At 74.8% G+C, this 56,777-nt stretch carries 54 protein-coding genes (2 of these 54 cut by a window edge); 35 read left to right on the top strand and 19 right to left on the bottom strand.

Annotated features, from left to right (window positions below; all coding sequences use genetic code 11):
* The 5 genes from ACIGNX_RS12105 to ACIGNX_RS12085 all read right to left on the bottom strand — a co-directional run.
* Positions 1-1,338, bottom strand: partial view of a TOMM precursor leader peptide-binding protein gene (locus tag ACIGNX_RS12105; protein WP_396539084.1) — the 5' portion only. The gene continues 327 nt to the left of window position 1, outside the view; 1,338 of the gene's 1,665 nt are visible here — the first part of the coding sequence; it begins with the start codon at positions 1,336-1,338; its stop codon lies off the left edge, out of view.
* Positions 1,335-2,948: a hypothetical protein gene (locus tag ACIGNX_RS12100; protein ID WP_396539082.1), complete on the bottom strand. Its 1,614-nt coding sequence runs from the start codon at positions 2,946-2,948 to the stop codon at positions 1,335-1,337. Before ACIGNX_RS12100 ends, ACIGNX_RS12105 begins: the two co-directional genes overlap by 4 nt.
* 146 nt (positions 2,949-3,094) lie before the next feature.
* Complete coding sequence (locus ACIGNX_RS12095) at positions 3,095-4,171, bottom strand: hypothetical protein (protein ID WP_396539080.1); 1,077 nt, start codon at positions 4,169-4,171, stop codon at positions 3,095-3,097.
* Positions 4,168-6,579, bottom strand: a complete 2,412-nt coding sequence (locus tag ACIGNX_RS12090; protein ID WP_396539078.1) for a lantibiotic dehydratase — start codon at positions 6,577-6,579, stop codon at positions 4,168-4,170. Before ACIGNX_RS12090 ends, ACIGNX_RS12095 begins: the two co-directional genes overlap by 4 nt.
* Before the next feature lie 70 nt (positions 6,580-6,649).
* Positions 6,650-6,817 (bottom strand): thiazolylpeptide-type bacteriocin, encoded by a 168-nt coding sequence (locus ACIGNX_RS12085; RefSeq protein WP_396539076.1) that lies wholly within the window; start codon positions 6,815-6,817, stop codon positions 6,650-6,652.
* Positions 6,818-7,150: 333 nt separating this feature from the next.
* Here ACIGNX_RS12085 and ACIGNX_RS12080 point away from each other — a divergent pair, with 333 nt between their 5' ends.
* A complete protein-coding gene (locus ACIGNX_RS12080) occupies positions 7,151-7,936 on the top strand; it encodes a BTAD domain-containing putative transcriptional regulator (RefSeq protein WP_396539074.1) in 786 nt (261 codons plus the stop codon).
* Here the strand turns inward: ACIGNX_RS12080 and ACIGNX_RS12075 are convergent.
* Positions 7,933-9,123: an ROK family protein gene (locus tag ACIGNX_RS12075; protein WP_396539072.1), complete on the bottom strand. Its 1,191-nt coding sequence runs from the start codon at positions 9,121-9,123 to the stop codon at positions 7,933-7,935. The two genes, ACIGNX_RS12080 and ACIGNX_RS12075, sit on opposite strands and share 4 nt — an antisense overlap.
* Before the next feature lie 240 nt (positions 9,124-9,363).
* Between ACIGNX_RS12075 and ACIGNX_RS12070 the strand changes: the two genes are divergently transcribed.
* A complete protein-coding gene (locus tag ACIGNX_RS12070) occupies positions 9,364-10,707 on the top strand; it encodes a cellulase family glycosylhydrolase (protein WP_396539070.1) in 1,344 nt (447 codons plus the stop codon).
* A 37-nt stretch (positions 10,708-10,744) separates the two neighbouring features.
* On the opposite strand, the gene ACIGNX_RS12065 is transcribed toward ACIGNX_RS12070, so the two are convergent.
* Complete coding sequence (locus ACIGNX_RS12065; protein ID WP_396539068.1) at positions 10,745-11,575, bottom strand: NYN domain-containing protein; 831 nt, start codon at positions 11,573-11,575, stop codon at positions 10,745-10,747.
* A gap of 105 nt (positions 11,576-11,680) precedes the next feature.
* Between ACIGNX_RS12065 and ACIGNX_RS12060 the strand changes: the two genes are divergently transcribed.
* Positions 11,681-11,857, top strand: coding sequence for a hypothetical protein (locus ACIGNX_RS12060; RefSeq protein ID WP_396539066.1), 177 nt, complete (start codon positions 11,681-11,683; stop codon positions 11,855-11,857).
* Between the two features lie 28 nt (positions 11,858-11,885).
* On the opposite strand, the gene ACIGNX_RS12055 is transcribed toward ACIGNX_RS12060, so the two are convergent.
* Both ACIGNX_RS12055 and ACIGNX_RS12050 read right to left on the bottom strand, forming a co-directional pair.
* Positions 11,886-12,932 carry a cellulose binding domain-containing protein gene (locus ACIGNX_RS12055; RefSeq protein ID WP_396539064.1) on the bottom strand — a complete coding sequence of 349 codons (1,047 nt, stop codon included), beginning with the start codon at positions 12,930-12,932 and terminating at the stop codon, positions 11,886-11,888.
* A 372-nt stretch (positions 12,933-13,304) separates the two neighbouring features.
* Positions 13,305-13,829 carry a flavin reductase family protein gene (locus ACIGNX_RS12050; protein ID WP_396539062.1) on the bottom strand — a complete coding sequence of 175 codons (525 nt, stop codon included), beginning with the start codon at positions 13,827-13,829 and terminating at the stop codon, positions 13,305-13,307.
* 630 nt (positions 13,830-14,459) lie between these two features.
* Here ACIGNX_RS12050 and ACIGNX_RS12045 point away from each other — a divergent pair.
* From ACIGNX_RS12045 to ACIGNX_RS11915, 27 genes are all read left to right on the top strand, one after another.
* Entirely contained in the window at positions 14,460-14,630 is a 171-nt protein-coding gene (locus ACIGNX_RS12045) for a hypothetical protein (RefSeq protein WP_396539060.1), read from the top strand.
* 182 nt (positions 14,631-14,812) lie between these two features.
* Positions 14,813-15,913, top strand: a complete 1,101-nt coding sequence (locus ACIGNX_RS12040; protein ID WP_396539058.1) for a thiopeptide maturation pyridine synthase — start codon at positions 14,813-14,815, stop codon at positions 15,911-15,913.
* Between the two features lie 192 nt (positions 15,914-16,105).
* Complete coding sequence (locus tag ACIGNX_RS12035) at positions 16,106-17,377, top strand: LuxR C-terminal-related transcriptional regulator (RefSeq protein ID WP_396539056.1); 1,272 nt, start codon at positions 16,106-16,108, stop codon at positions 17,375-17,377.
* 245 nt (positions 17,378-17,622) lie between these two features.
* Positions 17,623-18,117 (top strand): nuclear transport factor 2 family protein, encoded by a 495-nt coding sequence (locus ACIGNX_RS12030; protein WP_396539054.1) that lies wholly within the window; start codon positions 17,623-17,625, stop codon positions 18,115-18,117.
* A gap of 25 nt (positions 18,118-18,142) precedes the next feature.
* Positions 18,143-18,577 carry a hypothetical protein gene (locus tag ACIGNX_RS12025; protein WP_396539052.1) on the top strand — a complete coding sequence of 145 codons (435 nt, stop codon included), beginning with the start codon at positions 18,143-18,145 and terminating at the stop codon, positions 18,575-18,577.
* A 94-nt stretch (positions 18,578-18,671) separates the two neighbouring features.
* Positions 18,672-20,420, top strand: a complete 1,749-nt coding sequence (locus ACIGNX_RS12020; protein WP_396539050.1) for an acetyl/propionyl/methylcrotonyl-CoA carboxylase subunit alpha — start codon at positions 18,672-18,674, stop codon at positions 20,418-20,420.
* 26 nt (positions 20,421-20,446) lie between these two features.
* Positions 20,447-21,898: an FAD-dependent monooxygenase gene (locus tag ACIGNX_RS12015; RefSeq protein WP_396539048.1), complete on the top strand. Its 1,452-nt coding sequence runs from the start codon at positions 20,447-20,449 to the stop codon at positions 21,896-21,898.
* A 14-nt stretch (positions 21,899-21,912) separates the two neighbouring features.
* Positions 21,913-22,239 carry a TcmI family type II polyketide cyclase gene (locus ACIGNX_RS12010; protein ID WP_396539046.1) on the top strand — a complete coding sequence of 109 codons (327 nt, stop codon included), beginning with the start codon at positions 21,913-21,915 and terminating at the stop codon, positions 22,237-22,239.
* Complete coding sequence (locus ACIGNX_RS12005; protein WP_396539044.1) at positions 22,236-23,507, top strand: beta-ketoacyl-[acyl-carrier-protein] synthase family protein; 1,272 nt, start codon at positions 22,236-22,238, stop codon at positions 23,505-23,507. Before ACIGNX_RS12010 ends, ACIGNX_RS12005 begins: the two co-directional genes overlap by 4 nt.
* A complete protein-coding gene (locus tag ACIGNX_RS12000) occupies positions 23,504-24,718 on the top strand; it encodes a ketosynthase chain-length factor (protein WP_396539042.1) in 1,215 nt (404 codons plus the stop codon). Before ACIGNX_RS12005 ends, ACIGNX_RS12000 begins: the two co-directional genes overlap by 4 nt.
* A gap of 23 nt (positions 24,719-24,741) precedes the next feature.
* Complete coding sequence (locus ACIGNX_RS11995; protein WP_396539040.1) at positions 24,742-25,005, top strand: acyl carrier protein; 264 nt, start codon at positions 24,742-24,744, stop codon at positions 25,003-25,005.
* Between the two features lie 16 nt (positions 25,006-25,021).
* Positions 25,022-25,804, top strand: coding sequence for a 3-oxoacyl-ACP reductase FabG (gene fabG, locus ACIGNX_RS11990; RefSeq protein WP_396539038.1), 783 nt, complete (start codon positions 25,022-25,024; stop codon positions 25,802-25,804).
* A gap of 25 nt (positions 25,805-25,829) precedes the next feature.
* Positions 25,830-26,774: an aromatase/cyclase gene (locus ACIGNX_RS11985; protein ID WP_396539036.1), complete on the top strand. Its 945-nt coding sequence runs from the start codon at positions 25,830-25,832 to the stop codon at positions 26,772-26,774.
* Positions 26,775-26,778: 4 nt separating this feature from the next.
* The gene (locus tag ACIGNX_RS11980) at positions 26,779-28,701 is read left to right on the top strand and encodes an SDR family oxidoreductase (protein WP_396539034.1); all 1,923 of its coding nucleotides are present in this window, start codon (positions 26,779-26,781) and stop codon (positions 28,699-28,701) included.
* Positions 28,702-28,728: 27 nt separating this feature from the next.
* Positions 28,729-30,300: an acyl-CoA carboxylase subunit beta gene (locus ACIGNX_RS11975; RefSeq protein ID WP_396539032.1), complete on the top strand. Its 1,572-nt coding sequence runs from the start codon at positions 28,729-28,731 to the stop codon at positions 30,298-30,300.
* A complete protein-coding gene (locus tag ACIGNX_RS11970; RefSeq protein WP_396539031.1) occupies positions 30,297-30,878 on the top strand; it encodes an acyl-CoA carboxylase epsilon subunit in 582 nt (193 codons plus the stop codon). The genes ACIGNX_RS11975 and ACIGNX_RS11970 overlap by 4 nt, the downstream gene beginning before the upstream one ends.
* Before the next feature lie 15 nt (positions 30,879-30,893).
* Positions 30,894-31,877, top strand: coding sequence for an LLM class flavin-dependent oxidoreductase (locus tag ACIGNX_RS11965; RefSeq protein ID WP_396539029.1), 984 nt, complete (start codon positions 30,894-30,896; stop codon positions 31,875-31,877).
* Entirely contained in the window at positions 31,870-33,051 is a 1,182-nt protein-coding gene (locus ACIGNX_RS11960; RefSeq protein ID WP_396539027.1) for an MFS transporter, read from the top strand. Before ACIGNX_RS11965 ends, ACIGNX_RS11960 begins: the two co-directional genes overlap by 8 nt.
* Entirely contained in the window at positions 33,048-33,632 is a 585-nt protein-coding gene (locus tag ACIGNX_RS11955) for an NADPH-dependent FMN reductase (RefSeq protein WP_396539025.1), read from the top strand. The genes ACIGNX_RS11960 and ACIGNX_RS11955 overlap by 4 nt, the downstream gene beginning before the upstream one ends.
* A gap of 11 nt (positions 33,633-33,643) precedes the next feature.
* Positions 33,644-34,492, top strand: a complete 849-nt coding sequence (locus ACIGNX_RS11950; RefSeq protein ID WP_396539023.1) for a TIGR03621 family F420-dependent LLM class oxidoreductase — start codon at positions 33,644-33,646, stop codon at positions 34,490-34,492.
* 47 nt (positions 34,493-34,539) lie between these two features.
* Positions 34,540-35,367 (top strand): SDR family NAD(P)-dependent oxidoreductase, encoded by an 828-nt coding sequence (locus tag ACIGNX_RS11945; protein WP_396539021.1) that lies wholly within the window; start codon positions 34,540-34,542, stop codon positions 35,365-35,367.
* A gap of 78 nt (positions 35,368-35,445) precedes the next feature.
* Entirely contained in the window at positions 35,446-36,246 is an 801-nt protein-coding gene (locus ACIGNX_RS11940; RefSeq protein ID WP_396539020.1) for an SDR family NAD(P)-dependent oxidoreductase, read from the top strand.
* Between the two features lie 43 nt (positions 36,247-36,289).
* Complete coding sequence (locus tag ACIGNX_RS11935; protein ID WP_396539018.1) at positions 36,290-37,357, top strand: methyltransferase; 1,068 nt, start codon at positions 36,290-36,292, stop codon at positions 37,355-37,357.
* Positions 37,358-37,540: 183 nt separating this feature from the next.
* Entirely contained in the window at positions 37,541-38,998 is a 1,458-nt protein-coding gene (locus tag ACIGNX_RS11930; RefSeq protein ID WP_396539016.1) for a LuxR C-terminal-related transcriptional regulator, read from the top strand.
* 180 nt (positions 38,999-39,178) lie between these two features.
* Entirely contained in the window at positions 39,179-40,387 is a 1,209-nt protein-coding gene (locus ACIGNX_RS11925) for a vanadium-dependent haloperoxidase (RefSeq protein ID WP_396539014.1), read from the top strand.
* A 48-nt stretch (positions 40,388-40,435) separates the two neighbouring features.
* Positions 40,436-40,597, top strand: coding sequence for a hypothetical protein (locus ACIGNX_RS11920; protein ID WP_396539012.1), 162 nt, complete (start codon positions 40,436-40,438; stop codon positions 40,595-40,597).
* A gap of 102 nt (positions 40,598-40,699) precedes the next feature.
* Positions 40,700-42,046, top strand: coding sequence for an alpha/beta hydrolase (locus ACIGNX_RS11915; RefSeq protein ID WP_396539010.1), 1,347 nt, complete (start codon positions 40,700-40,702; stop codon positions 42,044-42,046).
* Between the two features lie 4 nt (positions 42,047-42,050).
* On the opposite strand, the gene ACIGNX_RS11910 is transcribed toward ACIGNX_RS11915, so the two are convergent.
* A complete protein-coding gene (locus tag ACIGNX_RS11910; RefSeq protein ID WP_396539008.1) occupies positions 42,051-42,329 on the bottom strand; it encodes a hypothetical protein in 279 nt (92 codons plus the stop codon).
* Positions 42,330-42,616: 287 nt separating this feature from the next.
* Here ACIGNX_RS11910 and ACIGNX_RS11905 point away from each other — a divergent pair, with 287 nt between their 5' ends.
* Positions 42,617-43,231, top strand: coding sequence for a peptidase inhibitor family I36 protein (locus tag ACIGNX_RS11905; RefSeq protein WP_396539006.1), 615 nt, complete (start codon positions 42,617-42,619; stop codon positions 43,229-43,231).
* 163 nt (positions 43,232-43,394) lie between these two features.
* Positions 43,395-44,660, top strand: a complete 1,266-nt coding sequence (locus ACIGNX_RS11900) for a hypothetical protein (RefSeq protein WP_396539004.1) — start codon at positions 43,395-43,397, stop codon at positions 44,658-44,660.
* Positions 44,661-44,670: 10 nt separating this feature from the next.
* Here the strand turns inward: ACIGNX_RS11900 and ACIGNX_RS11895 are convergent, their stop codons facing one another.
* From ACIGNX_RS11895 to ACIGNX_RS11885, 3 genes are all read right to left on the bottom strand, one after another.
* Entirely contained in the window at positions 44,671-45,270 is a 600-nt protein-coding gene (locus ACIGNX_RS11895; protein WP_396539002.1) for a dihydrofolate reductase family protein, read from the bottom strand.
* The gene (locus ACIGNX_RS11890; RefSeq protein ID WP_396539000.1) at positions 45,267-46,106 is read right to left on the bottom strand and encodes a metalloregulator ArsR/SmtB family transcription factor; all 840 of its coding nucleotides are present in this window, start codon (positions 46,104-46,106) and stop codon (positions 45,267-45,269) included. Before ACIGNX_RS11890 ends, ACIGNX_RS11895 begins: the two co-directional genes overlap by 4 nt.
* A gap of 176 nt (positions 46,107-46,282) precedes the next feature.
* Positions 46,283-47,104 (bottom strand): SDR family NAD(P)-dependent oxidoreductase, encoded by an 822-nt coding sequence (locus ACIGNX_RS11885; RefSeq protein WP_396538998.1) that lies wholly within the window; start codon positions 47,102-47,104, stop codon positions 46,283-46,285.
* 109 nt (positions 47,105-47,213) lie between these two features.
* Between ACIGNX_RS11885 and ACIGNX_RS11880 the strand changes: the two genes are divergently transcribed.
* Both ACIGNX_RS11880 and ACIGNX_RS11875 read left to right on the top strand, forming a co-directional pair.
* Entirely contained in the window at positions 47,214-47,813 is a 600-nt protein-coding gene (locus ACIGNX_RS11880; RefSeq protein ID WP_396538996.1) for a TetR/AcrR family transcriptional regulator, read from the top strand.
* A gap of 167 nt (positions 47,814-47,980) precedes the next feature.
* Positions 47,981-49,582, top strand: coding sequence for an ATP-binding cassette domain-containing protein (locus ACIGNX_RS11875; RefSeq protein ID WP_396538994.1), 1,602 nt, complete (start codon positions 47,981-47,983; stop codon positions 49,580-49,582).
* A 54-nt stretch (positions 49,583-49,636) separates the two neighbouring features.
* Here ACIGNX_RS11875 and ACIGNX_RS11870 read toward each other — a convergent pair whose 3' ends face one another.
* Genes ACIGNX_RS11870 through ACIGNX_RS11845 form a run of 6 tightly spaced genes read right to left on the bottom strand, consistent with a single transcriptional unit; the run spans position 49,637 to position 56,466 of the window.
* Complete coding sequence (locus ACIGNX_RS11870) at positions 49,637-51,400, bottom strand: hypothetical protein (protein ID WP_396538992.1); 1,764 nt, start codon at positions 51,398-51,400, stop codon at positions 49,637-49,639.
* A 6-nt stretch (positions 51,401-51,406) separates the two neighbouring features.
* Positions 51,407-52,309: a thioesterase domain-containing protein gene (locus ACIGNX_RS11865; RefSeq protein WP_396538990.1), complete on the bottom strand. Its 903-nt coding sequence runs from the start codon at positions 52,307-52,309 to the stop codon at positions 51,407-51,409.
* Positions 52,306-53,751 carry an AMP-binding protein gene (locus ACIGNX_RS11860; RefSeq protein WP_396538988.1) on the bottom strand — a complete coding sequence of 482 codons (1,446 nt, stop codon included), beginning with the start codon at positions 53,749-53,751 and terminating at the stop codon, positions 52,306-52,308. Before ACIGNX_RS11860 ends, ACIGNX_RS11865 begins: the two co-directional genes overlap by 4 nt.
* Before the next feature lie 2 nt (positions 53,752-53,753).
* Entirely contained in the window at positions 53,754-54,263 is a 510-nt protein-coding gene (locus ACIGNX_RS11855; RefSeq protein ID WP_396538986.1) for a phosphopantetheine-binding protein, read from the bottom strand.
* Complete coding sequence (locus ACIGNX_RS11850) at positions 54,257-55,027, bottom strand: hypothetical protein (protein WP_396538984.1); 771 nt, start codon at positions 55,025-55,027, stop codon at positions 54,257-54,259. Before ACIGNX_RS11850 ends, ACIGNX_RS11855 begins: the two co-directional genes overlap by 7 nt.
* Positions 55,018-56,466, bottom strand: coding sequence for an AMP-binding protein (locus ACIGNX_RS11845; protein WP_396538982.1), 1,449 nt, complete (start codon positions 56,464-56,466; stop codon positions 55,018-55,020). The genes ACIGNX_RS11850 and ACIGNX_RS11845 overlap by 10 nt, the downstream gene beginning before the upstream one ends.
* Before the next feature lie 127 nt (positions 56,467-56,593).
* Here ACIGNX_RS11845 and ACIGNX_RS11840 point away from each other — a divergent pair, with 127 nt between their 5' ends.
* On the top strand, positions 56,594-56,777 hold the 5' portion of the coding sequence (locus tag ACIGNX_RS11840) for an acyl carrier protein (RefSeq protein ID WP_396538980.1). The gene runs 77 nt beyond the window's last position; 184 of the gene's 261 nt are visible here — the first part of the coding sequence; the start codon lies at positions 56,594-56,596; the stop codon falls past the right edge of the window.

Genomic DNA, 56,777 nt, shown 5'->3' with positions numbered 1-56,777 from the left:
GTGGTCGTCCATGGTCCGGATCAGGCGCGGCTCGCGCAGCAGCCGGCGCAGCCGGTCCCGGTCGTAGTCGCCGGGTTCGGCGCGGTAGCGCTTCGCGCCGGCCTCCACGTCCATCGCGACCTCCGCTGCCGCGGACCGCATCGCCGCGCCCGGGTCGAGCCCGGCCCCCGCGGCGAAGAACGCGTGCGGCCACCGGGGTGAGCGCGCCAGCGAGAGCACCGACGGCACACCGAGGTCGTTGGTGGCGTCGTACAGCTCCAGGCGGTAGCCCAGCTGTTCCAACCGGTCGGCCAGGTGCGCGGTCACGTCGTCGCGGACCCGCAGGCTCGGCAGCGGCGTGCGCTGGTACCAGGCCATGAGGAACGCGTCCCGCTCGGCGACCTCGAACAGCCCGTACAGGACCGCTTCGGTGAGGCTGTTGCCGGTGCCGCACCCGTTCGACGTCTCGTCGAGGAACCGCGCGCCCTCGCCGCGGCCCCAGTAGGCGGCGTGCTCCGGCACGGCGATCGCCCTGCCGCGGGTGTAGGACCAGCCGTGCACCCACCGGATCGGCACGTCGGGGCGGTACGGGACGACGTGGGGCGAGTCGAAGTCGGGCAGGCCCAGGCGCCTCGGGTCGAGGGCGCGGTCGCCGAGTTCGGCGTGGGACGCCTCCAGGACCGTGGTGACGCGCCGGGGCCGCAGACCCGCGTGCCGCTCCACGGCCTCGTACAGCGCGACCCGCTCGGCTTCGGCGTAGTCGGCGGTGCGGCCGAAGCCCGCCTGCCCGCCGCCCAGCTCGGCGCTCACCGCCGCGACGGTCAGGTCGCCGATGCGGTGCATCCCGCCGACCGGGCCGTGCCTGAGGTCGAACAGCTCGCGGTGCAGGGCGTCGCCCGCCGTGCGCGGGTTCGGTCCCCGCAGGGTTCCCGGCACCACCGGGACGGGCGCGCGGACGACGGCCTCCGGCGCGTCGTCGGGCAGCGGCCCGCACGTCGGGCAGCCGCCGGGGCGGGTGCGGACCCGGTGCTCGCCGACCGCCCCGGAGTCGGTCCGGACCGCGATCACCCGGTCGCGGTAGGCGTCGGGGTCGGCCAGCACGCGGTCGACCAGCGCGGTGAGCAACGGCCGCAGCGCGGGCGAGGCCAGGCCGCCCAACCGCATCCCGGGATCCTCGCGCGGCACGGCCGGGCCGAACACGGCCAACCGCGCGTCCTCGGCGCACCCGACGCAGGCGCCACCCGGCGCGGGCCCGATCAGCACCAACCCGCCGTCGAACCGCACGGGCAGCGCGGCCCGGTCCACGCCGTCGAGGTCGCCGACGGTGTAGCGCGCCAACTCGGCCACCCGCACGGTCACCGCCCGCCCCCGACCGAGAACCCGACGAGCCCGGCCGCCTCCAGCACGGGACCGAGGGCGACGGGCTCGACCTCCGCCGCCAGCCCGCGCAGGTGCCGCTGGAACTCCTCCTCGCCGGCCCGCAGCCCGTACGGCCAGTGCCAGTCGCGGCCGGTCCACGGAGCCGCCGCGCCGTCGGGCTCGGCGACCGGCGCGGCGCCGCACAGCACGGCGGGTTCCGCGGCCACGACCGGGTGCCGACCGGCACCGGTCGCGGCCTGTGCTACCTCGGCCTGCGTTCTCCGGGCCTGTGCCCCCTCGGCCTGCGCCCGTCCGGCGGCGGCCAGCGCGGCGAAGGCGACCGCGTCCGCGGGCTCCGCCTCGACCGCCCAGGACAGCTCCTCCCCGGCCACCCGCACGACCGCGCGCACCACCCGCGGACCGAGCCGGGTCACCTCGACCTCGGCGGGCAGGGCGAAGCGCAGGACCACCGCCTTCCACCAGCGCCGCGCGGTCGGGTCGCCGGCCCAGGACTCCTCGGCGACCGGGGTCCCCGGCAGGTGCCGCACGGCCGTGCGCAGGGCCAACCCCAGCGCGTGCACGCGGTCCGCGCCGAGCACCGCACCACCCGGCGCGAGGGAACGGGCGGCGCGCAGCAGGGCGTCGAGCCGGGCGGCGTGCTCGGTGGTCCCGCAACCGACCACGTCACCCGAAGCGGCCAGCTTGACCGGCAGCTGCGGCAGCTCCCCCGGCAACGGGGTCGGCACCGGGCCCAGCTCCCGATCGCCCAGCACCTCCACCAGGGTGCCGTTCGGCTCCCGCGGCCGGACCGCGGACAGCCACGGGTGGTACTCGGCGCGCAGCGGGTCGACCCGCGCCACCAGCACGGCCTGGTGCGGCGGACCCGCGGCCGGCACGTCGCTCCACATGTCCACCACTTCCGTCGACGGGTCGGGCATCCCGCCCACCGCGCACACCAGCCGGTGCGCGGCGGCCGAGGCGACGAGCGCGGCCAGCACCTCCGGCGGCTCTCCCGGAGCCCCGGCCAACCGCGCCGCGACCGCCACCGCGTCGGCCGACACCTCCGCCACCCCGCCGGGCGCGACCACGAACCCGACGTCGGCCGCGCACCCGGCCGCCACCGCGTGCCCGCCGGCCTCGACCAGCAGGCCGGGACCGGGCCGGACGACGGCGTCCAGGCCGGAGGCGGCCAGCGCCCGGCGCGCGTGCCCGGCCAGGGCGCCCTCACCGGTGACGACGACCACCGCCGAACGCAGCCGCCGCCACGCCTCGACCGGCCTGGCCGCCACGGACTCCAGCCAGCTCGCGATGTCCCCGGGCGGCCCGTCCCCACCCCACGACGCCGGCACCTCGACCAGCATGTCGTGCTCGTGCAACTGGCCGATCAGCAGCTCCAGCGCCCGCGCCACGGCCGGCGACGCGTTCTCCGGCACGGCCAACCGCTCCGGCGGCACGCCGTCGGCCAGCGGACCGGCCAGGCGTTCCCAGATCGTCCACAGGCCCTTGCCGCCGTCCAGGGAGAAGCTGGAGCGCCACCCCCGCACGTGCAGGCCGGTCGCCGTCGGCGTGGCGTGCACGATCGGCCGCAACCGCAGCAGCACGTCGGTCACCGGGCCGCCTACCGCTGTGCTGCCTGCCGCTGCGTTGCCTACCACTGTGCTGCCTGCCACTGGGCTGCCTGCCGCTGTGCTGTCTTCCACTGGGCCGCCTACCACTGGGCCGCCTACCGCTGGGCCGTCCATCACCGGGCCGTCCATCACCGGGCCACCTTCGCCATCCGCGCCACCTGCGCGCGCCACCCGGTGCCGGCGATCCGCTGCGCCGCCCGCACCACCAGGCTCGCGGCGAGGTAGCGCTCCACCGGCGTCACGTCGCACACGGCCAGCAGCAGGTAGAGCACGTTCGTCCCGAAGCGGTAGACGGTCACCGGCCGCCGGTAGTCCGGGTGGTCGAAGTCGACTGCCGCCAACTCGGCGTGGTAGTCGCTGATCCCGTCGGCGCGGTCGCGGCGCCAGCGCCGGATCGCCTCCTGCTCGCCCAGCTCCACCGCGCGCTCGGCGAGGTGCGCCGGGTGCCCGGTGGGCAGCTCGCCGCGGTCGAACGCCTCCTCGACCAGGACCCGGGTCGCCTCGGTCCACGCGACCCACGGCGTGGCGACGCCGCCCTCGGCCACCCCGCGGACGGTGGCGACCACGTGGTCGGCGTTGCGCTCCCACACCGAGTCGAACCGGGACCGCAGCACGCCGTCGGGGTCGCCGTGCAGCAGGAACCCCTCCAGGTGCGACAGGAAGGAGTGGTAGCCGTTGACCAGCCCGGCCGGGAACCGGCTCGCGTGCGCCGCCATCGCGACCACGGCGAGCTGGACGCGGGACCGACTCGTGCCGTCTGCGGCCACGGCGTCGCGCAACGCGGGCACGCCCAGCCGCAAGCACCGGGCGCGCAGGTCCACCAGCGCGTCGGAGAGCAGCGACCGCCGCAACGCGGTGAGGTCGGTCGGCTCGACCACGACGGTGTTGTCCGGGTGGATCGGCTCGTACGGCGGCGGCACGAGCTCGGCGATCCCGTTGTGCCGCGCCCGAGCGAGCAGCTCCTCGGTCGACGTGTCCACAACGGATGGATGATCGGCGACGTACGAGCGCAGCCAGGACGCGACGAGTTCGGCGGCCACCTCGGGCCCGGCCAGGCGCACCCGCACGTGCGGCCCGTGCAGCCAGTGCCGCTCCACGTGCCCGGTCGCGCCCAGGCGCTCCGCCTCCGCCAGCGCGGGCAGCACGGCCTCGCGGAGCAGCGCGGCCTTGACCGGGTGGTGGTAGTAGCAGACGACGTCGGTCAAGGAGCCCTCCAGTACGTTTCCGCGATCAGTTCGACCACCCGGCCGCCGGAGCCGGGCACGGGCAGCGCCTCGGTCAGCCGCACGCCGTCGGGGAACCTCGCCAGCAGGCGGGGCAGACAGCGCAGGTGCAGCGGGTCGCCCAGGTCGGCGTACTGCGGCTTGCCGGCCGTGAGCGCGCGGTGGTAGGCGTCGGCGGTGGACGGCGCCTGGTCCGGTCCCACGAACACGTGCTCCGGGATGCCGTGCCGGGCGCGCAGCCGGACCACGTCCGGCGCGGCCCGCTCCTCCGCGCCGACCGGCGGCGGCACGGCGAAGTCCCAGGACCGGCGGGCCAGCAGGACGTCGCCGTAGGTCAGGCGGCCCCGGGTGGTCACCCCGCCGTCGGTGGTGGTGACGCGCAACCGGTCGAGGTCGACCCAACCGCACGGCAGGTCGGAGTACAGCGGCGCCTGCCGGTCCGGCAGGGCGAGCGGGACGAGGAAACCGAGGTACAGCACGTCGAGCGGGACGCCCCGGTGCGTCACCCGCACCTCGTCGGTCGCGGGGTCGTGCCGCACGTCGAGGTCGTCGGCGGCCAGGTCGGCCCACCGGGCGTCCTCGCCGACCTCGCGCGTGCCGAGCAACGGGTGCAGGTTGGCGTTGAAGCCCTGCACCGGGCGGAACTGCACCGGGTCGGTGGTGTGCCGGCGCACCTGGCGGGTCACGGCCTCGCGCGCGCCGGGCAGCAGGTCGAGGAACCGGCTGGTGTACTTGCCGAACCCGGCGTAGACGCGGTTCACCACGAGCCGCCCGTCCGGGGCGGGCTGGGCGAAGAACGCGTACGAGCCGGCGCGGCGGGTCGCCCACGCGGGCAGCAGGTCGGCGGCGGAGTCCAGCACGTCGTCGGTGATCACCCCGTCGTGCACCTGCCCGGCCAGCTTCTCGCGCGCCTCCACGACCGCCCGGACGTCCGGGTCGTCCAGGCCCTCGGCGCTCAGCGACTCCTGCCACGCCCCGGAGAGCGCCGCGGCGGAGTCGGCGAGCGTGGCGACGCCGCCCTCCCCGAACCGCGCCACGAACCGGGTGCGGATCAGCCGGCGCAGCAGCACGTGCTGGTCGAACGCCACCAGCAGCGGCGTGAGGCGGGACAGCGCGGGGGTCGCGCCCGGTGGCACGGGCACCGGTTCGGGCAGCACCACGTCCTCCACCACGGGCGTGACGCCGGTCAGGTCCGCGCCGACGCGGTCGCCGAGGTCGCGCCAGCGGTCGGCGAGCCCGGCGACGATCGCCGCGCGGGCCGGCGGGTCGGCGTCGGCGAACGCGGCGGTGGCCGCGGCGAGCGCGGTGAGGTCGCGGGCGGCGTCGGGGTCGGTGGGCGCGAGCCAGGCGGCCAGCGCGGACACGGCGTCGGGGTCCTGCGGGTGGACCGGCGACACCGGCACGAGCAGGCCGATGTCGAGCGTCCTGGCCACGAACGCGCGGGCCGCGTCGGCCGCGCCCGGCGTGGTCAGCTTCGCCGCCAGCGCGTCCGCGACCCGGTCCGGCGGCAGCCCGGCGGGTCCGGCGTCCCGCACGGCCTCGACCACGAACCGCAGCGGGCGGGTCGCCGCGACGTCGACCTCCTCCTCGCGCGCGACCGCGGCCCGGCCGACCCCCTCGACCGGGACGTCCCGGCGGAACACCAGCCGCCCGTCCCGCTCGCGGAGGGCGGGCGCGAGCCGGTGCGGCAACCGCGGGCCCAGCGCGGCCAGGAACCTCGTCACGAGCAGGCGGTGCGCGGCCGGGTGCGACACCGGCGGCGCGCTCGGCCACGGCCCCTCGCGCCACTCGCCCCAACCGACGTGCGTGTACCAGGACAGGGGGCTGGTCTTGGCGGTCGCGCGCAACGCGTACCGCAGCACGGTCGGCTCGGCCTTGCGCGCCTTGCGGTCCGGTTCACCGCCGAACCGCGCCGTGCGGTCCAGGCCGTGCAGCAGGTCCGGGCCGGTGAGCACGCTCGCCCGGCGCAGCTCGTCGGTCGCGCACACGCCGGCGAGCCACCGGCGTGACGCGGCGAGTTGCCCCGGCCACGCCAGGAGGGCCGCGTCCACCGCCCGTGCCAGGTCGTCGTGCGCCGCCAACCACTTCGCCAGCGACGGCACGCGCTCCGGCAACGCGCCGAGGGCCGCCGGGCGCGGCGGGCGGCCGTTGTGCACGTCCCGGCGCAGCGGCAGCACCACCTCGCGGTGGAACCCGGGGGAGTGGCCGGCCGCGCTGTCGTGCAGGGCGTCGGCCAGCCCGGGCGCGAGGGCGGCGATCCGGGCCCGCGCCCGCACGGCGGCGTCCAGGTGCGCCCGGAAGTCCGAGCCGACCGGTCGGGGGTGCGGCAGGGCCGCCACCCGGACCAGCGCGTACGGCGCGAGCTCGGTGGTGGTGCGGTCACTGGCCATCCGGTGTCCCCTCGGTGTGGGCCGGGAGCGCCCGCGCGGACGCCCCCGGCTCGGCTCGGCTCGGCTCGGCTCAGCCCTGGGTGGGCAGCTGCGGCTGCTGGCAGCAGCAGCACGAGGTGCTGCTGCACGAGCAGGCCGCCGTCGAAGCGCCGGTCTCCGGCAGCGCGACGGCGTCCCGCATCGCGGTCACGGCCAGGTCGCCGAGGTCCAGCTCCGAGTCGTCGAAGGTGAGGTCCACCGGTCACGTCCTTTCGTCGAGGGGTGCGGCGCACCGGGCCGGCGCGCCGCGTCGGGTGGTGCCGACCGACCCCGCCCGGGATCGTCCCCGGACCCGACGAGGCCGCCGGAGGGCAACGCGGTCGGCGTTGCGGTTCTCCGTACCGGGATCGTGCGGTGCCATCGGGTGCCTCCCCGCGGTGCGGGCGTCGGGCGGCACGCTCCCACCTGCCGGTATACGTCCGGTATGCGTTGCGCCGTGTGGTGGTCCGGCGCGTTCGGCATCCCGCCGGACACCTCGGGGCACGACCTACCGTGTGCGGTGGCTGAGGGGGTCGAGGTGGGGAGGACCGGGGTGTCGCTCTGTCCGACGTCGCCCGCGCGGCAGCGAGTCGGCATCCGGCTGCTGGGCGGTGCGGCGGTGCGCGGGCCGGGGTCGGGCGACGTCGTGCCGGGCGGGGTGAAGTCGCGGACGCTGCTGGCCGCGCTGGCGCTGGACGCGGGTTCGGCCGTGTCCACCGAGCGCCTGGTGGACTACTTGTGGGAGCGGGAACCACCGCGCAGCGCGCTCAAGAACCTCCAGCTGTACGCGTCGCGGTTGCGCCGGTGCCTGGACGCCGTGGAGGCGGGCCTGTCCCGGCTGCTGGTGCACGTCGGCCACGGCTACCGGCTGGACGTGCCCGGCCAGGCCGTGGACGTGCTGCGCGCGGGCGACCTCCTGCGCTGCGGGGTGACGGCGTTGCGGCGCGGTGACCCCCGGGGCGCGGTCGGCACGTTGACGGCCGCGTTGTCGGGGTGGCCGGTGGACGGCCTGGTGGGGCTGGTGCCGTCCGGCCCGGCCACGGCGGTGGCCGCGCTGTGGCGGGAACGCCGGGTCGCGGCCGTGGAGCACCTGGCCACCGCGAAGGCCGAGCTGGGTTCGTGGGACGAGGCGGTGGACCTCCTCGCGCCGCACGCGTCCGCCCACCCGACCCGGGAGTCGTCGCAGGTGCTGCTGATGCGCGCCCTGGTCCACCTGGGCGACCGGGTGGGCGCGATCGACGTCTACCACCGGCTGGCGCGGGTCCTCGACGCGGACCTCGGCATCCGGCCCGGCCCCGAGGCGCGCGCGGTGTTCCAGGGGCTGCTGAGCAACGCCTAGGGCCACGCCCCTTCGCCGAGCGGTCCGCGCGCGGGGGATTCCCCCGCGGCCGGCTCGGTGATCGTGCCCGTGATCGTGGCCTTGATGGCGAGCGCCGCGCCCGAGCGGGCCCACTCGCTGAAGTCGAACGGTCGCACGTCGAGGTCGATCAGGGCCGGGTCGTCCTCGAAGGTGTCCTCGATGCCGTCGTGCACGAGCGGCGCCGACACCTCGTACAGCGGCAGGCCGTCGCCGGTCAGCAGGACCTTCTGCGGGTCCACGACGTTGGCGACCGTGCCGATGAGCACGCCGAGCGCGTAACCGGCCTCGCCGAACACCTGCCGGGCCTCCGGGTCGCCGGCGCGGACCCGCCGCAACGCCTCGTCGTACCCCGGGCGGCCGGAGAGCCTGCGCAGCATCACGTGCGTCATCAGGTAGCTGGAGATGCAGCCGCGCCGACCGCACCCGCACAGCGGGCCCTTGCCGTCGACCAGCGTGTGGCTGAACTGCGGCGGCCGGCCGTGCGTGCCCGTGACGAGACCGCCGGCCACGACCAGCCCCGTGCCGACGCCCGCGCCGACGGTGATCACCGCCATCGACCGCAGCCCCGCGCCCGGCCCGAACCAGTGCTCGGCCGCGGTCAGCGCCTGCACGTCGTTGTCCGCCGCGGTGGGCACGCCCGCCGCCCGCGCCACCGCCCGCGCCAGCGGCACGTCGGTCCAGCCCAGGAACTCGTCCCGGGTGACGAGGCCGTCGAAGACGTTCCCGCCCAGCGTCACCCCGATGCCGGTGAGGCCGGGGAACCGGCGGGCCAGGTCGGCGATCCGGCCGACCACCTCGTCCGGGTCGCGGGAGGGCAGCGGCTCGTCCGTCGTCGCGAGCGGGGTGGCGGTCAGGTCGGTCGCGGTGGCGAAGAGCCGGTCGGCGGTCAGCTTCACGCCGAGGAAGCGGTGCGCCGGGCCGCGCACGTGCAGCAGCTCCGACGGGCGGCCGGCGGTGGCGCGCGGTTTCGTGTCGCCCTCGACCAGCAGGCCGTGCGACACCAACGTCCTGGTCACGCGGGTCAGCGTCGGCCGGGACAGGCGCAGCCGGGCGGCGATCTCGGCCCGGGACAGCGGGCCGTGGACCAGCACCTCCAGCAGGACGTCCCGCGCGACCTCGGTCAGCCGCGGCCAAGGTGGGGGCGGGGCACCGGCGTCGGGGATCACCGCTCGACGATAGCGGGCGTCTGGGATCGTTCCCAGTGATCCGGCGACCGGATCGTCACGCACCGCGAATGTTGCGCAACCCGGTCCTTGACGCGCCGATCGCGGCAACCGTAGCGTGCTCGTTTAGTTCCCCGCAGAAACTAATGGCGCCCTCCACGGGCGTCACTCGGTGACAACTTCGCTGGGAGCGCTCCCAGAACGGTTCGGACGAACATCGACTCAACGAGGTGTCGAGGAGCCATGAGAAGCAGAATCGCCATGATCGGAGCCGCGCTGCTCGTCGTCGCGGGCTTCGCGCTGATCGACCTGCCGCAGGCCCGGGCGGCGGTGGGCCTGCGCGTCAGCGGCACCGGGATCGTGGAGGCCAACGGGCAGCCCTTCGTGATGCGGGGCGTCAACCACCCGCACGTCTGGTTCACCGGTCGGACCAGCTCGTTCGCCGACGTGAAGGCGCTGGGCGCGAACACCGTCCGGGTCGTCCTCGGCAGCGGCGAGCGGTGGGGCCCGTCCACCGACGTCCCCCAGGTCATCGCCCTGTGCAAGCAGAACCGGCTGATCTGCGTGCTGGAGGTGCACGACACCACCGGCTACGGCGAGGAGGCCGCGGCCGCGTCGCTCGACCAGGCGGCCGACTACTGGATCAGCCAGAAGAGCGCGCTGGTCGGCCAGGAGGATTACGTCGTCATCAACATCGGCAACGAGCCCATCGGCAACGTCGACGCCGCCCGGTGGACCACCGCGACGGCCGACGCGATCCGCAAGCTGCGCGCCGCCGGCTTCCAGCACCTGCTGATGGTCGACGGGCCGAACTGGGGCCAGGACTGGCAGTACGTCATGCGGGACAACGCCCAGGCGGTCCTGGACGCGGACAGCCGGCGCAACACCGTGCTGTCCATCCACATGTACTCGGTGTTCAACACCGCCACCGGCATCGTGGCCTACCTCGACCGCTTCAAGGCCAACAACTGGCCGCTGGTCATCGGGGAGTTCGGCTGGCGGTTCAACTCCAACGAGGTCGACCACGAGACCATCCTCAGCGAGGCGCAGGCCCGGGGCCTGGGCTACCTGGCGTGGTCGTGGAGCGGCAACAGCGACCCGGTCCTGGACCTGGCGACCGACTTCGACCCGGCCCGGCTCACCACCTGGGGCCAACGCGTCTTCAACGGGGCCAACGGCATCAAGGCCACGGCGAAGGAAGCCACCATCTACGGCAGCCCGACGACGACCACCACGACCACCACCACCACCACGACAACGACGACCACCACCACTCCGGGTGGCGGCCTCTCCTGCACGGCCGCGTACACGGTCACCAACCAGTGGCCGGGCGGGTTCCAGGGCGAGGTCCGGGTCACCGCGGGCCGCTCGGCGATCAAGGGCTGGACCGTGACGTGGGCGTTCGCCGACGGGCAGGCCGTCACCAACGCCTGGAACGCCACCGTCACCAGCAGCGGGTCGACCGTGACGGCCCGCAACGCCGGGTACAACGGCGCCCTCGCCGCGGGCGCGAGCACCGCGTTCGGGTTCACGGCCACGTCACGCGGCGCCACCACCGCGCCGACGGCCACCTGCACCGCGAGCTGAACCGCGGACCGGTGCGCGGGACGCCCCCGCGCACCGGTCACTCGAACCTGATCGACTCCGCGCGCGGGTACTTGCGGCCCGGCGACGGCACCGGCGAGCCGGTGAACGACACCGGCGTGCCGGTGGGCAGCATGGCGACGCCGGTGGGCAGGTCGTCGCGCGAGGCGTACCACGAGCCGCCGCGGCTGTCGGTGATGAAACCGTGCGCCTGCCCCGGCTTCCACCCCGTCACGGTCCCGCGCCGGCGACCGCGCGGCGTGCCGGCGGGTGAGGCCACGGCCTCGCTGGACCGCACGAACGGGCTGCCGAGCGGGTAGCCGGGGTGGTCGGCGGGCGCGAACAGCTCGTCGAACGAGGGCGTGGAGGTCGCGGCGGCCCGCAGCGGCGCGGCGGTGCGCGGCATCCAGGCGGGTGGCGGCGAGCCCGCCGACCGGTCGTCCACGACGGGCACCACCACGCCCACGCCGCGACCGGTCAACCGCGTGGCCAGCGGGGTGAAGTCGGCGTCACCGGTGACCAGGACGACCCAGTGCAGCGGCACGGTCGTCGCCCGCTCCCACGCCTCCAGTGCGAAGTGGACGTCGACGCCCTTCTCCTTGCCGCCGAGCAGCGGGAGGTCGTGCCGGACCACGCCCGCGGCGGCCAGGGCCGCGTCGAAGGACGCCGCCGGCGTCTCGATGCGCCCGCGCACGTAGTGCGCCTCGTGTCGCACCTCGTGCAGCGGCGTCCCGGTCCTGGTGTGCAGGTACCAGCGCAGCGCGTCGTGCAGGCCGTCCAGCGAGATCCGCGCCGCCCGCGGGTGCGCGGTGGCGTAGTAGTCGCTGAGGTAGGCGAACCACGTCCCGTCGTAGAACACCCCGATGCGCACGATCTCCCCTGCCGGTTTGGGCCGTCAGCGAAGGGATACACCATGACGGGCGGCACCCGGTCGGAGGGCCCGGTGTCGCGCGGCGCCCCGGGAAGGACGGCAGACGTGAGCACACCGGAACCGGACCCCACCACCGCGGCGGCGATGGAGGAGGAACCGGACTTCGCCGACGAGCACTCGCGGCCGACCTACGCCGACGAGCAGTCGGGCTCGGCCAACACCACGCCGGACGAGTCCACACCGGAGGGCGCCGGGGGCGCGGGCGGGATGGACCCGGGGTGATCCAAGCCCACCCGCGCACCGACCTCCGTCACGGGCTGGTGCAGGTCACCTCGCACGGCGGGGTGGTGTTCGGGCCGTTCGCCACGTAGCCGAACGTGGTCGACGCGGCGCTGCCCAGCGTGCCGTTGTAGGGCGCGTTGCGCACCGACACCGCACCGCTGGTGCCGGTGTTCACGCCGCCCCACAGGCTGCCGACCGCGTGGCCGGGCGGCAGGGTCATCCGGACCGTCCAGCCGTTGAGCGTGGTGGTGCCCGCGTTGGCGACCTTCACCTCCGCTTGGTAACCGCCGCCCCACGAGTTGACGACGCGGTACGTGGCCGCGCACCCCGTCCCACCCGGCTGGGTCGTGGTGGTGGTCGTCGTCGTGGTGGTGGTGGTGCCGGGGTCGCCGACGCTGCCCGGCACGGACAGCAGCGCGTTGTACCAGGCCGCGGCCATCTTCGAGTAACCGCCGGCGTTGGGGTGGACGCCGTCGGCGAGGTCGGCGGTGGTCAGCGCCCGGTACATGTCGACCAGGTGGACCTTCTTGCCCGCGCTCACCTTGCTCTGCACCATCGACGGGATGGTGGCGTTGAACGCGCGCACGGTCGCGTCGCCCGACGCCAGCGGCACGATCGTCGCGACGAACAGGTCCGCGTCCGGTGCCAGCGAGGTGATGCGGTCCACCAGCGCCGACAGCCGCTGCGGCGCGCCGCCCGGGTCACCGCCGTACATGTCGTTCGTGCCGATGTGCAGCAGGATGGTGCGCGGGGTGTAGGTGCGCAGCCAGGTGGTGACGTTGCTGTCGACCTGGGCGATCGTCCAGCCGGAGTGGCCCTCGTGGTTGCGGTCGCCGAGGCTGCTCGGGCCGTTGGTCATCGAACCGACGAAGTCGACGGTGCGACCGCCCGCCACGAGCTTCTGCCACAGGTCGACGCGGTAGCCGCCGGGCACGTTGAAGCCGTCGGTGATCGAGTCGCCGAGCGGCATGACCTTGACGCCGCTGTCGGCCTGCGCCGTGCCGACGGCGAGCACCGCCGCGGCGGTCAGGGTCAGCGCGCCGACCGCGGCGGCGAGCAGGTGCCTTCGTTTCATGGACCGGACCTCCGGTGAGGGGGACGCGGCGGCGGCGTCGACGACGTGCCGGGGCCACGCCGGTGGTCGGCCCGACCCCGGTGTCCGGCACTGGAACGCCCAGGAGTGTCCGGTCGCGGGTTCGGCGTTGGCAAGGCAATCGAGACGCGCGCCCACCGGTGACGGTCCGTCGCGTGCCGCCGTTCGTCGGCGTCCCCGCAGGGTGACGAGCGCGGACCGGGAGCGCGGATCGGCCTGGTGAACCGCACGATCGCGGGCCGGCCCACCCCCGTGGTGGTGTGATCCCGACTGGCCTGTTCGGCCTACCGGGGAGCGGCCGGGAAATGACCGTCTCGTTTCGGCGCTTTCAGCTCATCGGCCGACGGCCGGTGCTCAGCGCGCGCCGTGTCGGATCGAGTGGTAGCGGCCGTCGTGGTAGAGCAGGGGAGGGGTCGCCTCCCGCAGGTCCGTGGCCGTGACGCGGGCGAGCACGAGGTGGTGGTCGCCCACCGGGACGAGCGCCTCGACTTCGGCCAGCAGCCAGCCCGCGGTGTCGTCGAGCACCGGCTGGCCGCCCGCGAGGCGACGCCACCGGGTCGGCTCGGCGAACCGGTCGACGCCGCTGGTGGCGAAGCGCTGCGCGACCTCCTCCTGGTGGGCGCCCAGGAAGTTGACCACGACCTCGCGCGCGTCGCGGACGTGCGGCCAGCTGGAGGAGCCGGAGGAGACGCCGAACGACACCAGCGGCGGCTCGGCGCACACCGAGGTCAACGACGTGGCGGTGAACCCGGCCGGGCCGCGCTCGGCGTCGACGGTCACCACCACGACGCCCGCCGGGTGGCGGCGGAACACCCGCCGGAACTCCGGTGCGCCGACCCCCGGGGCGGGTGCGGACGACCCGCGTGCCGCGGCCGTCATCGGGAGACCGGATCTGTGCACGTCAAGGGCCCTGTCAGGGGGCGGGTGACGTCGAGCGCGGACCAGGTGGGCATGTCCTCGATGCTGGCACCCGGTGCCCGGTCGGGCCAAGGAGGCTCACCATGTGGGAGGGGCTTCACGACCACCCGCCGGGGTGCTCGCCGGGTCCCCGGTCACCCGGAGAGCTGTCCCCCGGACGGCTGGTGGCCGGTGCTCCCGGACGTCCCGATCGGACGGTCCACATCGTGGGTGCTCGTCCCGCCCCGCCGCCCGTCCGTCCCCGACCCCAGGGGGCGGGGAGGTGCCCGCCGGCGGCTCACGCGTCCGGAGCGGTCCGCGAGGCGCCCCCGCTCTTCCTCCTACCGGGGATTTCCCGACCCGGATCGACGGTCACCCCACCGCTCGGGCTACCCGCCGTGGCGCACCGCACGGCAACGCGACGCCACGGCCAGGTGAAGCCGTGGCGCGGAGGCGCGACGGCGCCCAACGCGCGGTGTGCCCCGGGGTGGCCGGAGGCGGCAACCCGCACGGGTGGTTTCCCGCGGCTGGGCGGTTCGGCCGTGCTGCACTGGGCGAGGTGCCCGCGACGCGTTCGGGCGCAACGACAACCCGATCACCGGAAGTGGCCTCATGACTGTCCCCGAGCCCGAGCCCGTGCCCGACCTCGACGACCTCGCTGCCGGGACGATCGGCGCGGTGCCCGCCGTCGGTGCCGAGGAGTTGACCCAGGGGTACGGCGTCACGGAGCTGGGGGCCTCGTGCGGGGACCTCGACTGCGGCGGCTGCGAGGTCGTCGCCTGATCGGTGGTCGCGGCCCAGGCGCGCCCGGAAACCGTTGCCGCACAACGCACAACGCACAACGCACAACGCACAACGCACAACGCACAACGCACACCGCACACCGCGAACAGCCGGGTGGCCGGCGTGCCCGGCCGCCCCACCGCCCGCGCACCGCCCGAACCCCACGACGAGGTGGCACCGCTGTGACCGTCCCGACCGAACACCAGGGCTCCCGCACGAGCTGGCACTGCGTGCACGTCCACTTCCACGAGCCGGACGTGGACCGGCTGATCCTCGACGCGGTCCGCCCGCTGTTCCAACAGGTCCGGTCCCGGGTGGACGGTCTGCACCTGGCCCGGCACTGGCTCCGGGGACCGCACCTGCGCCTGTTCGCCAGGACCGACCCGGACACCTGGGCGCGCGTGGTCCGGCCGCGCGTCGACACCGTCGTCGGGGGCTACCTGGCGGCACACCCCTCGACCGCCGTGCCCGACCTGGAGCACGAGCTGGCGCAGCACCGCTTCCTGGCCCGCCGGGAGCGGGAACGCGGCCCGCTCACCCCGTGGTTCCCCGACAACTCGATCCACGAGCAGCCCTACGACGCCCGGCCGCACGTGATCCGCAGCCCGGAGGTCGGCGAGCTGATGGCGGAGTTCGCCTCGGCCGGCACGCAACCGCTCTTCCGGATGCTGGAGCAGGTCCGCGCGGGCGCCGACGCGAAGGAGCTGATCGCGCTGGAGCTGATGCTGGCCACCACGGCGGCCGCGCGACCGCCCGTGGCGGCGGGCTTCGCGTCCTACCGCTCGCACGCCGAGGCCTTCCTGCGCTCCTGCCGCGACCCGGAGGCCGTGCGCGCCGCGTTCGACGCCCACTACGAGTCCCGTCGCGAGGCGTTCACCGCCCGGACGAGGGCGGTGCTGGCCACGCTCGGCGGAGGCGTCGACCGCACGCCGTACGCGCGCCGGTGGGCGGCCCTGTGCCGGGAGCACGGCCGCCGCGCCCGGCCGCTGGTCGAGCGGGGCCTGGTCTTCCCACCGCCCGTCGAGCCGCCCGCCGCCCCGGTGCACGCCCTGCCGCTCGGCGACCGCGCCCACCGCGAGGCGCTCCGCCGCGACCCCGGCTTCCTCACCTACCGGTTCCTGCTCAACTGCGCCCACCTCCAGGTCGGCAGGCTGGGCCTGACGCCGTTCCAGCGCTTCCGCACCTGCCACGCGGCGGCGAACGCGGTCGAGGAGGTGCTCGGCGTCCGCGCCGTCGACGCCGTCCGCGCCCACGTCGAAGCGCGTCCCGACCCGACGCCCTGACCGACCGCGGGGCGGTGCGCACCCGTTCACAGGGCCCTGGTGTGATCGTGGTAGGGGCGCGGTGATTGCCCTGGATATTGGAATGGGATGGATCTACCGTGGGTGACAGGTGCTTTGACCGAGCGTGACCATTTTCGGTGGATGGGCCGTCGGGGTGAGACGGTGCTGCGGGGACGTCACTAGGGGGCCGGAATGGGGCATTCGGCGGATCGGCCGTGGACTCGCGGGAGCAGGGACGCCCCGCTGTTCGACGCGTTCCTGCCGCTGGGGGAGGAGGAGGTCGTGCCGGTCGGGCACGGCGACGTGGCCGCCGGGCCGGCGTGCGCGGCCGACCGAGCGCTGCGCCTGCTCGTCCTCGGACGGGACTGGGTGGGCGCGATGCGTTGCGCCGAAGAGGCGCTGGAGGACGAGTCCTGCCGCAGTCGGGAGGTCTGCGTCGCCCGGGCGCTGTCGACGTTGATCTACGGTGGTGAGCTGGTCGCCGCCGACGAGCACAGCCTGCTCAACGCGGGCCGCCCGGAGGTCTCCGGCGTGGTGGCGCTGCTCCAGGCGCGCATCGCCCGCTTGTTCGGCGACGTGGAGCGCGCGCACGCGCTGCTCGGCCCGCTCACGGCGCCCGCCGTGCCGTTGGAGACGCGGATGGTGGCCGTCGGGTGGGCGGTGGAGCTGCTGGCCGAGTGCGGCGACGTGGAGCGCGCCCGCGAACTGGCCCACGAGCACCGGGTGGACGAGGCGATGGACTCGGGCATCGGGTGCCGCCCGGTGCTGCTGGCCGCCCGCGGCGCGGTGGCCATGGCGGAGGGCCGGCCCGGCCTCGCCGTGGCGCAGTACCTGATGTGCGGCCGGGACCTGATCGCGCGGGGCGTGGCGAACCCGGCGGTGCTGCCGTGGCGCAGCGAGGCGGCGCTGGCGGCGTTCTCCGCCGGTCGTGACGAGCTGGCCGTGGCGCTGGCCCGGCAGGAGTACGAGGCGGCCGTGTCGTGGGGCGAGTCGCGCACGGTCGGGCGCGCCCTGTGCGCGTTGGCCGTGGTGGACGCCGACGGCCAGGAGATCGAGCGCCTCAGCGAGGCCGGGCAGCTGCTGGAGCTGGCGCAGGCGTGGCCCGAGCTGGGCCGCGCGCACTACGAGCTGGGCATCCGGCTGTCCGCGCGCGGTGACGTGGTGGCGGCGCGGCAGCGGCTGCACTGCGCCCTGGCCCTGGCGCGGGAGACCGGCAACCCGCACCGGGCGCAGCTCGCGGAGCGGGCGCTGGCCGCCGTGGCCGCGCCGCCGCGCCGGCCGGCGCTGACCCGGCAGCAGGCGCGCATCGCCGAACTGGTGGTCGCAGGCTACTCCAACAGAGAGATCGCCACGAAACTCTTTCTCGCCCTGCGCACGGTGGAGTTCCACCTTTCCAACACGTACGAAAAACTGGGCGTGACCGGCCGCGACGAGCTGCGCGCCGTGCTCCAGGCCCACCTCTGAGGCACCACACCGGCCGCCCCTCGTCGCATTCGGTGACGGGGGGCGGTGACGCGTGTCACAAATCCTCGCCGGCGAGTTTGCGGGTCGACCGTAGTATCCGGGGGCGGACCTTGTCGGTCCGGAAGCGGCCGTGCCAGCATCAATCTCGCAAGAATGAAGCCGGTCCGCCGCCGGGAATTCCGCGGAAGCCGCCGTGATCGGAACCGCGGTACGGATCGCAAATGCGACGAAGGGTTTCGTGCGCCATGTCCGGAGAGCCCGATCTGGCAACGCAGGTGAAGGTCCTCGCGGCCCGGGTCCACGAGCTGGAGCAGGTCCGCGCGCTGCACGAGCTGCGCAACCGCCTGCCCCGGTTGATCAACGAGGACGCGTGGGACCGCGTCGGGGAGCTGTTCACCGAGGACGCGCACCTGGACTACGGCGAGGTGGGCCGGGCCGACGGGCGCGCCGCCATCGCCGAGTACTTCGCGGGGCTGCCCGCGCGGATCGACGCGGACAACCCGGTGGCGTCGGGGGTGCTGGTCAAGCAGTTCGTGCACGGGCACGACGTCGAGCTGGCGGGCGACCGGGCGACCGGCGTGTGCTTCTTCGAGGAGAAGGTCGTCTTCGACAAGGAGACCTACCTGGTCGCGGGCCGGTTCGCCGACGAGTACGCCCTGGTCGACGGCCGCTGGCTGTTCGACCGGATCACGCTCACCCCGTTCTGGGTGATCCCGTACGACCGCGGTCACGGCCGCTAGCCGCGACCACGCCAGGGGGAGGGTCATGCTCCAGCAGAACACCACCAAGCGCATCGGCTACTGGCTGCTCCTGCTGCACCAGGCGTTCGACGCCGCCACCACCACCGCGCTGCGGGACGTGGGGCTCAACCGCAGGCAGTGGCAGGTGCTGCACGCCATCCACATCGGCGTCCGCACGGTGTCCGGCATCGACGAGGCGTTCGCGCCGTTCCTCGTGGCCGACCGCGAGCGGTCCTACCGCCCGGTCGTCGAGGATTTCGCCGCCCGCGGCTGGGCCGTGCTGGACGGCGACGCGATCACCTCGACCGACGCGGGCGCCGCCGCCCACGCGAGCGCCGAGGTGCTGGTCAACGCGCACGCCGAGAAGCAGTTGCGCGGTATCACGCAGGAGGAGTTCCTGGCGGCCAACGACGTGCTGCGCCGGATCGCCGAGAACATGCGGGACAACGGCTCGCTCTGACCGTTCGGGCACATTTACCCGGAATTTTTTCCGGGTGCGGTCGAACGCTGCCCGCGAACGGGCAGCGGTTCGAAACGGGGATGGGGGTCCAACCGTGCGGAAAGTGCTGATCGCCAATCGCGGCGAGATCGCGGTGCGCGTCGCCCGCGCCTGCCGCGACGAGGGACTGCGAAGCGTGGCGGTGTACGCCGATCCCGATCGGGACGCGCCGCACGTCAGGCTGGCCGACGAGGCGTTCGCCCTGGGTGGCGACACCCCGGCGACCAGTTACCTGGACATCGGCAAGGTGCTCGCCGCCGCACGGGACTCGGGCGCGGACGCGGTGCACCCCGGCTACGGCTTCCTGTCCGAGAACGCGGACTTCGCCCAGGCGGTCCTCGACGCCGGGTTGACGTGGATCGGGCCGTCACCGGCCGCGATCCGGGCACTCGGCGACAAGGTGGAGGCCCGCCGGATCGCCCGCGAGGTGGGCGCGCCGCTGGTCGCCGGCACGCCGGCGCCCGTGGCCGGTCCGGCGGAAGCGGTCGCGTTCGCCGACGAGCACGGGCTGCCGATCGCGATCAAGGCGGCGTTCGGCGGTGGCGGCCGGGGCCTGAAGGTGGCCCGGAGCCGCGAGGAGATCCCCGAGCTGTTCGAGTCGGCGGTGCGCGAGGCCACCGCCGCGTTCGGTCGCGGCGAGTGCTTCGTGGAGCGCTACCTGGACCGGCCGCGGCACGTGGAGACGCAGTGCCTGGCCGACCGGCACGGCACCGTCGTGGTCGTCTCCACCCGGGACTGCTCGTTGCAGCGGCGCCACCAGAAGCTGGTCGAGGAGGCGCCCGCGCCGTTCCTCACCGAGGAGCAGAACGCCGAGCTGTACCGGGCGTCCAAGGCGATCCTGTCGCACGTCGGGTACGTCGGCGCGGGCACCTGCGAGTTCCTGGTCGCCCGGGACGGCACGATCTCGTTCCTGGAGGTCAACACCCGGTTGCAGGTCGAGCACCCGGTGACCGAGGAGGTCACGGGCGTCGACCTGGTGCGGGAGATGTTCCGGGTCGCCCGGGGCGAGCGGCTCGACGCCGTCGACCCCGCGCCGCGCGGGCACTCCCTGGAGTTCCGCCTCAACAGCGAGGACCCGGGGCGGGGCTTCCTGCCCGCGCCCGGCACGGTCACCCGGTTCGAACCGCCGTCCGGGCCGGGCGTGCGGCTGGACTCCGGCGTGGAGGGCGGCACGGTGGTGCGGCCCGCGTGGGACTCGATGCTGGCCAAGCTGGTCGTCACCGGCGCGACGCGCGAGCAGGCGCTGCGCCGGGCCGCCCGGGCGCTGGCCGAGTTCCGGGTCGACGGCGTGCCGACCACGCTGCCGTTCCACCGCGCCGTCGTGGTCGACCCGGCGTTCGCCGGCGAGCCGTTCGCCGTGCACACGCGGTGGATCGAGACCGAGTTCGACAACCGGGTGCCGCCCTACGACGGCGAGCCGCAGGACGAGCCCGGCGCCGTGCCCCGCGAGACGGTGGTGGTCGAGGTGGGCAGCAGGCGGCTGGAGGTGTCGCTGCCGTCGCTGCCGTCGCTGTCGGCCGCGTCGCGCGGGACCGCCGCCACCGCGGTCCGCAAGCCGCGCGCGGCGGCGCGCAAGGCCGCCGCGACGGGCGACGAGCTGGTCTCGCCCATGCAGGGCACCGCCGTGAAGGTCGCCGTCGAGGAGGGCAGCCGGGTCGAGGCGGGCGACCTGGTCCTCGTGGTCGAGGCGATGAAGATGGAGCAACCGCTGCTCGCCCACCGCGCCGGGGTCGTGCGCGGTCTCACCGCGAAGCCGGGCGACGCGATCGCCGCCGGTGCCGTCGTCTGCCGGCTCTCCGAATGAAGCCTTCCACCCCTGGGGAGGGGACTGTGTACGCATCGGTCGTCATCGTGGGCGCGGGGCCCGCGGGACTCATGCTGGCCGGCGAGCTGCGCCTGGCGGGCGTCGACGTGGTGGTCCTCGAACGGCTGCCCGAGCGCACCGGCGAGTCGCGCGGCATCGGGTTCACCATCCGCACGATGGAGGTGTTCGACCAGCGCGGCCTGCTGCCGCGCTTCGGCGAGATCGCCACCGGCACGTTCGGGCACTTCGGCGGCATCCCGCTCGACCTGGGCGTGCTCGGCGCGGCCCGGGAGTCGGCCAAGACGGTGCCGCAGTCGCGCACCGAGGCCGTGCTGGAGAGCTGGGTGCGGCAACTGGGCGCGGACGTGCGGCGCGGCGTCGAACTCGTAGGGTTCGAAGAGGACGCCGACGGCGTGACCGTGCACGTGCGCGGCACGTCCGAGACGCTGCGCACCCGCTACCTCGTGGGGTGCGACGGCGGCCGCAGCACCGTGCGCAAGCTGGCCGGGTTCGACTTCCCCGGCACCGACGCCACCACCGAGCTGCTCATGGCCGACCTGCGCGGCATCGACATCGAGCCGCGCATGATCGGCGAGCAGGTGCCCGGCGGCATGGTGATGACCGCCCGCCTGCCCGACGGCACCACCCGCGTCATCGTCGGCGAGCGCGGCACCCCGCCGCGCCGCCGCGGCGGCCCGCCCGCGTTCGCCGAGGTGGCGGAGGTGTGGAAGCGGCTGACCGACACCGACATCTCGAACGCCGAGCCGGTGTGGGTCAGCGCGTTCGGCGACGCGGCCCGGCAGGTCACCGAGTACCGACGCGGCCGCGTGCTGCTCGCCGGCGACGCGGCGCACGTGCACCTCCCGGCCGGCGGGCAGGGCATGAACACCGGCATCCAGGACGCGGTGAACCTGGGCTGGAAGCTCGCCGCCGTCGTCAAGGGCACCGCACCGCTGTCCCTCCTGGACACCTACCACGGCGAGCGGCACGAGGTCGGCAGGCAACTGCTGGTCAACACCCGCGCGCAGAGCATGTTCATCCTCGGCGGCGCGGAGGTCGCGCCGCTGCGCGAGGTGCTCACCGAGCTGCTGCGGTACCCCGAGGTGGAGCGCCACCTCGCCGCCAGGGTGAGCGGCCTGGACATCCGCTACGACGTGGGCGGCGGCACGAACCCGCTGCTGGGCCTGCGGGTGCCCCACCTGGACCTGACCCGCGGCAACCGCCGGACCAGCAGCGCCGAGCTGCTGCGCCCGGGCCGCGGCGTCCTGCTCGACCTGGCGGACAACGCCGTCCTGCGCCGCCGGGCGGCTCCCTGGGCCGACCGGATCGACGTCGTCACCGCGACCGCGGCCGACGAGCTGCCCGGCGGGACCACGGCGGTCCTCGTCCGGCCCGACGGCCACGTGGCCTGGGCCGCCCCGGGCAGCCACCACGACCTGCCGTCGGCCCTGCACCGCTGGTTCGGGCCGACCGGCTGACCTCTGGAGGAGCGATGCACAGCACCTTGATCGTGGCACGGATGGACCCCGGTTCGGCCGGTGACGTCGCCGCGCTGTTCCGGGAGTTCGACCAGAGCGACATGCCGGGCCGCATGGGCACGCGGCGGCGCCAGCTCTTCCACTACCGCGGCCTGTACTTCCACCTGCAGGACTTCGACGACGACAACGGCGGCGAGCGCATCGAGGACGCCAAGAGCGACCCGCGCTTCATCCGGATCAGCGACGACCTGAAGCCGTTCATCGAGGCCTACGACCCGAAGACGTGGCGCTCGCCCGCGGACGCGATGGCGAGCCGCTTCTACCACTGGAGCACACCGTGACCAACCGTCGAGTGGTGATCACGGGGGTGGGCGTGACCGCCCCCGGTTCACCGGGCGTGAAGAACTTCTGGGACCTGCTGACCGCGGGTCGCACCGCCACCCGCCGCATCTCGTTCTTCGACCCGTCGCCGTTCCGCTCGCAGGTGGCGGCCGAGGTCGACTTCGACGCCGAGCTGCACGGCCTCAGCCCGCAGGAGGTCCGGCGCATGGACCGCGCCGCGCAGTTCGCCGTCGTCACCGCCCGCCAGGCGGTGGACGACAGCGGCCTGGAGTTCTCCTCGGTCGACCCCGACCGGGTCGGCGTGACCATCGGCAGCGCGGTCGGCGCGACGATGGGCCTGGACCAGGAGTACCGGACGGTCAGCGACGGCGGCAGGCTGGAGCTGGTCGACCACCGGTACGCCGTGCCGCACCTGTACAACTACCTGGCACCCAGCTCGTTCGCGACCGAGGTCGCGTGGGCGGTCGGCGCGGAGGGCCCGAGCACGGTCGTCTCCACCGGCTGCACGTCCGGCCTGGACGCCATCGGCTACGCCACCGACGTGATCCGCGAGGGCTCGGCGGACGTGATGGTCGCGGGCGCCACGGACGCGCCGATCTCCCCGATCACCGTCGCCTGCTTCGACGCGATCAAGGCCACCACGCCCCGCAACGACGACCCGGAGCACGCCTCGCGGCCGTTCGACGCGAGCCGCAACGGGTTCGTGCTGGGCGAGGGCGCGGCGGTGTTCGTGCTGGAGGAGCTGGAGAGCGCGCGGGCCCGCGGCGCGAAGGTCTACGCCGAGGTCGCCGGGTACGCCACCCGCTCCAACGCCTTCCACATGACCGGGCTGAAGCCGGACGGCCGGGAGATGGCCGAGGCGATCCGGGTCGCGCTGGCGCAGGCGCGGCTCAACCCGGAGGACATCGACTACGTCAACGCGCACGGGTCGGGCACCAGGCAGAACGACCGGCACGAGACGGCGGCGTTCAAGCGCAGCCTGGGCGAGCACGCCTACCGCGTCCCGGTCAGCTCGATCAAGTCCATGGTCGGCCACTCGCTCGGCGCCATCGGCTCCATCGAGGTCGCCGCCTCGGTGCTGGCCATGCAGCACGACGTGGTGCCGCCGACGGCGAACCTGCACCACCCCGACCCCGAGTGCGACCTCGACTACGTGCCGCTGGTCGCGCGCGACTGGAAGACCGACGCGGTGCTGTCGGTCGGCAGCGGCTTCGGCGGCTTCCAGAGCGCCGTGGTGCTGGCCGACCCGGGGCGGGTGCGGCCGTGAGCGTGGTCGTGACGGGACTGGGCGTGGCCGCGCCGACCGGGCTCGGCCTGGACGCCTACTGGGCCAACACCCTGGCGGGCGTCGGCGCGGTCGACCGGATCTCCCGGTTCGACGCCTCGGGTTACCCGGCCCGGTTGGCGGGCGAGATCCGCGACTTCGTCGCCGAGGACCACCTGCCGGGCAGGCTGCTGCCGCAGACCGACCGGATGACCAGGCTCGCGCTGGTGGCGGCCGACTGGGCGTTCGCCGACGCCGAGCTGACGCCGGCCGACCTGCCCGACTACGACATCGGCGTGATCACCGCGAGCCACTCCGGCGGGTTCGAGTTCGGCCAGAACGAGCTGAAGGCGCTGTGGAGCAAGGGCGGCCAGTACGTCAGCGCCTACCAGTCGTTCGCCTGGTTCTACGCGGTCAACAGCGGCCAGATCTCCATCCGCAACGGGCTGCGCGGCCCGAGCAGCGTGGTGGTGAGCGACCAGGCGGGCGGGCTGGACGCGGTGGCGCAGGCGCGCCGCCAGATCCGCAACGGCACGTCGGCCGTGCTGGCGGGGGCGGTGGACGCGTCGATCTGCCCGTGGGGCTGGGTCGCGCAGCTCACCAGCGGCCGGCTCAGCGAGCGCGACGACCCCCGGCGCGCCTACCTGCCGTTCGACGACGACGCCGCGGGCCACGTGCCCGGCGAGGGCGGCGCGCTGCTGGTGCTGGAGGACGGGGAGCACGCCGCCGCCCGCGGTGCGCGCGTGTACGGCGAGATCGCCGGGCACGCGTCCACCATGGACCCCGCGCCGGGCCGGGACCGCGCGCCGACGCTGCAGAAGGCGATCCAGCGGGCGCTGGCCGACGCCGGCGCCGTGGCCGAGGAGATCGGCGTCGTGTACGCCGACGCCGCCGCCGTCCCCGAGCTGGACCGGGCCGAGGCGGAGGCGATCACCAAGGTCTTCGGCCCGCGCGGCGTGCCGGTGACCGCGCCGAAGACCGGCACCGGGCGGCTGTACTCCGGGGCCGCGCCGCTGGACCTGGCCGCCGCGCTGCTGTCGCTGCGCGACGGCGTGATCCCGCCGACGGTGAACGCGAACCCGGCCGAGCGCTATGAGCTGGACCTGGTGACCGGCGCGCCGCGCCGCGCGGACCTGCGGGCCGCGCTGGTGATCGCGCGCGGCCACGGCGGCTTCAACTCCGCGGTGGTCGTGCGCGCGCCCGACCCGTCCTGAGACTGCCGAAAGGACCACCCACGATGTCCCGGAAGTTCACCATCGAAGACCTCAAGCGCATCCTCCGCGAGGGCGCGGGCGCCGACGAGGCGGTCGACCTCGACGGCGACATCGCCGACAGCGACTTCGAGGAGCTGGGCTACGAGTCGCTGGCGCTGCTGGAGACCGGCGGCCGCATCGAGCGCGAGTACGGCATCTCCCTCGACGAGGACGCGCTGGCCGACGCGCGCACCCCGGCCGCCCTGATCGACCTCGTCAACTCCCACCTCGCCGCCCAGGCGGTCTGAGCCGGAAGGACCTCCCATGACCGACAACGGAAAGGTCGCGCTGGTCACCGGCGCGACGAGCGGTATCGGCCTGGCCACCGCGCGGTTGCTCGCCGAGCAGGGGCACCGGGTCTTCCTGTGCGCCCGCGGTGAGGAGGCGTTGCTGCGCACCATCAAGGACCTGCAGGACGAGGGTTTCGACGTCGACGGCACGACCGCCGACGTGCGCGACAAGCAGGACGTCGCCCGCGTGGTGCGGGCCGCGGTGGACCGCTTCGGCCCGATCGACGTGCTGGTGAACAACGCGGGCCGCAGCGGCGGCGGCGTGACCGCCGACATCGCCGACGAGCTGTGGGAGGACGTCATCGAGACCAACCTCAACAGCGTGTTCCGGGTGACCCGCGAGGTGCTCAACGCCGGTGGCATGCGGGCCAAGGACCGCGGCCGGATCATCAACATCGCCTCCACCGCGGGCAAGCAGGGCGTGGTGCTGGGCGCGCCCTACTCGGCGTCCAAGCACGGCGTGGTCGGGTTCACCAAGGCGCTGGGCAACGAGCTGGCGCCGACCGGCATCACGGTCAACGCGGTGTGCCCTGGGTACGTGGAGACGCCGATGGCGCAACGGGTCCGGCAGGGCTACGCGGCGGCCTACAACACCTCCGAGGACGCGATCCTGGAGAAGTTCACCGCCAAGATCCCGCTGGGCCGGTACTCCACCCCGGAGGAGGTGGCGGGCCTGGTCGGCTACCTGGCCTCGGACACCGCCGCGTCGATCACCTCGCAGGCGCTCAACGTCTGCGGCGGCCTGGGCAACTTCTGAGCAGTCCCGACCGAGGAGGACACCGATGACCGGATTCCCCGTCCGCGAGGTCGAGCACGAGATCACCGTGCAGGCACCGCCCGCGGACGTCTACCGCATGCTCGCCGAGGTGGAGAACTGGCCCAGGCTGTTCCCGCCCTCGGTGTACGTGGACTACCTGGAGCGCGACGGCGACCGCGAGCGCATCCGGATCTGGGCCACGGCCAACGGCGAGCCGAAGAACTGGACCTCGCGCCGCGAGCTGGACCCGGACAACCTGCGCATCACCTTCGCCCAGGAGGTGTCGTCGCCGCCGGTGGCCGAGATGAGCGGCACGTGGGTCATCGAGCCGCAGGGCGAGCAGACCCGGTTGCGGCTGCTGCACACCTACCGCGCGATCGACGACGACCCGGAGGGTCTGAAGTGGATCGACGAGGCGGTGGACCGCAACAGCAAGGCCGAGCTGCCGTCGCTGAAGGCCAACGTCGAGCTGGCCACCCGCACCGCGGAGCTGACGCTGTCCTTCGTGGACTCGGTCACGGTCGAGGGCGCGGCCAAGGACCTCTACGACTTCGTCAACGACGCCGGCCGGTGGACCGAGCGGCTGCCGCACGTGGCGTCGGTGACGCTGACCGAGGACACCCCGGGCCTGCAGGTGCTGCGGATGGAGACGCTGACCAAGGACGGCTCCTCGCACACCACCGAGTCGGTCCGGGTCTGCTTTCCGCACCACAAGATCGCCTACAAGCAGACGACCCTGCCCGCGCTGATGAGCCTGCACACCGGCTACTGGACGTTCGAGGAGGACGAGCACGGCGTCACCACGGCGTCCTCGCAGCACACCGTGGTCATCAACGCCGACAACATCGCCAATGTGCTCGGCCCGGACGCGGGCGTGGCCGAGGCCAGGGCGTTCATCCGGGACGCGCTGGGCAACAACAGCCGGGCGACGCTCAACCACGCCAAGGCGTACGCGGAAGCGCGGCGCTGACGCGATGGACACCGACGTCGTCGTGGTCGGGGCGGGTCCGGTCGGGCTGCTGCTGGCGGGCGACCTGTGCGCCGGGGGCGCGCGGGTCACCGTGCTGGAGCGGCTGACCGAGCCCACCACCGAGTCCCGCGCCTCGACCCTGCACGCCCGCACCATGGACGTGCTGGCCGAGCGCGGCGTGCTGGAGGCGCTCGGCGCGCTGCCGCCGGGCGGTCCCGGCCACTTCGGCGGCATCCGGCTCGACCTGACCGCGGCCGACCCCGGCCACCGCTACGCGGGGCAGTGGAAGTGCCCGCAGGCCGTGCTGGAGCGGGTGCTCGGGGAACGCGCGACCAGGCTGGGCGCCCGGGTGCTGCGCGGCCACGAGCTGACCGGCCTGCACCAGCGCGAGGACCACGTCGTCGCGGTCGCCGGCGCGGACCGCATCACCGCCGCCTACCTCGTCGGCTGCGACGGCGAGGAGAGCGGCGTGCGCGAGCTGGCCGGGTTCGACTTCCCCGGCCGGGACGCCACGCTGGAGATGCTGCGGGCCGACGTGGCGGGCATCGACGTCCCCGACCGGCGGTTCGAGCGGCACCCGAACGGCCTGGCCACCGCCCACCGCTGGCCCGACGGCAGCACCCGCGTGATGGTGCACGTGTTCGGCTCCACGCCGGCGCCGCGCACCGGCCCGCCGACGTTCGACGAGGTGGTGCGGGCGTGGGCGGAGGTCACCGGCGAGGACATCGGCGGCGGCCGGCCGGTGTGGCTCAACGCGTTCGGCAACACCAGCCGCCAGGCGGCCCGCTACCGGCTGGGCCGCGTGCTGCTCGCGGGCGACGCCGCCCACCGGCAGATGCCGGTCGGCGGCCAGGCGCTCAACCTCGGCCTGCAGGACGCCGCCGAACTCGGGCAGCGGCTCCTGGCCCGGCTGGCGGGCGACGACGACGGCCCGCTGGAGCACTACGACGCCGTCCGGCGCGCGGTGGGCGCGCGGACCCTGACCAACATCCGGGCGCAGGCGCTGCTGCTGCTCGGCGGACCCGAGGTGGAGCCGCTGCGCGAGGTCTTCGGCGAGCTGATGCGCTTCGACGCCGTGCGCGCGCACCTCGCCGGGATGGTCAGCGGCCTCGGCGACGCGCCCGCACCACGGACGACCACACCACAGGGGAGTACCAGGATGGGCAAGCTCGAAGGCAAGACAGCGCTGGTGACCGGCGGCAGCCGGGGCATCGGACGGGCCACCGCGCAGCGGCTGGCCGAGGAGGGCGCCCTCGTCGCCGTCCACTACGCGAGCAACGACGAGGCCGCCGCCGACACCGTGGCGCTCATCGAGAAGGACGGCGGCCGGGCGTTCGCCGTGCGGGCCGAGCTGGGCGTGCCCGGCGACGTGCACGAGCTGTTCCTCGGGCTGGAGCAGGGCCTGCGCGAGCGCACCGGCACCACGGAGCTGGACATCGTGGTGAACAACGCGGCGGCGCAGACCGCGGCGGGCCTCGCGCCCGAGGACGTCACGCCGGAGGACTTCGACCGGCTGGTGGCGGTCAACGCCAAGGCGCCGTTCTTCATCGTGCAGCGCGCGTCGGCGCTGCTGGCCGACAACGGGCGGATCATCAACATCTCGTCCGGCGTCACGCGGGTCGCCAACCCCGAGCAGGTGGCGTACTCGATGAGCAAGGGGGCGCTGGAGCAGCTCACGCTGCACATGGCGCGCCACCTGGCCCCGCGCGGCATCACGGTGAACAGCGTCGCGCCGGGCATCACCGACAACGGCAGCCCCGTGTTCGACATCCCCGAGGTGGTCGAGGCGATGTCGCAGCTGTCGGCGTTCAAGCAGGTCGCGAAGGCGCAGGACGTGGCGAACGTGGTGGCGTTCCTGGCCACCGAGGACGCGCGCTGGATCACCGGCGCGTTCATCGACGCCAGCGGCGGCACCCTGCTCGGCTGAGGGGCCCACCGGGGGATTGGGGAGACCATGACGAGTGTCCGGGAACCGGAGACGCACGTCGACCGGATCGACGAGCTGGTCGCGCTCAAGGAGCTGACCAGGGTCGGCGCGGACCCGCGGGCGACCGACCGGCAGCACGCCAAGGGCAAGCTGACCGCCTACGAGCGGATCGAGCTGCTGCTGGACAAGGGCAGCTTCACCGAGCTGGAGCCGCTGCGGCGGCACCGCGCCACCGGCTTCGGGCTGGAGGCCAAGCGCCCGCACGGCGACGGCGTCGTGGCCGGGTGGGGCGCGGTCGACGGGCGGCGGGTGTTCGTGTACGCGCACGACTTCCGCGCGTTCGGCGGCGCGCTCGGCGAGGCGCACGCCCAAAAGATCCACAAGGTGATGGACCTGGCCCTGGCGGCGGGAGCGCCGCTGGTGTCGCTCAACGACGGCGCGGGGGCGCGCATCCAGGAGGGCGTGTCGGCGCTGGCCGGCTACGGCGGCATCTTCCAGCGCAACGTGCGCGCGTCCGGCGTGATCCCGCAGATCAGCGTGATGCTCGGGCCGTGCGCCGGCGGTGCGGCGTACTCGCCCGCGCTGACCGACTTCGTGTTCATGGTGCGGGACATCTCGCAGATGTTCATCACCGGGCCGGACGTGGTGCGCACCGTGACCGGCGAGGAGATCTCCATGGAGGGGCTGGGCGGCGCGGAGGTGCACGGCGGCACGTCCGGCGTGGCGCACTTCGTCTACGAGGACGAGGCGACCTGCCTGGCCGACGTGCGGCTGCTGCTGTCCATGCTGCCCGCCAACAACCGCGAGCTGCCGCCCGTCGTGCGCGGGGACGACCCGGTGGACCGGCGCGGCGACGGGCTGCTGGACCTGGTGCCCGTGGACGGGTCCCGGTCCTACGACGTGCGCGACGTGATCGAGGAGGTCGTGGACGACGGGCACCACTTCGAGGTGCACGCGCTGTGGGCGCCGAACCTGGTGTGCTCGTTCGCGCGGTTGGACGGGCAGCTGGTCGGGATCGTGGCGAGCCAGCCGTCGGCGCTGGCCGGGGTGCTGGACATCCACGCGAGCGAGAAGGGCGCGCGGTTCGTCCAGTTCTGCGACTCGTTCAACATCCCGCTGCTGACGCTGGTGGACGTGCCCGGCTTCCTGCCCGGTGTCGGCCAGGAGCACGACGGCATCATCCGGCGCGGGGCGAAGCTGCTGTACGCCTACTGCAACGCCACCGTGCCGCGGGTGTCGGTGGTGCTGCGCAAGGCGTACGGCGGTGCGTACATCGTGATGGACTCGCGGTCGATCGGCGCGGACGTGGCGTACGCGTGGCCGACCAACGAGATCGCGGTGATGGGCGCGGAGGCGGCGGCGGACGTCGTGTTCCGGCGCGAGATCGCCGCGTCCGCCGACCCGGAGCGGACCAGGCGGGAGAAGATCGACCAGTACCGCGACGAGCTCGTCCACCCGTTCTACGCGGCCGAGCGCGGCCTGGTGGACGACGTGATCGACCCGCGACGCACCCGCGAGGTGCTGATCCGCACGTTCGCGATGCTGGAGACCAAGGACGCCGACCTGCCGCGCCGCAAGCACGGCAACCCGCCGCAATGACCGCCCTGGAACCGGCGCGCCCGCTCGTCGAGCCGCGCGCCGACGACCACCGGACCACCGCGGTCACGGCGTGGCGACCCGCTCCGGCGACCGTCCCCGGGTCGCCGCGCACCGCGACACCGGTGACCGACCCCGAACCGGCGCGGGTGCCCACCGGCCAGGACGGCGACGACCACCGGCCCGGCGCGGTGGGCGGACCGGCCCACCCCGGACCGGGCTGGCCCGGGTTGGCAGACCTCAGGTTGGCCGGCGCGGTTCCTCGGTCGGCGGGGCACGTCGGTGGGTTGGGCGACCCCGAGCCGGGCGTCGCCGCTGGGTCGGCGGGGCGGGCGGTCGCGGTGGGCGAGCCCGGTCGGCGGAGCGCCGGTGACGCGGCCGCGGCCGAGCCGGCGCTGCTGCTGCGCGTCGTCAAAGGCGATCCCGACCCCGTGGAACTGGCCGCGCTCGCCGCCGTCCTCAGGCTGCGCGCCGCGGCGGCGGTGGCGGTGGCGGACGAGGCGGTGCCCCGACGGGCGGCGCGGTGGCGCAGGCCCGAGCGCGTCGCGGGCTTCGCGGGCGCGCGCACCTGGCGTAACTGACTGAAGGAGACCGGTATGGACGTCGGCTTTCTCTTCGACCTGCGCAACCCCGCGCAGTGGGAACGGCCGTGGGCGGACCACTACGCGCGCAGCCTGGAGCTGTGCGAGGAGGCCGACCGGCTCGGCGCGAACGGCGTGTGGTTCACCGAGCACCACCTCTTCCCGGACGGCTACCTGCCCCAGCCGTTGACGTTCGCCGCCGCGGCGGCCGCGCGCACCCGCACCGTCCGCATCGGCACCGCCGTCACCCTCCCGGCCCTGCGCGCGCCGGCGCACCTGGCCGAGGAGGCGGCCGTCGTGGACCTGATCAGCGGCGGGCGGCTGGAGCTGGGCATGGGCGCGGGCTACCGCAAGCCCGAGTTCGACCTGGTCGGGGCGGACCACGGCCGCCGCTTCGCCGAGACCGAGCGCGTCATCGCCGAGGTGCAGCGGCTGTGGCGGGAGGGCGGCATCACCCCGCTGCCGCTGCAGGACCCCGTCCCGCTGTGGGGCGGCTTCTACGGCCCGCGCGGCGCGCGCATCGCCGGACGCCTCGGCATCGGCCTGCTGCACATCTCGCCCGAGATGTTCCGGCACTACCGCGACGGCCTCGTCGAGGGCGGGCACGACCCGGCGTCGGCCCGCGTGTCCGACCTGCTGCCGGTGCTGCTCGCCGACGACCCGGACGCGGCCTGGTCGCGCGTCGCACCGCACCTCGCGCACCAGATGAACAGCTACCGGCAGCTCTCCGTCCAGGGCACGGACGCGCCACCGCCGCCGCTGCTGGAGCCCGGCGAGTTCCGCGACCGCCGCGAGGAGGGGCCGTGGGGCGCGTTGGAGATCATGACGCCGGGGGAGGCCGCCGCCCGCATCCGCGAACGCACGCAGGGGCTGCCCGTGCAGCACCTGATCTTCTGGGCCAGCGTCGGCGCGATGCCGGACGACCTGGTCACCCGGCACCTGGAGCTGGTCAGCCGCGAGCTGGCTCCCCTGCTCGACAAGGTGCCCGCCGGTGCGTGACGGCGTCGAGCGGGACCGCGGGGCGTGGGCGCTGCTGTTCGTCCTGTCGGGCAACATGCTGCTCGACGCCCTCGAGGTCTCCGCGGTGCTCCCGGCGCTGACCCCGCTCAGCGCCGGGTTCGCCATCTCCACCCTGGACGCGCAGTGGGTGATGAGCGGCTTCGCGCTCGGGTTCGCGCTGCTGCTCGTGCCCGGGCCGCACCTCGCCGCCCGCCTCGGCCGCAAGCGGCTCTACCTGGGCGCGATGCTGCTGTTCGCGGTGGCGTCCGTGGTCGCCGGGCTGACCGACTCGCTCGGCGTGCTCGTCGCGACCCGCGTGGTGAAGGGGTTCTGCGCCGCGCTCACCGCGCCCGCGGGCCTGGCGATCATCGTGTCGGTGTTCGACGGCGCGGCCCGGCGGCGGGCCGTGTCGGTCTACTCGCTGTTCGGCGCGGCGGGCTTCACCTCGGGGTTGCTGCTGTCCGGCGTGCTGAGCGGCGCGGACTGGCACTGGACGTTCCTGTTCCCCGCGCCGGTCGCACTGGTGCTGTTCGCCGCCGGGCTCCGGGTGGTCCCGCCCGCGCCGGCCACGCCGCCGCCACCGCTGGACGCCACCGTGCTGCGGGACGGCTCGCTGCTGCGCGCCGGGTTCGGCGCGGCCGTGCTGAACGGCACTTACATCGGGCTGATGCTGCTGGTCACCACGCAGCTCGCCCACCTGGCGCCGTGGCAGCTCGCCCTGGCGCTGCTGCCCGCGAGCCTGCCGCTGGTCCTGGCCGCGCCGCACGGCGCGCGGCTCGTGCGCCGGTTCGGCACGGCCCGGCTGATCGCGGCCGGCGCGCTGTGCTCGCTCGCGGGCAACGCCCTGCACCTCGCCCGCCCGACCGCGCAGCCGTACGCGACGACCGTCCTGCCGGTGCTGCTGCTGGTCGAGGCCGGGTTCGTGCTGGCGTTCGTGGCGCTGAACCTCCAGGCCACCGCGACGGTCCCGGCCGAACGGCGCGCCGCCGCGGTGCCGGTCTACCAGGCCGCCGTGCAGCTCGGCTCGGTCGTGTCGCTGCCGCTGGTCGCGCTGCTGCTCGCCGCCGGCGGGCCGCGCGCGGCGATGGTGCTGGTCACCTCGGTCGCGGCGGTCGGGGCGGCCGTCGCGCTCACCGGCCTCCGCGCCGCCACCACAGGAAGGGTCCCGACATGACCGGAGAACCGCTCTCCCTCCTCGTCGTCGTGGGCAGCGTCCGCGACGGCCGCTTCGCGCCGACCGCCGCCCGGTGGTTCGCCACCGTCGCCCGCACCCACCCCGACTTCCGGGTGGAACTGCTCGACCTGCTCGACTACCCGCTGCCCCTGGTGCTGCCCGAACCCGGCAGGCAACCCGACGCGGGCACCGCGCGGGTGCGCGACGCGCTGGGCCGCAAGCTCGCCGCCGCCGACGCGTTCGTCGTCGTCACGCCCGAGTACAACCACGCGCCGCCTGCCGTGCTGAAGAACGCGATCGACTGGTTCAACGCCGAGTGGAACGCCAAGCCGGTCGGGTTCGTGTCCTACGGCGGCGCGGGCGCGGGCCTGCGCGCGGTCGAGCACCTGAGGCACGTGTTCGCCGAACTGCACGCCACCACCGTCCGCGAGTCCGTCAGCTTCACCAACGTCTGGGACCTCTTCGCCGACGGCGCGCCGCGCGACGCGGCGGGCAGCGAGGCGGCGGCCAAGGTGATGCTCGACCGGCTCGCCTGGTGGGGCTCGGCACTGCGCGCGGCGCGGGCCGCGCGCCCGTACTGAAGGGGGAGCACGTGACCACCGTGCACGACCGGCCGTTCCGCTTCGCCGTCACCGTCTTCACGCCCGTCGAACGCGACGAGTGGGTGGCCAGGGCGAGGCTCGCCGAGCAACTGGGCTACGACGTGGTGCAGGTGTCCGACCACCTCGGGATGCCCGCGCCGCTGCCGACGCTGCTGCTCGCCGCCGAGGCCACCGAGCGCGTGCGCCTGGGCACGCTCGTGCTCAACACGACCTTCTACCAGCCCGAGGTGCTGGCCCGCGACCTGCGCACGATCGACCGCTACGCGGGCGGGCGCGTCGAGGTCGGCCTGGGCGCGGGGTACGAGCGCGGGCAGTTCGACGCGGCCGGCATCCCGTGGACGCCCGCCGCCGAGCGGGTCGCGCACCTGGAGCGGACCGTCGAGCGGATCAAGGACTCGACCACGGTCCCGGTCCTGGTGGCCGGGCGCGGCGACCGGGTGCTGCGGCTGGCCGCCGAGCGCGCCGACGTCGTGGCGTTCACCGGGACCACCCGGGTCCGCGACGGCGAGGGTCTCAAACTGGGCACGATCGAGGAGTTGACAGATCGCGTGGAATTCGTGCGCGCGCACCTCGGCGACCGCGTCCACGAGGTCGAACTCAACATTCCGGTGCACCGCGTATTGCCACCGGGCGGTGCGCACGCGATCACCGATGTGTGGCAGAATGATCTCGACCTCACGACCGACCAGTTGGTCGAGCTGCCGTCAATGCTGATCGGCACACCCGAAGAATGCGTGGAGCAACTGCACGAGGCGCGCAAGCGATTCGGCATCTCCTACTTCAGCGTCCTCGAACCCGAGATGATGTCGTTCGCCCGGGTCATCGAGGCGATGCGTTAGCGCGCATCAGGACACCGCACGCGACAAACGAGAACAGGGAGCATGGGTTGAAGAGGACATTCGTGATCACGGGCGCCACCGACGGCATCGGCGCGGCCGTGGCGCGGGCGCTGTTTACCCGGGGGGACCACGTCGTGGCGCTGGGCACGAACCCCCAGAAGGGCGCGGCGCTGGTCGGCGAGGCGGAACGCGCCCCCGGCTCCCTGGAGTTCGTGCGCGCCGACCTGAGCCTGGTGTCGAACAACCGGCGCGTGGTGGAACAGCTCCTCGACGCCAACCCGGCGATCGACGGGCTGGTGATGTGCGCCCGGTTCTTCCGCACCTACCGGCGGGAGACGGCCGAGGGCCTGGAGGACAACTTCGCGCTGTTCTACCTCAGCCGGCTGCTGTTCAGCTACGGGCTGCGCCCCGCGCTGGAGAAGACCGAGCGCCCGGTGATCGTCAACGTGGCGGGCCCGGGGCACGACACCCCGGTCGCGTGGGACGACCTGCAGAGCAAGCGCCGCTACGACGGCGTGAACGCGATGTTCATGACCGGCCGGCTGGACGACCTGCTCGGCGTGACGTTCGCCGAGCGGTACGGCGACGGGCCGGTGCGCTACGTCCTGTTCCACCCCGGCACCACCTCGACCGGCTTCGTGGGTGAGTTCGACCCGCCGACCGCGATGTACATCGAGCAGCAGAAGGCGCTGGCCAAGCCCGCCACCGCCGTCGTGCCGCCGATCGTGCGGCTGCTGGACAACCCGCCGGCCGAGCCGCTCACGGCGTTCAACATGTACACGCAGATGAGCATCCACAACGGCCTGTTCTCGAAGAAGGACGCGGCCAGGTTGACCGCGCTGACCGAAGAGCTGCTGGAGCGCATCGAGGGGTGAGTGCCGCGACGGCCCCCGGACGTGGTGGGAAGCGCCCGTCCGGGGGCCGTCGGCCGACGACGGTCAGGAGGGGTGTTCGTGGAGTTGGGGTTGAGCGGCAAGCGGGCGCTGGTGACCGGGTCGAGTTCCGGCATCGGGGCGGCCGTGGCCGACCTGCTGGCCGCCGAGGGGGCGGACGTCGTGGTGCACGGCCGCGACCGCGACAAGCTGGCCGTGGTGGCGGACAAGGTCCGCGGTCACGGCCACCGGGTCGACGTCGCGGTGGGCGACCTGTCGACCGACGCGGGCGCCGAGGAGGTGGTGCGCGCGGCGAGCGCGGGCGGGCCGGTCGACATCCTCGTCAACAACGCGGGCGGCACGGACCTGGTGCCCTGGTCGGCGGCCGACCCGGACCTGTGGGTCGCGTCCTACCAGGTCAACGTGGTGTCCGCGGTCCGGATGATCCACGCGTTCGTGCCCGCCATGCGGGAGCGCGGCTGGGGTCGCGTGGTGCAGGTCGGCGGCGGCCTGGCCACCCAGCCGATCGCGTTGCAGCCGCAGTACTCGGCGGCGCTGGCCGCCCGGCACAACCTCGCGGTGTCGCTGGCGCGCGAGCTGAAGGGCACCGGGGTGACCTCGAACGTGGTCTCGCCCGGACCGGTGATGGTGGAGTACATGCGCGAGTGGCTCGCCCGGGTCGGGCCGGAACGCGGCTGGGGCACGGAGCTCGCGGAGATCGAGCGGCGCGCGGCGGCCGAGTGGGTGGCCAACGACGTCGGCCGGTACGGCACGCCCGAGGAGGTGGCCGCCGCCGTGGCCTACCTCGCGAGCCGCCAGGCCGACTACGTGACCGGGGCCGTGCTGCGCGTCGACGGCGGTTTCGTGGCGGCCGTGTCGTGACGGCCGCCGGGGTGTCGATCAACCAACTGATGGGAGTCCGGTGATGCACGGCGCTCAATTCGCGGAGGACGACGGCAACGCGCCCGTGCTGCCCGCGGCGGCCCGCGACAGCGCGCGGGACCTGGTGTTCCACCTCGCCTCGGTGAAGTGGTCGATCGGGACGATCCGCGCCGTGGTGCAGCTGGGCATCCCGGACCTGCTGGCCGACGGCCCCGGCACGGCCGGCGAGCTGGCGGCGATGGCCGGCGTGGACGCCTCCCGGCTGCGCCGGGTGCTGTCGGCCGCGGCCACGGCGGGCGTGCTGGTCGAGGACGGCGCGGGCCGGTTCTCGCTCACCCCGGCCGCCGACGGGCTGCGGGTCGGCGGCCCAGGCGGGTTCCGGGACGTGTTCCTGTTCCTGACCGACCCGATGATGTGGCGGCCCTACGAGGACGTGGCGCACGCGGTGCGCACCGGCGAACCGGCGTTCGACCACCTGTTCGGCGAGCCGTTCTACGAGCACCTGCGCGGCGACCCGGCCGCCTCCGACCTGTTCGACCGGGCCATGGTGCAGAACGACGGCCCGGAGACCTACGACCTGTTCGACGACCTCGACCCGCGCCGGTACCGCCGGATCGCCGACGTCGGCGGCGGCCGGGGCAGCTTCCTGGCCGAACTGCTGCGCCGCCACCCCGGCGTGTCGGGCGCGGTCTGCGACCACCCGCTCGCCATCGCGGGCGCGGCCGACGAATTCGCCCGCTGCGGGGTGGCCGACCGGGCCGAGGCCATCGAGACCGATTTCTTCGACAAGGTGCCGAGCGGGTTCGACGCTTATCTGGTCAAGCGCTCGTTGCAGAATTGGGAGGACGCCGACGCGGTCCGCGTGCTGGCGAAGGTCCGGGAGGCGATCGGCGACGATCGTGACGCTCGGTTGTGGATTGTCAACCACCTTCTCACCCGTTCAGGTGTACCCGATCTGGGTAAGCTCTCGGATATAGAGATGATGGCCATTCTGGGTGGTCGTGAAAGGGGATGGGGGGACTGGACCCGGCTGGGGGCTGAGGCCGGTTTCGCACCGGTCTGCGAACCGGGCGCCGGGCGTGTCACGCTGCTGACCTTCCGCCCGATCTGATCACGTGTCGGCCCGCAGCGTCGCGGACCGCGATCCACGGTGAGGCGCGGCGCGCGGGCGTTCGCACCCCGTGGAAACGCTCCGGCGGGCGCTGCCGCCGCAGGCCGTCGGGAGCGCTGAGGCGAAACGACAACGTCGTGCTCGCGGCCGTGGCGTCCGGGCACGCGGATCTTGGGGGTGTGTGTGGAGCACGACGTCGAACGGTCCGCCGGTACGGGTCGCCGCGTCCCGGCGGAGCGCCGGCTGCCCGACAACCTCGGCCTCGACGGGTTGTCCCTGGAGCAGGTGCGCCGGACCAGGGCCCGGTTGGTGGAACGCGGTCGGTGGGGCGAAGCCGACCAGGTGGTGCGGGAGGTGATCGACCTGCTGGCCGCGGGCCCGGCGGGTGTGCGCGGGCCGCAGCTGGGCGGCCTGGTGTACGTGCCGGGCGGCCCGTCGCCGGACGACGAGGAGTGCGCCCGCGCGGCGGTGGCGGGCGTGCCGGAGGAGCAGCGGCTCGCGGCGCGGGCCGTGCAGCTGGCCAACCGGGGCGCGGACCGGGCGGGCACGGTGGCCGCCGCGACCCGGCTGCTCGCGCTGCCCGGTGGGCGCGAGCCGGGCGCGTTCTGGTGCGCGGTCCTGGCCCTGGCCTACGCCGACGAGCTGGACACGGCGATGGACCACAGCCTCCGGGCGATGCGCAGCCCCGACGTGATCGGCTTCGGCGAGGCGCGGGGCGTGGTGGCCCTGCTGGTGGCCCGGCTGATGTGGTTGGGCGGTGACCCGGGCGGCGCGGCCAGGGTGCTGGCCGGGTCGTTGCGCCGGGACGTGTGCCAGCAGATCCGCAGCGTCGCCGTGGCGTGGTGGGTGTCGGCGCTGGTGGACCTGGGCGAGCTGGACCGCGCGCACGACCTGCTGCTGGAGCACGGTTTCAGCGGCGTGCTGACCGGTGTGCAGGACCGGGCGGAGCTGTTGATGGCCCGTGGCGCGCTGCGGTTCGCGCTCGGGCAGTACGACCGGGCGCTGGAGGACTTCCTGGAGTGCGGGCGGGACCTGACGGCGTGGGGCGTGACGAACCCGGCGGTCGCGCCGTGGCGGTCGAGGGCCGCCGTGTGCGCGCACGCCGTGGGCCGCACGGACCTCGCGCAGGCGCTGGTGTCGAAGGAGATGGCGGCGGCCCGGCGGTGGCGCAGCCCGCGTTCGGTGGCCGTGGCCTCGCACGCCGCCGCGCTGGTCGCCGGTGGCGAGCCCGCGTCGCTGCGCGAGGTCGTGGCGCTGCTGGACGGCTCGGGCGCGGTGGGCGACTCGCTGCACGCCCGGTACGACCTGGCGCTGGCGCTGGGCACCCGGGAGCTGCACGGTGAGGCGCGCAAGACGCTGGAGGCGGTGCGGGACACGGCCCGGCGGACGGGGTACGCGATGTGGTCGGTGCGGGCGGAGGAGGCGTTGACCACGATGGCGGCGCTGGACCGCGCCCGCGGGTTGACCAGGCAGGAGCGCAAGATCGGCGAGCTGGCGCGGACGGGGCGCAGCAACCGGCAGATCGCCGAGGAGCAGTACCTGACCGTGCGCACGGTCGAGTTCCACCTGTCCCGCGTGTACCGCAAGCTGGGGCTGGCGGGTCGTCGCGACCTGAGGGCGATCCTCACGCCCCTGTCCTGACGCCGTGCGGGGCGTCCGGCGCGCCCGGGCGCCCCGGCTCGGCGGCGTGGCGGGCGAAAGTCCTTCTGACACCGACATTTCCGCCGCCGTCCCGCGCCGAACAGTAGCGGAGCCGCGGGTGGCCCTCCCGCCATCTGGGCGTTGTGGACAGTGCTTCCGTTGCCTCCCAAGGTCTCCTCCATGAGAAGAGTTCTTGCCGTGGCGCTCGTGGGCGCCTTCGCGGTGGCGGGAGCGGCCCCGGCCGTCGCGGCACCGCAGCGCCGGACCGACGTGGTGGCCGAGTGGTACGACGTGACGGCGGCGACGGTGGCCGCCTCCGGGGTGACCGCGCAGTCGACCAACAGCCGCACCTGGGCGATCGGCTGGCTCGCCGCCGCCCGCGCGGTCCGCGACGTCGCACCGGCCCAGCGCGACCGGGCCGACGCCGCCCTGGCCTCGGCCGTGCACACCGCGCTGGCGGCGCTGGTCCCCGGTCGCCGGGCCGAGCTGGACGCCGCGTTGCGCACGACGCTCGACCGCCTCCCGTCGACCGGGCAGCGCGAGCGCGGGGTGGCCGACGGGGCGCGGGAGGCGCGGGACCTGCTGGCCGAGCGGGAGGGCGACGGCCTCGACCCGGCCTCGGTCAACGCGCCGTTCGAGCTGCCGCCCGCCGCCCCGGGCCGGTGGCAGCCGACCCCACCGGCGTTCGCGCCGCCGCAGCAGGCGGGCAACCGGCTGGCCCGGCCGTTCCTGCTGGCCCGCGCCGACCAGTTCCGGCTGCCGCCCCCGCCCGCGGTGGACTCGCCGCGCGACCGGGCGGACCTGGCCGAGGTCCGCGCCTACGGCGCCGCCGACAGCGCGGTCCGCACCCCGGCGCAGACGGAGACGGCCCAGTTCTGGTTCCAGGGCTCGTTGGTCGGCTTCACCGAGCCGCTGCGCGCGGCCGTCACCCAGTCCGGTGAGTCGTCCGCCCGGCGGGCCACGCTGGTCGCCGCGTTCCACGTGATCCTCGTCGACACCCAGATCGCGACCTCGGACACCAAGTACACCTACCTGCGGTGGCGTCCGGTCACCGCGATCCGGGCCACCATCGATCCACAGTGGACCCCGCTGCACGCCACCCCGGCCCACCCGGACTACCCGAGCGGCCACAACACCTATGCCGGCGCCGCGGAGGTCGTGCTGACCGCGTTCGCCGGGCCCGCCGCCCGCCGGCCGTTCACCACCACCAGCCCGACCGCGCCGGGTGTCACCCGGACCTACCAGCGGTGGGCCGACCTCACGAAGGACAACGTGGACGCCCGCGTCTGGTCCGGCATCCACAGCCGCACGGCGGACGAGGCGGGCGTCGTCCTCGGCCGGCGCGTGGCCCAGTTCGGCCTCACGCGGTTCCAGCACCTGCTGGGCTGACCCCTGTGCCCGGCTGGTGGGCGGTAACGTCCACCAGCCGGGCATCCCTTGACGCGACGGGAATCCTGCCCCTCCCGCGGCGGGGAACGGCCGTCCACGACGTGGCCCGGGTCGGTGGTGGCGGAACCGCGGCGGGACCCGCTGGTGCACGCGGCGGACGACGCCGACGTGCGCCACGCGGGGGAGGAGGTGTTGGGCGGTGCCCGGTGACGGCACGACCCGCGTGACGTCGGTGCCTGCCCGCCGGAGGTCTTGCGCCGGCGACCGACCCGCCGGGAGACTGCACGCCTCCGCTCACGGTTGGGGGACTCCATGCGGACGTTGCTCGTCACCGCGCTGACCGCGGGCCTGCTCGTGGTCGCGCCGCGGGTCGAGGCCGCGCCGATCGCCTGGCAGCCGTGCCCGGACGCGCCGACCGCCGAGTGCGGCACGGTGTCCGTGCCGCTGGACTGGTCCGAGCCCGGGGGCCCGAGGACCGACCTGGCGGTGTCACGGGTCCGCGCGACCGATTCCGCCCACCGGATCGGCGTGCTCTTCGTGGACGCGGGCGGACCGGGCGGCTCGGGCGCGGAGTTCGCCCGCGCGCCCTACCTGAGCGCCGAGGTGCGGGCCCGGTACGACGTGGTCGGCTTCGACCAGCTCGGCACCAACAACAGCTCGGCGATCCGGTGCTCGCCGGACCTGTTGGCGGCCAACCCCGGCGACGACCCGGCGGACGCGGCCGCGTTCGCCGCGCTGGCCCGGCACAACCGCGCGGTGCGCGACGACTGCCGGGCCCGCAACCCGGTGTTCGACCACGTGGACACGGCCCGGTCGGCCCGGGACCTCGACGCGGTGCGCCAGGCGCTGGGGGAGCGGCGGATCAGCTTCTACGGCATCTCCTACGGCACGCTGCTCGGGCAGCAGTACGCCGAGCTGCACGGCTCCCGCGTCCACTCGATGGTGCTGGACGGCGTGATCGACCACAGCGCCGACCTGCGCCGGTTCGTGCTCGACCGGGCGCACGCGCTGGAGGAGGCGTTCGACGTCTTCGTCGCGTGGTGCGCGGAGAACGCGGCCTGCGCCCTGCACGGCCGGGACGTCCGCGCGGCGTGGGAAGGGGCCCTGGCGCGGGCGGACGAGATCGGCCTGGGGCAGCGCTCGCTGATCCACTGGGCGTACGGCGAGGTCCGCGACGGCGCGTGGGAGGGCCTGGCGTCGCTCATCGCGGACGTCGGCGGCCCGAGGGCCGCGGAGTTCGAGCCGAACTACGACTCGCTGCGCTACGCCGTGGTGTGCCAGGACTTCGCGCTGCGGTTCGCGGGCTTCGGCGAGTACCGGGCGTTGCGGCGGGCCGAGCTGCGCGCCGCCCCCACGTTGCGCGGCACGTACCTGGGGCACGAGGAGGCCGCCACGTGCATCGGCTTCACCGACCCGCCCGCCAACCCGCCGCACCGCCTCCGCGTCGACCAGGTGCCGTCGCTGCTCCTGCTGAGCAGCCGCTACGACGTGGCCACGCCCCACCGGTGGGCCCGGAGCGTGCAGCGGCAGGCGGCCGGGTCGCACCTGGTGACCTACGACGGGCCGGGTCACGGCGTCTACCACGCCAACGACTGCACCCGGGCCGCCGCCGACGCCCACCTGCTCGGCACGGCGCCCGCGCGCGACGTGACCTGCTGACGGCTCAGGCGTCGCCGCGCATCGAGCGGCGGATCTCCTCGAGCTTGTCGAGCCCGGCCTGCCGGCGCGCCTCGAACCGCTCCTCGACCTCCCTGGCCTCGGAGGTGGCGTCGGCCAGCTCGCCGGCGCCGACGCTGGTGGCGAACCGGCCCTCGATCCGATCCCGGACGTGCTCGAACGTCGGCACGCCGTCCTCGGTGTAGTCGGCGGCCGGCACCACGGGCGGAGCGGTCTCGTGCTCGACGACCTCGGCGTCGATCACCGGCTCGCGGTCCCCGTTCATCGTCAACCCCGTTCGTCGTGCGGACCACCGACCCTACCCCGCGAGCACGGCCCGGGCCTCCGGGCTGACCGCACCACCCCGTCTTCCCCGGCTCGCACCCACGAGCCGGAGCGCTCCGCCCTGCACACGGGGCACGACCGCCGCTGCGGCCACTCCGCCCCGTGACCGGGCCCCGGTGAGGGCGTCCCGATCGAGTGGAGTGCCGGCCGTGCGGTACTGATCTCCGGCGGGTTCCACGACCCTCGGGGTGGGTGCCAACCGCGCCCGACCGTCACGAGGAGGGGAACATGGAGATCACGTCCAACGTCCGGCGGGCGCTCGTCCGGTCCGGAGCGGTCGTCTCGGCGGTGGTGCTGGCGTCGTTGGCCGTCCACCCGGCGGCCGACGCGGCGGCGACGGGGCCGCTCGCGCCCGACGTGGCCCGGGCGCTCGCCGGGCACCCCGGCGGCGTCCAGGTCAGCGACAACGCGGTGGCGTGGGCCGGCGGTCGGGTCGTCCTGGTCCTGGCGTCGCCCGGCGAGGCCGTGGCGCCGAAGGGGCTCGGCGCCAACCCCCGGCACCGGGCGGTGCGCGCGGCGGGCCTCACCGGGCTGGTCGACCCGGCCGGGGTGCGGGACGTGCACGGCTGCCCGTCCGGGGTGACGAAGAAGGACAACTACTGCTTCTACGAGAACCGGGACTTCGGCGGTCACCGGTGGCAGTTCGCCGACACGTGCGCCGACAGCGCCGGCGACTGGGGCTTCTCCAACAAGACGTCGAGCTGGGTCAACACCGACACCGACAAGACCATCATCGCCTACTCCGGCAGCACCAGGCTGTGGGACGAGCCGGAGAAGAGCGTCTCCAGCTACGTGGGCGACGCCAAGAACGACAAGATGACGAGGTGGGACTGCCACTCGTAGCGGAACACCGTGCCCGAGCCGGGTGTCGCCCCCGAGGGTGATGCCCGGTTCCGTTCGTTCGCGTGCGGTTCTGTCCTGTCGTGTCAGTGACAGGTAGTGGTTCAGACCATAACGTGAGGTGACGCCGCCGCTGTCCGCCCTGCCACGCAGAGGAGTTCCGCTCGTGAGGACAGCACGCACGATCACCGCGATGGCCGCCGCGGCCCTGGCGTCGGCGGCCTTCACCTCCGGGGTGCCCGCCACCGCCCCGGCCGCCACCAATCCGGCCGCCACCGCCCCGGCCGCCACCAATCCGGCCGCCACCAATCCGGCCGCCACCAATCCGGCCGCCACCAATCCGGCCGCCACCAATCCGGCCGCCACCAATCCGGCCGCCACCAACCCGGCCACCACCAACCCGGCCACCACCAACCCGGCCACCGGACCGGTCACCGACTGGGGCCGGATGCTCGCCCAGCAACCGCTCGTGCGCACCGCCGACACCATCCAGGCCGAGGTGCGGCGCGGCGGGCACGCCGGGTTCGCCGGCCTCGTCCTGGAGGACGACCACGTCGCCCTGTGGTGGAAGGGCGAGGTGCCCGTCGCCGTGCGCGCGGCGGCGTCGCGGGGCGAGGCCCCGGTGACGTTCGAACCCGCCCGCCACTCCAACGCCGAACTGCGCGAGGCCGCGAAGGTCGTGCAGGCGCAACGCGGGCCCGGCGTGCACGCGATCAAGGTGCCCGCCGACGGCAGCGGCCTGGTGCTCGGCGCGACCTCGGCGTTCGCCACCGCCGCCGTGCACGTCGACGTGCCGGTGCGCACCGTGGTCGAGGAGCCGCTGGCGCCGGTGTCCCGGCAGAACGACGCACCGCCGTGGAAGGGCGGCGCGACGATCGTGCTCGGCAACGCCGCCTGCACGTCCGGGTTCTCCGTCCGCAACGGCGACAACGCCCGGTTCCTGCTGACCGCGGGCCACTGCGGCAACCCCGGCGTGCGCGTCACCGACCCCACCGGCGAGTACATCGGGACGGCCGGCGCCAAGCACGGCGACCACGACATCATGCTGGTCCCGACCGGCAACGTGGTGAACCAGCAGTACGTCGGCGGTGGCGACAGCAACTCCACCGAGGTCGTGCGCGGCTGGGGTGACGTCTACACCGGCGAGTACCTGTGCCAGTCCGGGGTGACCAGCGCCCGGGAGACCGGTGCGCCCGTGTGCGACATCAAGGTCCTCTTCTTCTACGCCGACCGGGAGGACCTCGTGGAGGGCGAGCAGGTGAACGGTCGCCCGGCCGCGCGCCCCGGTGACAGCGGCGGTCCCGTGTACGGCCCGTCGTCGGCCGGTGGCGTGATCGCCAAGGGCACCGTGACGAGGGCGGCGGGCTCGCGCATCGGCTTCCAGGACTTCCGGACCGCCAACCGCGACTTCGGCGTCTACATCCCGCTGTGACCGGCGGCGGTCAGCGGACGCGGTCGTAGACCGCCGCGACCTCGCCCAGGGCGCCGGTCTCGTGGTGGGCGAGCACCCACTTCGAGGCCGGCAGCCCGTCGTCGAACAGCCGCTCGCCGCCACCGGCGATCTCGGGGCAGACCAGCAGGTGCAGCCGGTCGACCAGGTCCGCCGCGAGCAGCGGCTTGATCACGCTGGGGCTGCTGTTGACGAGGATGTCCCCGCCGCCCGTCGCCTTCAGCCCGGCGACGACGTCCGCGGCCGGCGCGTCGACCACCCGGGTGCGCTCCCACGGCGACTCGGTCAGGGTCGTCGACAGCACCACCTTCTCCACGTCGACCAGCCACCGCGCGTAGCCGCGGTCGCGCGGGTCGGCGCTCTCGTCCGCGGCGACGGACGGCCAGAACCCCAGGAAGCCCTCCGCGTTGCGGCGGCCGAGCACCGCCGTGGTGGCGTTCCGCCACGTGCGGGTCATGTGGTCCCGGGCGACGTCGGTCACCGCGTAGGGCACGATCGCGCCGAGGTCGCCCGGCCCGCCCGCGCCGTGGTAGCGGCCGTCGAGGGTGAGGCTCAGGTTGGCGGCGACCCTGCGGCCGGTGGGGTTGCTCATGGTCGTGGTCCTTCTCCGGTGTGGTCCTGGTCGGTCTCGTGCGCCGACGCGGCGACCGCGTCGGCGAGGTGGTCGAGCACCTGCCCCCAGCCCGTGCCGATGCCGGCGACGTGGGGCACGGCCTCGACCGCGGTGTCGGTGATGCGCAGGTCGACCCGCAGCAGGGTGCCGCCGGCGGCCTCGGCGAGCGTCACGTCGTAGTGGCCCGTGAACGAGACCGCCCCGGCCGCGTCCAGCACCGAGAGGTCGAACGCGAGCCGTTCCGGCGCCCGCGCGACGCGCACGACGCCCTCCGAGCGGTACCGCCCGTCCGCGTCGCGGTACTCCAGGACGGCCCGCCCACCCGGGCGGGGCTCCACGACGCACTCGGCGACCTTCAGCGACGGCGGCGCCCACCAGGACGCCAGCAGGTCGGGCTCGACCCAGTGCCGCCACACGACGTCGCGCGGCGCGGCCAGCGGCCGTTCGAACGAGAACACCCGCCCGTCGGCCCACCCGTCGCCGTCCGCCGCCGCCATGTCCGCCTCGACGGCGGCGCGGTAGCGCGCGATGACGTCCCGCTCGCCCTCGTGCGCCTCGCCGGTCGCGACCAGTTCCCGCAGGCGGCGCACCAGCGCCTCCAGCGGGGCGGTCTCGATCGCGTAGACCCGCCGCTGCCCCAGCGGGGTGACGGAGACGAGGCCGGCGCGGGCGAGCGTCTGCAGGTGCTTGGTGGTCTGCGGCTGGCGCGAGCCGGTCAGCTCGGCCAGTTCGCCCACGGAGCGGGGTCGCTCGGCGAGCAACTCCACGAGCCGCCACCGGGTGGCGTCCCCCAGCGCTGATGCGATCCGGTCCATGCGACGAAGTATTCATCACTTAGAATATTCGTGTCAAGGAATTCTTTGTGGCCCGGTCGCGGCGCCGACTCGGTCTCGCCGGTCGGACAACGCCTGGCGCGGTGGCCGGGAGTCGATCGAGCCGCTGCGCCGGGCGGTTGACCGCGGGTGTGCCACCGCCCGGTGCGCGGGGTGGGTCAGCCCGCGTCCCGGCTGAGGTGCTCCCACCGGGCCAGCTCGGCGCCGCGGGCCCGGGTCAGGTCCACCACCACGTCGTAGGCGGCGCTGCCCAGGACCAGCCGCTTCGGCGGCTCGGGCAGGTCCACGACCCGCAGCAGGACCGACGCGGCCAGGCGCGGGTCGCTGTCGACCGAACCGCTCCACAGCTCGGCGAGCCGGGTGCGCAGCGGGGCGTAGGCCGGGTTCTCGTCGGTGGTGGTCAGGCCGCGGGTGAACAGGTCGGTCACGTAGCCGCCCGGCTGCACGATCGTCACGTGGACCCCGAAGCGCTCGACCTCCGCCGCCAGCGCCTCGCTCAGGGCGTCCAGCGCCGCCTTGCCCGCGCTGTACAGGCCGGTCGCCGCGAAACCGCCGGCCGAACCCATCGACGACACCTGGAGGAGGTGGCCGGAGCCCTGCTCGCGCAGGAGCGGCACCACCGCCTGGGCCACCCACAGCGCGCCGAAGAAGTTCGTGTCGAGGTGGGCGCGGGCCTGCTCCTCGGTGAGCTCCTCGACCATGCCCAGCACCACGCCGCCCGCGTTGTTGACCACGACGTCCAGCCGGCCGAACGCCTCGAACGCCCGGCGCGCGCCGGCGACCACGGCCGCGCGGTCGGCGACGTCCAGCGGGAAGGCGACGAGCCTGCCGGCCGCCGTCCCTACCAGGTCGTGCAACGGGGTGACGTCACGGGCGACGCCGACGACCCGGTCACCCGCCGCGAGCGCGGCCTCGGTGAACGCGCGGCCCAGGCCGCGTGAAGCGCCGGTGATGAACCAGGTCCGTTGTTCGCGGGTCATGTCCGCCCTTCCGTAGTGAAACGAGACGTCTCGTCTCGATAAGAGAACCGTAAGTGGTGGGGAACCGCCGAGTCAAGACGAACCGTCTCGTTCCCGGTAGAGTGCGCCCATGGCACCCGGCACCACGCGGAACGGCACCCGGCGCAGCGAGCGGTCCCGGGTCGCGATCCTGACCGCGACGCGCGAGCTGATCGGGGAGGTCGGGTACGCCAAGCTGACGATCGAGGCCATCGCCGCGCGGGCCGGCGTCGGCAAGCAGACGATCTACCGCTGGTGGCCGTCCAAGGGCGCGGTGGTCTTCGACTCCCTGCTGGCGCTGGGCGAAGCGCCCGACGGCGGCAGGGAGCTGCCGGACACCGGTGACGTCGAGGCCGACCTCAAGGCCGTCCTGCGGGCGACCGCCGCCGAGTTCTCCGACCCCGCGTTCGAGGCCCCGATCCGGGCCCTGAACACCGAGATCATCAACGACCCCGAGCTGGCGGCCCTCTACCGGGAGAAGATGGAGGGCCCGACGCGGGCGGCGAAGCTGCGGCGGCTGCGCAGCGCCCGGGACGCGGGCCAGCTCGCCGCCGACGCCGACCTGGACCTCCTGGTGGACCTGCTGTTCGCGCCCCTGGCGCAGCGCTGGCTCCTGCGCTCCGGACCGCTGGACGACGACTTCGCCGACGCGCTGGTCGACGCCGCCCTGCGGGCGTTCCGCCCGGCCTGAGCCACCGGACCGGAAACCGGGTGCCGCGACCACCCGGCTTGCCTATCCTGGCCGACGTGGTGCAGCACCTGTTCTTCCTCTGAGGGACGACGCCTCCACCGGTACCGCGAACCGCGCTACCGGTCCTCGTCCTTCCTGCTCATCACGTTTCCCGGAGGCGGTTCCCCATGGCGTCACCCCTTTCGCCCGCGCGCGTGCGCGCGGTGCACGTCCGCGCGTCCGACGTGCACCTCTCCTTCGACGGGCGGCCCGTGCTGGCCGGCGTCGACCTCGTGGCCTCCGCCGGCGACCGGGTCGCGGTGGTCGGCGAGAACGGTCGCGGCAAGACCACCCTGCTGCGGGTGCTCGCGGGCCACCTGCCCGTCGACCGCGGCGAGGTGCGCCGCGCCGGCTCGACGGCCGTCGCCGACCAGCGGATACCGCTCGACCTCACGGCCACCGTGGGCGACCTGGTCGACCTCGAGCTGGCGGGCGTCCGGTCGGCGCTGGCCCGCCTGGACGACGCCACCGCCGCGCTCGCCGAGGGCCGTCCCGGCGCGGACGACGCCTACGCCGCCGCCCTCGCCGAAGCCGAGGCGCTCGACGCGTGGGACGCCGACCGGCGGGTCGGGGTCTCGCTGGCCGCGCTGAACGCCGTGGACGACCGGACCCGCCCGCTGGGCACCCTGTCGGTCGGGCAGCGCCACCGGGTCCGGTTGGCGTGCCTGCTCGGCGCGGGGCACTCCGTGCTGCTGCTGGACGAGCCGACCAACCACCTCGACGCGAGCGGGCTCGACCACCTCACCGAACGGCTGCGCGCCCACCCGGGCGTGGTCGTGCTGGTCAGCCACGACCGGGCGCTGCCGGCGGACGTGGCCACCGCGGTGGTCGACCTCGACCCGTCCAGCGACGGCAGGCCGCGGGTGTACGGCGGTGGCCACGCGGGCTACGTCGAGGGCCGGCGGGCCGAACGGGCCCGGTGGGAGGCGGCGCACGCCGAGCAGGTGGCCGAGCGCCGGCGCCTGGCCGACGACCTGGACGCGGCCCGGAACCGGCTGCGCGACAACTGGCGGCCCGGCAAGGGGCACGGCAGGCACGAGCGCGCCACGCGCGCGCCCGGCCTGGTCCGCGCGGTGCACCGGAGGCAGGCGGAGCTGGCCGCGCACGTCGTCGCGGTTCCACCGCCGCCGGCCGCGTTCGCCATGCCCGAACTGCCGGCGCACGACGGCGGGACCCTGGTGCGGGCGGTGGGGGTGTCCGCGGCCGGGAGGCTGGACCGCCCGGTCGACGTGGCGCTCGGTTCCGGGGACCGGCTGGTGGTCACCGGGCCGAACGGCGCGGGCAAGTCGACGTTGCTCGCGGTGCTGGCGGGGGAGTTGGCGCCGGGCACGGGCCGGGTGGTCCGGGCCCGGTCGGCGCGGATCGGGTGGCTGCGCCAGGAGTCCGAACCGGTGGGCGGGCGCACGGCGACCGAGCTGTACGACGAGCGGTCGGCGAGGTCCGGCCAGGCGGTGCCGGAACTGGCGGACCTGGGCCTGCTACCCGCCCACGACCTCCACCGCCCGGTGGACGGGCTGTCGGTGGGCGGGCGGCGCAGGCTGGACCTGGCCCTGCTCCTCGCCGCGCGCCCGCACCTGCTGCTGCTGGACGAGCCGACGAACCACCTCTCGGCCGCCCTGGTGGACGACCTGACCGCCGCCCTGACCGCCACGGCCGCCGCCGTCGTGATCGTCACGCACGACCGGCAACTGCTGCGCGACACCGCTTCCTGGCCGCGGCTGGCCCTCTAGCCGACCGGGGGGAGAACCGGCCCGTGCCGTCGTGGGGCGGCGCGGGCCGGTCGGTCAGGTGGTGGGGCGGCCGGTGCCGGCGCTCAGCGGGGCGGGCCAGGCGGCCGGGTCCGACGGGTCGTCCGGCGCGGTCGCGCAGAGCAGGTAGTGGCGCGGGGTCAGGGCGTTCACGTAGGCGGGCAGGGCGGCCATGCAGCGGGCGTGGGCCTGTTCCGGCGTCCGCACCGCGTCCGTCGCGGTCAGGTGGGCGACCAGCGGGCGGCCGTCGAGCGACCGGTGGACCCGGGTCGTCGCCGGGGCGAGCGCCTCGTCCAGCAGGGCCTGCACCTCGGCCAGGTCGACCCAGCAGTTGTCGACCAGCACCCAGTCCGGCGGGCGGGCGATCGGGTCCAGCCCGATCAGCTCGCGGATCCGGGCCGCGTCCAGGTCGCCGTGCGCCGCGCCGACCAGCAGCCGTTCGACGGCCAGCAGCAGCGACTCCAGCTCGGCCCTCGGCACCAGGCCGGTGTCCGCGCTCCACAGGTCGAGCCGCAGCGCGTCGTCCACCTGGTTGAGCCCGAACCGCACCGGCGTCCCGTTGCGGTGCACCGGTCGCGCCCGCAGCTCGGTCCGCGCCAGCGCCGCCGCGATCTGCTCCGGCCGGTGCTTCACGCCCGCGTTGGCGCCCGACCACGACTCCGGCACCAGGCTGTTGAACAACGGGTCGTAGAGGAACCGCAGCCCGCGCTCCTCCTCGATCCGCTCACTCACCGCGGCCCGTTCCGCGCCGTCGTACCCGGCGTGCCTGCTCGCCTCCAGCACTGCCGTCCACGTGACCTTCACCAGCTCGTCGAAGCTCCGGTCACCCACCGGCACGGTGACGAGGCCGCCCTGCGCCAGCGTGCCGACGTACCCGGCCAGGCGGCGGTCGAAGCGGTTGCTCGACAGCAGCGGGAACACCAGCTCGCGGTAACCGGTGCGCCGCGCCAGCACCGCGCACACGGCGCTGAGCACGACACCGGAGCGGCTGGCCCTGGTCCGCACCGCGACCGACCGCACCGCCATGGCCGCCGCCGGGGACACCAGCTCCACCGCCAGCGACTCGCCGGACGCCCGCGTGCCCGGCAACGAGTACAGCCGGCGCGGCACCCGCCGCGACTGCTCCCGCACGTGGCGCAGCGCCGACTCGGCCCGCCGCCGCTGCACGGGCGTCGCCTCCAGCTCCGCCTGGTCCAACGGCTGGTGCCGGGGCGGCCCCACCCGCCGCCGCGCGGGGTCGGCCAGCGCCTCGGCGAACTCGCGCTTCACGACCTCGATCGCGCCCAGGTCGACGGCCAGGTGCGAGAACCCGGCGGCGCAGGCGACGACCACCCCCTCGGCCACGGCCACCGCGACCCGCAGCGCGGTCGCCTCCGTGCCGCGCCGTCCGCGCAGCCACCCGACGAGCTTCCCGGCCACCCAAGGCCGGTCCCGCGGTCCCCACGCACCCTCCCCGAGGGAGCACACCTCCACCATCACCACGCCGCTCGCCGCCACGACCTGGCGCGGCGGCTCCTCGAACACGTACGAGGTGCGCAGGGCCTCGTGCCGCGCCACCAGCACGGAGACCACTTCGGCGACGTCCTCGACCTTCACGCCCCCGGGCACCGGCAGCTCGACGCACAGCACCGCGTTGGCGTGGTCGGGCGTGAGCTTGAGCCACTGCGCGGTGTTGAGCTGGCCGAGGGTGAGCGGACCCTCGCCCGCCCGCCGACCGGAGAAGGCCACCGGGACCGGGTCGACCGGGGTGAGCCGGACCCGGCGCCGCCGGTGCTGCCCGGTGTCGGAGGAGGTCGCCATCGCCGGTCAGCCGATCAGCCCGCGCAGCGCGGCCACGTCGGCGTGCTCGCGCACCCGCCCGGCCGGCCACCCCGCCGCGAACGACGGGTCGCCGACCACGTCGAGCGTCCCGGTGTAGGGCCCGGGCCGCCAGTCGCGCAGGGCGTCCTCGTTGGCCCGCCACACGCGCCACGCCCGCGCGACGAAGTCCGGTGCCCCGTCCGGCGGCACGAGCCCCCGCTCCCGCCACCGCGCCAACACCTCGCCCCCGTCGAACCCCGCGCCGTCGAACCCCGGTTCGGCGGCACCGGGCACCAGCCCGACGTCCAGCACCGCCAGCAGCCGCACGTCACCGAGGCGGACCGCCATCTCGTGGGCCACCGCCGCACCCGTCGAGCAGCCGCCGAGGAGGTACGGGCCCTCGGGCCGCACCGCCAGCACCGCCTCGACGTAGGCGCGGGCGAGGTCCGGCACCGTGCGGAGGGGTGCCGCGGCGGAGTGCAGGCCGGGCGCCTGCAAGCCGAACAGCGGCACGTCCTCGCCCAGCTCCTCGACCAGCCCGCCGTACGCGCCGACCTGCCCGGTGGCCGGGTGCACCAGGAACAGCGCGGGTCGCGTGCCGTCACCGCGCTGGAGGGTGACCAGCGGGCCGGCCAGCCGCTCGTTGAGGTCGCGCAGCCGGCCGGCGAGGCTCTCCACGGTCGGGTGGTCGGTCATCACATTGAGCGGGAGCTGGACGCCGAACTCCTCGAAGACGGCGTTGACGACCCGTGCCGCGTCCAGGGAGTTGCCGCCCAGCTCGAAGAAGTTCTCCCGGACGCCGACCGGGAACCCGATCACCTCCTGCCACTGCCGGGCGAGCCACAGCTCCACCGGGTCGCGCGGGTGCCGGTAGCCGGTGTCGGTCACGTCGTCCACGGTCGGGTTCATCGGGTGGGTGCACCGCCCTCGGGAGCGAGTCGCCAGCGTTGGACCTTCCCGGCCGCCGACCGGGGCACCCGGTCGACGAACGCGAAGTGCTTCGGGATCTTGTAACCGGCCAGCCGCCGCCCGCAGTGCGCGGCCAGGTCGGCCTTGCGCGCGGTGGTACCCGGCCGCAGCACCACGTGCGCGCCGACGACGGAGCCGAGCGCGTCGTGCGGGACGGCGAGCGCGACCGCGTCGAGGACCGCGGGGTGGGTCAGCAGCACCGCCTCGACCTCCTGCGGGTCGACCTTCTCCCCGCCGACGTTGATCGAGTCCTGGTCGCGGGGTTCGAGGTAGAGGTAGCCGTCGGCGTCGAGCCGGCCGCGGTCGCCCACGGTGGCGAACCCGTCCGGCGTGGTGCGCACCACCTGCCCGGTGACGTAGTCCGACCGCCCGACCCGCCGCGGGGTGCGCAGGAAGACCGTGCCGACCTCGCCCGTCGGCACCGGCCTGCCGCGCTCGTCCAGCACCCGCAGCTGGGTGAGGACGCCCCGGCCGACGGTGCCCGGCCGGGCCAGCCACTCGTCGCCGCGCGCCAGCGTCACGCCGATGCCCTCGGTCGCGCCGTACAGCTCGAACACCCGCTCGGGCCCCACCAGGTCGAGCCACCCGCGCTTGGTGTCGGGGTCGCACCGGGCCGCGGTGTGCAGCACCGCCCGCACGCTCCGGAAGTCCTCCCGGTCCGGCCGGGCCAGCACCAGGATCTCCCGCATGTGGGTCGGCGTCAGCTGCACCCACTCGATCCGGTGACGCCGCACGAGGTCCACCGTCCACCGCGGCTCGAAGAACGGTTGCAGCACCACGGTGTTCATGTCCAGCAGCGCGTCCACGAACGCGGTGAAGGACGCGGCGTGGTGCAGCGGTCCGACGACGAGCTGCCGCTGGCCGGTGCGCCAGCCGGTCTGCCGGATGGCCAGCGACGGCGTCCGGTCCGGGTCGTGGCGCAGCGGCCCCGGTTTCGCGGAGATCTTCGGCACGCCGGTGCTCGCGCCGGTCGCCAGCAGGTACGCCACCGGCCCGGTCGGGACCACCGGCCCGGTCGGGGGCCGCGGTCCCGACCCCGGCGCGTGCACGTGCCCGAACCGCCGGGAGAGCAGGCCGAGCAGGACGTCCCGCTCGGCCGGCGGGGTGGCCGGGTTCAGCGGGAACACCGGCACCTCGGCCGCGAGCGCCGCCGCGATCCCGATCGCCGCGGCGGGCGTGTTCGCCGCCTCCACGACCACGCACGACGGCACGTCCGGGTCGAGCGCCGAGCGCAGCGCCGCCACCCCGTCCTCGACGGCACCGGCGAACGCCCGCCAGGACAGGGGCTGCTCGACCAGGTCCGCGTCGAACCCGACCAGCGCCGTCCGGTCGGGGGCGCCCGCGGCGATCTCGGCGATCCGCCGGTGCACGGTGAGCGCCACGGCTACCGCAGGATCTCGGCCAGCCGCCGCACGCTGGACGCGCTCATGAACTCGTACACGTCCAGCGGCCGGTCGAACTCGGCCTCGATGGCGGCGATGATGCCCAGCGCCGACAGCGAGTCCCCGCCCAGTTCGAGGAAGTCGTCGGTCGCGCCCACCGGCCGCACGTCCATCTGCGCCGACCAGATCTCCGCGACCCGGCGCTCCACGTCGTCGCGCGGGTCCTCGAACAACGCGCACCGGCCGTCGGCCACGGCCGCCGCCAGCTCCTCGACGTCCACCGCGCCGTCGACCTCCGGGAGCCGGTCCACGACGAGCACGCCGTGCAGGCCGCAGTCCTCGCCGAGCCGCTGCCGGACGTGGTTGCGCAGCACCGGTCCGCTCACCCACTCGGTGGGCACGACCGCCGCGACGGTCACCTCCCGCCCGTCGTGGCGCACGACGGCGGCCCTCGCCGCGCCGACACCGGGGTGCGCCGCCAGCGCGTCGGAGATCTCGGCCAGGCTCACCACGCGCGCTCTCCTCTCAGCAGCCCGGTGACGAGGTCGTGCGCCTCGGCCGCGCGCAGCAGGTCGGGGTGGTCCACGTCGAGCACGACACCCGCGGCGCCGGCCGCGGGCGGCTCGCGGTCCTTCGAGGACACGAACAGCGGCGGCGTGCGGCGCGCGGCGAACCCGCCCTGGCCGGCCAGGAGCAGGAACTCGACGTACGCGGTGAACCCGCCGGTGAGCTGCCGGCGGAAGAACTCGTTGAGCGACAGCCTGCGGGCCACCTCGCCCATGAGCGCGTCGTACCGGTCGACCAGCGCGGCCGCGACCCGGGGCAGGTCGTCGGGGTGCTCCTCGACCAGCCCGTCGGCCAGCGCCCGCGCGCCCGCCAGCTCCTCGGCGGTCAGGTGGTCCGCGGACGTGGCCAGCGCGGAGGTGAACTCGTGGGCCAGCGACCCGGCGCTCGTCGGCACGGGGTCGAACAGCACGGGCGCGGGCGGCGGCCCGGCCACCGCGTCGGCGACCGCCGGCACCAGCGCCGCCCCGGCGCAGTAGCCCAGCACCGCGCGCACCGGGCGCCCGGTCGCCGGCAGCTCCGCCACCCACCGGTCGGCGCACGCGCCCAGCGGTCCCGAGCCGGGTTCGACGAGGTGCAGGAAGCAGGCGTCCGCCGTGACGCCGGCCGCCAGGTCCGCGAAGCCCGCCGAGGCCCGTCCGCCCGGGAAGTCCAGGCACAGCACGAGGTCCGCGCCCCGGTCGGCCAGCACCCGCCAGTGGGTCAGCTCCACCGCGCGACCTCCCGCGGGGCCGCGGCCGCCGTGAGCGCCCGGTGGTCCACCTTCCCGGTGGCCGTCCGGGGCAGGCGGTCGACCCGCCGGACGACGACGTGCCGGCTCGGCACGCCCAGCGCCTCGGCGAGCCGGCGGCGCTGGACCTCGTGCACGGCCGGGTCGCCCGCGCCGAACAGGCACACCACGTCGTCCTCGCCGGACGCCAGCGCGGCGGGGTGGCCGGGCCGCTCGACCAGGCGCTCCAGGTCGTCCAGGCTCACCCGCGCGCCCAGCACCTTGACGATGCGCTTGGTGCGCCCGGTCAGGTACAGGTAGCCGTCGCGCAGGTACCCGAGGTCGCCCGTGTCCAGCACGTCGACCTCGCGGCCGCGGCCGAGGTCGGCGCGACCGGCCGCGTACCCGAGCATGACCCCGGGACCGCGGTAGTGCACCGCGCCCTCGCCGGGCACGGCCCGGTCGTGCGCCTCGACCGCCTCGACCGTGACGGTGCCGCCGGGCACCGCGACGCCGACCGACCCGAGCCGCTCCGGCAGGTCGGCCGGGTCGAGGCAGGAGATGCGCGAGGTGGCCTCCGTCTGGCCGTACATGCAGAAGAACCGGCCCCGCCGCCGCTCCATCAGCCCCGCGAACCGCAGCGCCAGCTCGTCGCGCAACCGCGCGCCCGCCTGCGTCATGGTCCGGATCTCCGTGCGCCCCAACAGGTCCGCGTGCGCCGGTCCGAACGCCGCGTAGGTCGTCGGCACGGCGGCGAACGAGGTGGCCCGCGCCCGCACCAGGTGGTCCCAGGTCGCCAGGGACAGCGGCGACCGGTCGGTGAGCACGAGGCTCGCCCCGGCCAGCAGGTGGCTGTTCACCACCGACAGCCCGTAGGCGTGCGTGATCGGCAACGTCGTCGGCGCGCGTTCCGCCGCGGTGATGCCCAGCGCGCGGACGACGGCGGCGGAGTTGCCGGCCAGGCCGTCGTACGACAGCCGCACCGCCTTGGGGCTGCCGGTGCTGCCGGAGGTCGCCAGCAGCACGGCCGTCCGCTCGAAGATGGCTTCGGCCGTTCGGCCCGCGCGGCGGCGCAACAGCCGCACGCCGGCGATCACGTCACCGACCGGTTCGTAATCGCCGTCCACCGGGTTTCCCGCACCATCCGGAGCCGGCAGGATGAACTCGGGTTCGTACTCCGAGAGCACTTCGCGGGACGCGGGCAGGAATGCGACCGTGTGGCCCGACCGCAGTGCGGCGAGGTAGGTCACCAGGGTGGGCAGGTCGCGGTCGCCCGCGCACAGCACCAACGCCTTGCCGTTGTGGCGCAACGCCCGTTCCGCCGTGCCGACCAGCGCGGCGAGGTCGCCGTAGGACAGCGTGCGGCCGCCGACGAGGTGGACGGCCGGCGCCCCCGGCGGCGCCGCTCCGCGCGTCACGAGGTCGAGCGTCGCCGACGGCATGGGCACATTCTGCGGTCACATCCGAACGCGGTCCATAGCCCGTATGCGGTGACCGGCCCGCGCTTGACGGCTTCGACCCCGGTGGGGCAGATTCCGGTGGACCTCCCGGAGAAGGGACCTGCCCGCCATGATCTCTGAGATCCGCCGGTTCCTCTTCGACTCGCTGACGGTGATGAAGTACAGCACCGCCGACATCGACGACGACACGGTGCTGGGCCCGGCGGGAGCCGACCTCGAATCGCTCGCGCTGGCCGAGCTGGCCATGCGGGTCGAGGACCACTTCGGCGTGCGCTTCGACGAGGACGAGGCGG

Source organism: Actinosynnema sp. NPDC053489, from assembly GCF_044544865.1.
GTDB lineage: Bacteria > Actinomycetota > Actinomycetes > Mycobacteriales > Pseudonocardiaceae > Actinosynnema.
Note: the sequence above shows the minus strand (reverse complement) of the source record. Positions and strands in the feature narration are given on the sequence as shown.

Excerpts from the sequence above, each read along its gene's own strand:
- ACIGNX_RS12090 (WP_396539078.1), bottom strand. The coding sequence starts at position 6,579 with ATGGCCAGTGACCGCACCACCACCGAGCTCGCGCCGTACGCGCTGGTC.
- ACIGNX_RS12070 (WP_396539070.1), top strand. The coding sequence starts at position 9,364 with ATGAGAAGCAGAATCGCCATGATCGGAGCCGCGCTGCTCGTCGTCGCG.
- ACIGNX_RS12055 (WP_396539064.1), bottom strand. The coding sequence starts at position 12,932 with ATGAAACGAAGGCACCTGCTCGCCGCCGCGGTCGGCGCGCTGACCCTG.
- ACIGNX_RS12050 (WP_396539062.1), bottom strand. The coding sequence starts at position 13,829 with ATGACGGCCGCGGCACGCGGGTCGTCCGCACCCGCCCCGGGGGTCGGC.
- ACIGNX_RS12045 (WP_396539060.1), top strand. The coding sequence starts at position 14,460 with ATGACTGTCCCCGAGCCCGAGCCCGTGCCCGACCTCGACGACCTCGCT.
- ACIGNX_RS12035 (WP_396539056.1), top strand. The coding sequence starts at position 16,106 with ATGGGGCATTCGGCGGATCGGCCGTGGACTCGCGGGAGCAGGGACGCC.
- ACIGNX_RS12030 (WP_396539054.1), top strand. The coding sequence starts at position 17,623 with ATGTCCGGAGAGCCCGATCTGGCAACGCAGGTGAAGGTCCTCGCGGCC.
- ACIGNX_RS12025 (WP_396539052.1), top strand. The coding sequence starts at position 18,143 with ATGCTCCAGCAGAACACCACCAAGCGCATCGGCTACTGGCTGCTCCTG.
- ACIGNX_RS12010 (WP_396539046.1), top strand. The coding sequence starts at position 21,913 with ATGCACAGCACCTTGATCGTGGCACGGATGGACCCCGGTTCGGCCGGT.
- ACIGNX_RS11995 (WP_396539040.1), top strand. The coding sequence starts at position 24,742 with ATGTCCCGGAAGTTCACCATCGAAGACCTCAAGCGCATCCTCCGCGAG.
- fabG (WP_396539038.1), top strand. The coding sequence starts at position 25,022 with ATGACCGACAACGGAAAGGTCGCGCTGGTCACCGGCGCGACGAGCGGT.
- ACIGNX_RS11985 (WP_396539036.1), top strand. The coding sequence starts at position 25,830 with ATGACCGGATTCCCCGTCCGCGAGGTCGAGCACGAGATCACCGTGCAG.
- ACIGNX_RS11980 (WP_396539034.1), top strand. The coding sequence starts at position 26,779 with ATGGACACCGACGTCGTCGTGGTCGGGGCGGGTCCGGTCGGGCTGCTG.
- ACIGNX_RS11975 (WP_396539032.1), top strand. The coding sequence starts at position 28,729 with ATGACGAGTGTCCGGGAACCGGAGACGCACGTCGACCGGATCGACGAG.
- ACIGNX_RS11970 (WP_396539031.1), top strand. The coding sequence starts at position 30,297 with ATGACCGCCCTGGAACCGGCGCGCCCGCTCGTCGAGCCGCGCGCCGAC.
- ACIGNX_RS11965 (WP_396539029.1), top strand. The coding sequence starts at position 30,894 with ATGGACGTCGGCTTTCTCTTCGACCTGCGCAACCCCGCGCAGTGGGAA.
- ACIGNX_RS11955 (WP_396539025.1), top strand. The coding sequence starts at position 33,048 with ATGACCGGAGAACCGCTCTCCCTCCTCGTCGTCGTGGGCAGCGTCCGC.
- ACIGNX_RS11935 (WP_396539018.1), top strand. The coding sequence starts at position 36,290 with ATGCACGGCGCTCAATTCGCGGAGGACGACGGCAACGCGCCCGTGCTG.
- ACIGNX_RS11925 (WP_396539014.1), top strand. The coding sequence starts at position 39,179 with ATGAGAAGAGTTCTTGCCGTGGCGCTCGTGGGCGCCTTCGCGGTGGCG.
- ACIGNX_RS11915 (WP_396539010.1), top strand. The coding sequence starts at position 40,700 with ATGCGGACGTTGCTCGTCACCGCGCTGACCGCGGGCCTGCTCGTGGTC.
- ACIGNX_RS11910 (WP_396539008.1), bottom strand. The coding sequence starts at position 42,329 with ATGAACGGGGACCGCGAGCCGGTGATCGACGCCGAGGTCGTCGAGCAC.
- ACIGNX_RS11905 (WP_396539006.1), top strand. The coding sequence starts at position 42,617 with ATGGAGATCACGTCCAACGTCCGGCGGGCGCTCGTCCGGTCCGGAGCG.
- ACIGNX_RS11895 (WP_396539002.1), bottom strand. The coding sequence starts at position 45,270 with ATGAGCAACCCCACCGGCCGCAGGGTCGCCGCCAACCTGAGCCTCACC.
- ACIGNX_RS11890 (WP_396539000.1), bottom strand. The coding sequence starts at position 46,106 with ATGGACCGGATCGCATCAGCGCTGGGGGACGCCACCCGGTGGCGGCTC.
- ACIGNX_RS11885 (WP_396538998.1), bottom strand. The coding sequence starts at position 47,104 with ATGACCCGCGAACAACGGACCTGGTTCATCACCGGCGCTTCACGCGGC.
- ACIGNX_RS11880 (WP_396538996.1), top strand. The coding sequence starts at position 47,214 with ATGGCACCCGGCACCACGCGGAACGGCACCCGGCGCAGCGAGCGGTCC.
- ACIGNX_RS11875 (WP_396538994.1), top strand. The coding sequence starts at position 47,981 with ATGGCGTCACCCCTTTCGCCCGCGCGCGTGCGCGCGGTGCACGTCCGC.
- ACIGNX_RS11870 (WP_396538992.1), bottom strand. The coding sequence starts at position 51,400 with ATGGCGACCTCCTCCGACACCGGGCAGCACCGGCGGCGCCGGGTCCGG.
- ACIGNX_RS11865 (WP_396538990.1), bottom strand. The coding sequence starts at position 52,309 with ATGAACCCGACCGTGGACGACGTGACCGACACCGGCTACCGGCACCCG.
- ACIGNX_RS11845 (WP_396538982.1), bottom strand. The coding sequence starts at position 56,466 with ATGCCGTCGGCGACGCTCGACCTCGTGACGCGCGGAGCGGCGCCGCCG.